The sequence below is a fragment of the Pseudomonas costantinii genome (assembly GCF_001870435.1).
GTDB classification, from domain to species: domain Bacteria; phylum Pseudomonadota; class Gammaproteobacteria; order Pseudomonadales; family Pseudomonadaceae; genus Aquipseudomonas; species Aquipseudomonas costantinii.
In genome coordinates, this window is the sequence record NZ_MDDR01000037.1 from 282,612 (window position 1) to 340,282 (window position 57,671).

Consider the following 57,671-nt stretch of genomic DNA (forward strand, 5'->3'; position numbering starts at 1 on the left):
CATTAGCTGCCATCGAAGGCCTCGGTGCCGATATCGAAGGCAAGCTGGTGCTGATCGCCGGTGGTGATGGCAAAGGCGCCGACTTCAAGGACCTTAAAGGACCCGCAGCCGCACATTGCCGCGCCGTGGTGCTGATGGGCCGCGATTCTGACTTGATCGCCGCCGCCCTTGGTGACGGTGTGCCGCAAGTACGCGCCACCTCCCTGGACGACGCCATTGCCCAGTGCAAAGCCCTGGCCCAGCCAGGTGATGCCGTGCTGCTGTCGCCGGCGTGCGCCAGTTTCGACATGTTCAAGAACTACGAAGAGCGCGGCCAGCTGTTCGCCCGCGGCGTGGAGGCCTTGGCATGAGCATTAATTTCAGAAACATCATCAAGCCGTACCCCTCGCCGATTATTACCGGGCGCGGTATCGACCTCGACTTCCCAATGCTCGCCGGTTGCCTTGCGCTGCTGGGCCTGGGCTTGGTGATGATCACGTCAGCATCCTCCGAAGTGGCGGCCGTGCAGTCGGGCAACACGCTGTACATGATGATTCGTCACCTGGTGTACCTGGTGATCGGTCTCGGCGCGTGCATCGTGACCATGATGATCCCCATCGCCACCTGGCAGCGCCTGGGTTGGCTGATGCTGATCGGTGCATTTGGCTTGCTGATCATGGTGATCCTCCCCGGCATCGGTCGCGAGGTAAACGGTTCGATGCGCTGGATCGGCTTCGGCGCGTTCAACGTGCAGCCGTCGGAAATCGCCAAAGTGTTCGTGGTGATCTACCTCGCCGGCTACCTGGTGCGCCGTCAGAAAGAAGTACGCGAAAGCTGGATGGGCTTTTTCAAGCCCTTCATCGTGCTGCTGCCCATGGCCGGCCTGTTGTTGATGGAGCCCGACTTCGGTGCCACCGTCGTGATGATGGGCGCGGCAGCGGCGATGCTATTCCTTGGGGGCGTCGGTCTGTTCCGCTTCACCTTGATGGTGGTGCTGGCGGTCGCTGCGGTGACGGTGCTGGTGCAGGCGCAACCCTACCGGATGGCGCGTCTGATTACCTTTACCGACCCCTGGTCCGACCAGTTCGGTTCCGGCTACCAGTTGACCCAGGCATTGATCGCTTTCGGTCGCGGCGAGTGGCTGGGCGTGGGCTTGGGCAACAGCGTGCAGAAGCAGTTCTACCTGCCGGAAGCACACACCGACTTCGTGTTCTCGGTACTTGCCGAAGAGCTGGGCGTGGTCGGTTCGTTGTGCACCGTCGCACTGTTCGTGTTCGTGTGTGTACGCGGCATGTACATCGGCTTGTGGGCCGAGAAGGCCAAACAGTATTTCGCCGCCTATGTGGCGTACGGCTTGTCGTTCCTGTGGATCGGCCAGTTCCTGATCAATATCGGTGTGAACGTCGGCCTGCTGCCGACCAAGGGCCTGACCTTGCCGTTCCTCAGTTATGGCGGCAGTTCGTTGGTGATTTGCTGCGCGTGTCTCGGCTTGTTGCTGCGCATCGAGTGGGAGAGTCGAACCCACTTGGGCAGCGAAGAGATGGAGTTCAGCGAAAGCGACTTCGCCGAGGAGCCGAACCATGGGCGCTAACGTGCTGATCATGGCAGGCGGCACTGGGGGCCATGTGTTCCCGGCCCTGGCTTGCGCGCGTGAATTCCAGAACCGTGGCTACACCGTGCACTGGCTGGGTACGCCGCGTGGCATCGAAAATGACTTGGTGCCGAATGCCGGTTTACCACTGCATTTGATCAACGTCACCGGACTGCGTGGCAAGGGCAAGTTGTCCCTGCTCAAGGCACCGTTCGTGTTGCTCAAGGCAGTGTGGCAAGCACGCAAAGTGATTCGCGAATTGAAGCCTGTGTGTGTACTGGGCTTTGGCGGTTATGTAACCGGTCCTGGCGGTGTTGCCGCGAAGCTCGCGGGCGTGCCGGTGATCGTGCACGAACAGAACGCCGTCGCCGGTACCGCAAACCGCCTGCTGGTGCCGTTGGCCGCACGGGTATGTGAAGCGTTCCCGAAGACCTTTGGCGCCTCGGACAAATTGCGCACCACCGGTAACCCGGTGCGTACCGAACTGTTCATGGACATTGCTCGCCAGGCACTGGTCGGGCGCAAGGCGCATCTGCTGATCCTGGGCGGAAGCCTGGGCGCTGAGCCTTTGAACAAATTGCTGCCGGAAGCGGTGGCGCAACTCCCCGTGGAGCTGCGTCCGGAGATCTTCCACCAGGCCGGCAAAAATCACGATGAAGTCACCGCCACGCGTTATCGCGAAGCGGGTGTGGAAGCGAATGTGCAGCCCTTCATCAAAGACATGGCCCACGCCTATGGCTGGGCCGACCTGGTGGTCTGTCGCGCTGGTGCGTTGACCGTCAGTGAACTGGCCGCCGCCGGTCTGCCGTCCTTGCTGGTGCCTTTGCCCCACGCCATCGACGATCACCAGACCCGCAACGCCGAATATTTGGCCGGGGAGGGCGCTGCCTTCCTGCTGCCGCAAAGAACGACTGGCGCGGCCGATTTGGCCGCTCGCCTGACCGAGGTTTTGATGCAACCGGAACGACTCAACAGCATGGCGAGCACCGCAAGCCGCCTGGCCAAACCTGACGCAACCCGCACCGTGGTCGATATCTGCCTGGAGGTGGCCCATGGTTGAAAATCAGAAAGCCATGCCTCAACCGGAAATGCGCCGCATCCGTCGCATCCACTTCGTTGGCATCGGTGGCGTGGGCATGTGTGGCATTGCCGAAGTGTTGCTGAACCTGGGCTACCAAGTGTCCGGCTCGGACTTGAAAGAGTCGCCGGTTACCGATCGCCTGAAAACGTTTGGCGCGCAGATCTTTATCGGCCACCGCGCCGAGAACGCTGCTGAGGCTGACGTACTGGTGGTGTCCAGCGCCGTGAACACGTCCAACCCGGAAGTGGCCACCGCCCTTGAGCGTCGCATCCCTGTGGTACCACGCGCCGAGATGCTGGCCGAGCTGATGCGCTATCGCCACGGCATCGCCGTCGCCGGTACCCATGGCAAAACGACTACCACTAGCCTGATCGCCTCGGTGTTTGCTGCCGGTGGCCTGGACCCTACGTTCGTAATCGGTGGTCGTCTGAATGCCGCGGGCACCAATGCCCAACTCGGCACCAGCCGCTACCTGATCGCCGAAGCCGATGAAAGTGATGCCAGCTTCCTGCACCTGCAACCGCTGGTGGCTGTGGTTACCAACATCGACGAAGACCACATGGCGACCTACGACGGTGACTTCAACAAGTTGAAGAAAACCTTCGTCGAGTTCCTGCACAACCTGCCGTTCTACGGTTTGGCGGTGGTGTGCCTGGACGACCCTGTGGTGCGTGAAATCCTGCCGCTGGTCAAGCGTCCGACCGTGACCTACGGCTTCAGCGAAGATGCTGACGTGCGTGCGATCAATGTGCGCCAGGAAGGCATGCAAACCTTCTTCACCGTGCTGCGTCCTGACCGCGAGCCGTTGGACGTTTCGGTGAACATGCCGGGCAACCACAACGTGCTCAACTCCTTGGCGACCATCTGCATTGCTTCCGATGAGGGCGTCAGCGATGAAGCCATCGTTGAAGGCCTGTCGCGCTTTGCCGGTGTGGGCCGCCGCTTCCAGGTCTACGGCCAACTGCCGGTAGACGGCGGTGACGTGATGCTGGTGGACGATTACGGTCACCATCCGACCGAAGTCGCTGCAGTCATCAAAGCCGTACGCGGTGGCTGGCCGGAGCGCCGCCTGGTAATGGTTTACCAGCCGCACCGCTACAGCCGTACTCGTGACCTGTACGACGATTTCGTCAATGTATTGGCCGATGCCAACGTGTTGCTGCTGATGGAAGTTTACCCGGCGGGTGAAGAGCCTATTCCGGGTGCAGACAGCCGCAAGCTGTGCAACAGCATCCGTCAGCGTGGTCAGTTGGACCCGATCTACATCGAGCGTGGTGTGGACCTGGCACCCATCGTCAAGCCGTTGCTGCGTGCTGGTGACATCCTGCTGTGCCAAGGTGCCGGTGATATCGGCGGCCTTGCCCCTAAATTGTTGGCGAGCCCGCTATTTGCCGCTGCGCAGGGGAAGTCGAAATGACCACTCACTACGACGCCCTGTTTTCCACCATCACGCCTGCCGACTTCGGCCGCGTGGCGGTGCTGTTCGGCGGCAAGAGCGCTGAGCGCGAAGTGTCGCTCAAGTCCGGCAATGCCGTGCTTGAAGCGCTGCAAAGCGCGGGTGTGAACGCGTTCGGTATCGACGTGGGCGATGATTTCCTCGCCCGCCTGCAGGCCGAGAAAATCGATCGTGCCTTCATCATCCTGCACGGCCGTGGCGGTGAAGACGGCAGCATGCAAGGCTTGCTGGAGTGCGCCGGCATTCCTTACACCGGCAGCGGCATCCTCGCGTCGGCGCTGGCGATGGACAAGCTGCGCACCAAGCAGGTGTGGCACAGCCTGGGTATTCCAACCCCGCGTCACAGCGTTCTGTGCAGCGAAGACGATTGTATTTCTGCGGCCAAGGAACTGGGCCTGCCTTTGATCGTCAAACCAGCCCATGAAGGCTCCAGTATCGGCATGGCTAAAGTGAACTCGGCCGCCGAATTGATCGACGCATGGAAAGCGGCAAGTACCTACGATTCGCAAGTGTTGGTGGAACAGTGGATCCAGGGTCCCGAGTACACCATCGCCACCCTGCGTGGTCAGGTATTGCCGCCTATCGCATTGGGCACGCCCCACACTTTTTACGACTACGACGCCAAGTACCTGGCTTCCGATACTCAGTACCGGATCCCGTGCGGCCTTGACGCAACCAAGGAACAGGAATTGATGGACCTCACGGCGAAAGCCTGTGAGGCGCTGGGTATCGCCGGTTGGGCGCGGGCAGACGTGATGCAGGATGACCAAGGGAATTTCTGGTTCCTTGAAGTCAACACCGCCCCCGGCATGACCGACCACAGCTTGGTACCTATGGCTGCTCGTGCCGCCGGTTTGGATTTCCAGCAGTTGGTGCTGGCGATCCTCGCGGCAAGCATTGAGCCAAGAGGCTAAGAACATGAACGGCGCATCGCTTCGTCATCAGCAACCCCAAGTACCCGGTCGCAAGCCGGTGCCGCGGGGTGCCAGTCGGATGGTGGCTAAAGAGCCGATGTCGGTGCGCTTGCCGAAAGCCAACTTTGGTTTCCTCAAGGCGCTGTTCTGGCCGGTGTTGCTGGTGGTACTGGGCTTCGGCACCTACGAGGGCGCACAGCGCCTGTTGCCGTATGCCGATCGTCCGATCACCAAGATCAGCGTGCAGGGCGACTTGAGCTACATCAGTCAGCAAGCAGTGCAGCAGCGCATCGGCCCTTACCTGGCGGCGAGCTTCTTCACCATCGACCTGGCTGGCATGCGTTCGGAGCTGGAGCAGATGCCGTGGATCGCCCACGCCGAAGTCCGCCGCGTATGGCCGGACCAGGTGACGATTCGTCTGGAAGAACAACTGCCTGTGGCCCGTTGGGGCGATGGCGCGCTGTTGAACAACCAGGGCCAGGCGTTCACCCCGCGTGAGCTGGCCAACTACGAACATCTGCCGCAGTTGTTCGGGCCGCAGCGGGCGCAACAGCAGGTGATGCAGCAATACCAGGCCTTGAGCCAGATGTTGCGGCCGTTGGGTTTCTCGATTGCACGATTGGAGTTGCGTGAGCGAGGCAGCTGGTTTTTGACCACGGGTGCAGGCAGTTCCGGCCCGGGTATCGAGTTGTTGCTGGGACGCGGCAACTTGGTGGAAAAGATGCGCCGCTTTATTTCCATCTATGACAAGACCTTGAAAGAACAGATTACGAACATTGCGAGCGTCGACCTGCGTTACGCCAACGGCCTGGCCGTCGGCTGGCGTGAACCAGTTGCGCCGACGACAGCCAAACCCGCTGTCGCGAAGAATTAAGAAGAGGCAGGACCCATGGCAAACGTGCAAAGCGGCAAAATGATCGTCGGTCTCGATATCGGCACCTCCAAAGTGGTGGCGCTGGTCGGTGAGGTCGGTGAAGACGGTGTTATTGAAATCGTCGGTATTGGCACGCATCCGTCCCGGGGCCTGAAGAAGGGCGTGGTGGTGAATATCGAGTCCACCGTGCAATCGATCCAGCGCGCCATTGAAGAAGCACAGCTGATGGCTGGTTGCCGGATTCACTCGGCGTTCGTCGGCGTTGCCGGCAACCATATCCGCAGCCTGAACTCCCACGGCATTGTGGCAATTCGCGACCGCGAAGTCAGCGCGGCTGACCTTGAGCGCGTACTCGATGCGGCCCAGGCCGTTGCGATTCCGGCTGACCAGCGCGTGCTGCACACCCTGCCGCAGGACTACGTGATCGACAACCAGGAAGGCGTTCGCGAGCCCCTGGGCATGTCGGGCGTTCGTCTGGAAGCCAAGGTTCACGTTGTGACTTGCGCCGTCAATGCCGCACAGAACATTGAAAAATGTGTGCGCCGCTGTGGTCTGGAAATCGACGACATCATTCTTGAACAGTTGGCTTCGGCTTACTCGGTACTGACCGACGACGAAAAAGAACTGGGCGTGTGCCTGGTGGATATCGGCGGCGGCACCACTGACATCGCAATCTTCACCGAAGGTGCGATCCGTCACACCGCCGTGATCCCGATTGCGGGTGACCAAGTGACCAACGACATTGCCATGGCGTTGCGTACACCGACCCAGTACGCCGAAGAAATCAAGATCCGCTACGCCTGCGCCCTGGCCAAGCTGGCCGGTGCCGGTGAAACCATCAAGGTGCCAAGCGTGGGCGATCGTCCACCGCGTGAGCTGTCGCGTCAGGCGCTGGCCGAAGTGGTTGAGCCGCGCTACGACGAACTGTTCACCCTGATCCAGGCTGAACTGCGCCGCAGTGGCTACGAAGATTTGATCCCGGCCGGCATCGTGCTGACCGGTGGCACCTCGAAGATGGAAGGCGCGGTCGAACTGGCCGAGGAAATCTTCCACATGCCAGTGCGCCTGGGCGTGCCCCATGGCGTCAAAGGCCTGGGCGACGTGGTGCGCAACCCGATTTATTCCACCGGTGTGGGCTTGCTGTTGTACGGGCTGCAAAAGCAGACCGACGGCATTTCCCTGTCGGGCCCGAGCATCCGTGACAGCTACCGCAATAACGACGACGAAGCCAAAGCACCGTTGTTCGAGCGTTTGCAGGCTTGGGTAAAAGGCAATTTCTAAAGATTTACCGCGACACCGCAACACAGCAGTAAGCAGTAGGCGAAAAAACTAGAGAAAACGAAAGGAGAGGGAACATGTTCGAACTCGTAGACAACATCCCCGCAAGCCCGGTTATCAAAGTAATCGGTGTCGGCGGTGGCGGCGGCAACGCTGTCAATCACATGGTCAAGAGCAACATTGAAGGCGTTGAATTCATCTGCGCCAACACTGATGCCCAGGCGCTGAAAAGCATCGGCGCGCGGACCATCCTGCAATTGGGCACAGCCGTGACCAAGGGCCTCGGCGCTGGCGCCAATCCGGAAGTCGGCCGTCAAGCCGCCCTGGAAGACCGCGAGCGTATTGCCGAAGTGCTGCAAGGCACCAACATGGTGTTCATCACCACGGGCATGGGCGGCGGTACCGGTACCGGTGCAGCCCCGATCATTGCCGAAGTGGCCAAGGAAATGGGGATTCTGACGGTTGCTGTTGTAACCCGTCCGTTCCCGTTCGAAGGTCGCAAGCGCATGCAGATCGCTGACGAAGGTATCCGTCTGCTGTCTGAAAGCGTCGACTCGTTGATCACCATTCCCAACGAGAAGCTGCTGACCATCCTGGGCAAGGACGCAAGCCTGCTGTCCGCTTTCGCCAAGGCTGACGATGTACTGGCCGGTGCCGTTCGCGGTATCTCCGACATCATCAAGCGCCCAGGCATGATCAACGTCGACTTTGCCGACGTACGCACCGTGATGAGCGAAATGGGCATGGCGATGATGGGCACTGGCTGCGCCAGCGGTCCTAACCGTGCACGTGAAGCCACTGAAGCGGCCATCCGCAACCCGTTGCTGGAAGACGTGAACCTGCAAGGTGCACGCGGCATCCTGGTGAACATCACCGCCGGTCCTGACCTGTCCCTGGGTGAGTACTCCGACGTGGGTAGCATCATCGAAGCCTTCGCTTCCGAGCACGCGATGGTCAAAGTCGGTACCGTTATCGATCCGGACATGCGTGACGAGCTGCACGTGACCGTGGTTGCTACCGGCCTGGGCGCAAAAATCGAGAAGCCTGTGAAGGTCATCGACAATACCGTTCACACCGGCCACAACAGTCACGCCAGCCAGCAAGCTGCCGCTCCAGCGCCTGCGCGCCAGGAACTGCCGTCTGTTAACTACCGTGATCTGGACCGTCCGACCGTGATGCGCAACCAGGCTCAGGCCGGTGCTGCGGCGTCCCGTAGCCTGAATCCGCAAGATGATCTGGACTATCTGGACATCCCGGCATTCTTGCGTCGTCAGGCCGATTAATGGAATGTATCAGGGCTATGAAGGTGATTGGTGTTCAGCAAAGGTCTGGTCTGCTATTATCGCCAGCCTTTGTTGATACCAGTTCGCAATTTGCGCTGAAGCGGTCCAAGCCATGATTAAACAACGCACCCTGAAGAATATTATCCGTGCCACAGGTGTAGGTCTGCACTCCGGGGAGAAGGTATACCTGACCCTCAAACCTGCACCTGTCGACACCGGCATCGTGTTTGTTCGTGCCGACCTGGACCCTGTGGTGCAGATTCCTGCTCGCGCGGAAAACGTTGGCGAAACCACTATGTCGACCACATTGGTCAACGGTGACGTCAAAGTGGACACGGTGGAGCACTTGCTCTCGGCCATGGCTGGCCTGGGCATCGATAACGCCTACGTCGAGCTCTCCGCGTCCGAAGTCCCCATCATGGATGGCAGCGCTGGTCCCTTCGTATTCTTGATTCAATCTGCCGGCCTGGAAGAACAGGACGCAGCCAAGAAGTTCATTCGCATTCTGCGGGAAGTGACAGTAGAAGATGGCGACAAGCGCGCTACCTTCGTCCCGTTCGAAGGCTTTAAAGTGAGCTTTGAGATCGATTTCGATCACCCGGTATTCCGTGACCGCACCCAAAGTGCAAGCGTGGATTTTTCCAGCACTTCGTTCGTAAAAGAAGTCAGCCGCGCCCGTACCTTTGGTTTCATGAGTGACATCGAGTACCTGCGCAAGCACAACCTCGCACTCGGCGGTAGCGTTGAAAATGCCATCGTGGTCGACGCGGATGGTGTACTGAACGAAGACGGCCTTCGCTACGAAGACGAATTCGTGAAGCACAAGATCCTCGATGCAATTGGTGACCTCTACCTGCTGGGCAATAGCCTGATAGGTGAGTTCAAAGGCTTCAAGTCGGGCCACGCCCTTAACAACCAGCTGCTGCGCAAGTTGATTGAGCAGACAGACGCTTGGGAAGTCGTGACCTTCGAAGATGCCAGCACTGCACCGATCTCTTACATGCGTCCCGTTGCGGCGGTGTAAGTAACAACTCTCTTTCTTTAGTTTTGAAAGGCTACCTTCGGGTGGCCTTTTTTTATGCCTGTAAAAACGACTATGGGTGGTCACGTAAGGGGCTAGCCTCGACTATGCGATTTCGCCCCGTGTGCTTGGCCTCATACAGCGCCTGATCCGCGCTGAGCAGTAGCACTTCCAAAGACGTGCGACTGTGTTTATCCCAAGTACTCATGCCGATGCTCACGGTAATCGGCCGCTCAGCACCGGTAACCCATGGCAAGTGCTCAACGCTGCTGCGGATTTGCTCGGCAATTACCCATGCGCCCTTGGTATCTGTATGCGGCAGTACTACCGCAAATTCTTCCCCGCCGTACCGAGCTGCCAGATCAGCAGGGCGACGGATGTTGTCTTCAATCACTTGGGCAACCGTGCGCAATGCCTCGTCACCGCCTTGGTGGCCATGGCGGTCGTTAAACGCTTTGAAGTGGTCCACATCAATCATCAGCAGCGTCAGCGGCTCGCTCGAGCGCTGCGCGCGCTCCCATTCCAGGAGCAGGCGCTGGTCCAGGGTGCGACGGTTCGCCAGGCCTGTAAGAGCATCGGTGGCTGCCAGTTCTGACAGCACCTGTTCGGCGCGATGACGGCGGCGCAGTTCCTTGCTCAACATCCAGGACAGCCAAAGTAGACCACTGCACAGTACACACGCCGCAAGGCTGATCAGCAGTGCGGCTCGCGTCCATTGGGCGAAGACTTCATCGGTAGACAGCGCCACAGCCACAATCAGCGGCAAGCTGCCGACGCTGGAGAACGTATAGAGCCGCTCCTGGCGGTCGACGCTTGAGACACCACGAAAACTGCCGTCTCGCTCCTTGAGCATGCGCGCTACATTGGGCCGCAGGCTCAGGTCTTTGTCGACCATATCAGGCTCCAACATGGGTTGCTGCGCCAGCAGGATGCCTTGGTGGTTGATCAGGTTGATGGTGCTGTTGGTGCCGATATTCAGGCTGCTGAACAGCTGATGGAAGTACGACAGGCGCATGGAAGCCACCGCGACCCCCTGGAAACGTCCGTCCTGCGCAGAAATGCGGCGGCTGAATGCAATACGCCACTGGTCGTCACACTCGCAGCGCGCCATGAACGGTCGGCTGATATACAGCCCGATGTCAGGGTTTGTGCGATGAATCTGAAAGTAGTCACGGTCGGCAAAGTTACCGGCCTTGGGCGTGAGCAGCGAAGAGTCCGCGACGACCTCGCCATGGGCGTCCAGCAGCAGGATATCGCCCTTGTACGGCGCGGCGGCAGAGCGGTCGAACAGCACCAAATGACGGATGCTGGCCGAGACGTCTTGCAAGTCGTTGCGCTCGGTGGCGGAGATTAGGCCTTTGAGGGTCGTGTCGTAGAGTTCGACATTGCGCAGCACATCGGCATCGATCAGTTGGGTGATGTTGTTCGCGGTGCGTTGGGCGGTCCGCAGGGTATTGGCATGTTCACGAATCAGCAGGCCAGTCACGATCGCCACGATCAGCAGGACCGTGAGGACGCTGCCCAGAATCAGCAAGCGTTCCGGGCGACGTGTTGGGCGGGAGAGGCTCGGGCTCATCGGACTTACTTCTGCTTCGAGGATGCCAATAGCGTAGTACTTGTCAGGCTTTGCCGGGGACAGGTTGTTGATCGTTCCCGCCCAAGCATGGGAGCGATCAAGGTCAGGGCGTGGCCGCCTCCATGATCCGATTTCGCCCAGTGTGCTTGGCCTCATACAGCGCCTGATCTGCAGTGAGCAACAACCCCTCCAGTGATATGTGGCTGTGTTTATCCCACGTACTCATGCCAATACTCACGGTAATCGGTCGTTCAGCGCCCGCTACCCGGGGCAAGTGCTCGACGCTGCTGCGGATAGACTCGGCAATTACCCAGGCGCCCTTGGCGTCGGTATGCGGCAGCACCACCGCAAATTCTTCCCCGCCATAACGTGCAGCCAGGTCGGCTGGGCGACGGATGTTGTCGTCGATCACCTGGGCCACAGTGCGCAATGCCTCGTCACCGCCGTGGTGGCCATGGCGGTCGTTGAAAGCCTTGAAGTGGTCTACGTCGATCATCAGCAGCGTCAGCGATTCGCTTGAGCGCTGCGCGCGGTCCCATTCCAGGCGCAAGCGCTGGTCCAGGGTGCGGCGGTTCGCCAGGCCGGTCAGGGCATCGGTGGCCGCGAGTTCTGACAGCACCTGTTCGGCGCGATGGCGGCGGCGCAGTTCCCGGCGCAGCATCCAGGTCAGCCATAACAGGCCAATGCAGAGCACGCCGGTGGCGCCACTGGTTAGCAGCGCGGCGCGTTTCCAGGGCGCGAACACATCCTCGCTGGACATAGCCACCACTACAATCAGCGGCAGCTCGCCCACATTAGTGAACGTAAAAAAACGCTCCATGCCGCTGATGGCGGAGATAGCCTGGAAGCTGCCGTCGCCCTCGCGAAGCATGCGCTTGAAATTGGGGCGATCGCTTAAGTCCTTATTAATCATGTCGCTTTCCAGCAACGGTTGCTGGGCCAGGAGAATGCCCTGGGTGTTCAGCAGGTTGACGGTGCTGCCATTACCGATGGTGAGGCGGTTGAACAACTGATCGAAATACGCCAGGCGCATCGTCGCCACGGCCACACCGGCAAACTCGCCGTTGGGCCCCGCTACTCGGCGACTGAATGCAAGGCGCCACACTTGATCGCAGTCGCAGTGGATCTTGAACGGGCGGCTGATAAACAGTCCCGCCTGACTATTTTGTTTATGGGCCTGGAAGTAATCACGGTTGGCGAAGTTGCGCGGCGTAGGCCGCAGGGTCGAGGAGTCGGCAATCACCGCGCCATTGGCGTCCAGCAATAGCACTTCGCCTTTGAAGGGCGCCGCGGTGGATTGATCAAACTGCACCAGGTGTTGGATATCCGGGGACACCTGCGTCAAGTCTTTGCGGGTGGTGGCCACAATCAAACCCTGTAAGGCCATATCGTAGAGTTCAACGTTGCGCAGTACATCGGCGTTGATCAGTTGGGTGATGTTGGTGGTTGCGCGCTTGGCCGCCTGCAGGGTGCTGGCGTGTTCACGGATCAACAACGCAGCGACGATAACTACAATCAGCGTGACAGTGAGGCCACTGCCCAGAATCAGCAGAAGCTCTGGGCGTGCAGGCAGGGTACGAGTGCGGGGTTGGCTCATCGCGCAGACTTCAGCAGGAAGATGCTGGCAGTTTAGATCTACGCGATGAAAATTAAATCATTGGTTAATAAGAAATATCAGCTCGTTAGAACACGTTAATCGGGTAGTCCACGATCACCCGGTATTCATCCACGTCCCGATCCACTGCCGAGTAGCCATTGCTCCCCCGGTTAGTCGCCCATTGCAGACGCACAGCCAAATCCTTGGCCTTGCCGCCCTGCACCACGTACTTCACGTCGATATCCCGTTCCCAATGCTTGGCGTCCTTGCCATCGGCGCTGTACCAGGTGCTGTAGCCGCGGCTGTTTGGGGCGACCTTGGTCAGGTCGGTCTTGCCGCTGATATAGGAGACGGCGGACGTCAGACCGGGCAGGCCGAGGCCAGCGAAATCATAGGCGTACTTGAGTTTCCACGAGCGCTCGTTAGGGCCGTTGAAGTCCGAGTATTGCTGGGAGTTGTCCAGGTAGATGCTGTCACCCTGGGTGATGTAGTCGAACGGTGTGTTGCCGTTGACCCGCTGGTAGGCGGCGGTGACGCTGTGGTTACCCACTCCCACGGTGAAATGCAGGCTGTAGGTGTTGTTATTGATGTTGCCCAGCAGCGACTGCCCGGTGTCTTGGGTGTGGTAGTAGTGCAGGCCTGGGTTGAGACTGACCAAGTCGTTCAGCGCGTAGGTGTAATCCAGGTCGTAGTAGTACTGATGCCATACATTTTTCAGTTCGGAGGCGTACAGGTTACTGGTCAGGCCCGGAACACCACTGAATGACACGCCGGCCCAATTCAGGTGCTGATTGTCGGCGTGGTCCGGCAGCGTACCGTAGCTGGTGCCGATGCGCCGGTGGCCGCTCTGGTTGTAGAGCTTGGTGAAGCTGGCCTGGCCACCTTCGATCATCCAACCGTCGAAGCTGTGGTTGGTCAGGCTCACGCCACGAAAGGTCTGCGGCAACATACGGGTCATGCCGCCGGCGATCACCGGGTTATTGAGGAACAGGTCGCCAGCTTTCAGCTCAGTGTCGAAGGCGCGCATTTTCAAGGTGCCGCCTGCGGTGGAGAACGATCCCGGAGCTTTGCCGTTGCCGGAGCCCACGGGCAGGATGCTGGAGCCGTCGGTGCCGCCACCGCCGTCAAGCTTGAGGCCGAGCATGGCATTGACGTCCAGGCCAAAACCGACCGTACCCTGGGTGTAGCCGGATTCGAAGGTGCCGATAAAGCCCTGGCCCCATTCCTTGCTGTCATCGGTGTGAATGTCGCGCCGGTCGCGGTTCATGTAGTAGTTGCGGGTATTGATCTTGAGGCTTGAGCCTTCGATGAAACCGTCGGTGGGAGTGGTGTCTGCCGCGTGGGCGAAAGGGGCGATCGTTGCTGCAATCGCTAGGAATAACGGGGTGAACGTCAGCGAGTTCTTCACCGGTGGAGCTCCTTTGGGTCAATCGAAAACGGCCAATGTCGTGGGGTGTGCCTGGCCTTTTTTATGGCAAAAAAAAGCCGCTGAAGTCAGCGGCTTTAAGACAGATTCCCAGTGTAGAGCCCTGGAAATAAGTCGAGGGGAATTGGGGTGAGCGGGGTAGCTGTCTTTGCCGTCGCGCTCATCGGTGCGTCAAAGTAACGCAGGTGGGCGGTGTGATATAGAGTGTAACAAGATAATGACTGTTGCCCAAATCGCAACAGTTTGAGTGGGTGGGGTCTTGTGTGGGAGCTGGTTCAGCGGGCACACCGAGCCACAGCGAGGTGCCGAGTGGTGGGGCAAGAGCCTTTTGGTTACTTTTGGGCTCCTTTCAAAAGTGACCCGCTGTAAAAGCGGAACCGATATCCGCCATCACAAAAATAACGGATATGCACACCGCCAAGCGGCATCACACCGGCAACGTAATGCCAAACGTATTCCCACCCCCATCACTGCGCACAAACACATCCCCCCCATGCATCAACGCAATCGCCTTGACGATCGCCAGCCCCAACCCATGATTCGCCCCACTGTTGCTACGCGACGCATCCACCCGATAAAACCGTTCAAACAGCCGTGGCAAATGCTCGCTGGCAATCTCATCGCCGGGGTTGGTCACTCCAATCGCCACCTGATGGTTCTGCACTTCAATGCTCACATCGATGACCTGCCCCGGCGCGGTGTGCTGCACCGCATTGCTCAGCAGGTTGATCAGTGCGCGGCGCAGGTGGGCTTTTTCGATATGCACCAAGGCATCCCCACGTACCCGAACTTTGACCTGGGCGTCCTCGAGGATGAAGTCCAAATAATCGAGGGTGGTCGCCACTTCATCAGCCAGGGAGCTCTCGATCAGCTTGGTAGCCTTACTGCCTTGGTCGGCGCTGGCGAGGAACAACATGTCGTTGATGATCGAACGCAAGCGTTCCAGCTCTTCAAGGTTGGATTGCAGCACCTCGAAATAATGCTCGGCCGAGCGCCCACGCGTCAGTGCCACTTGGGTCTGGCCGATCAAGTTAGTCAGCGGTGAACGCAGTTCGTGAGCCACATCGGCGTTGAACGATTCTAAACGCGAATAGGCCTGTTCCACCCGATCAAGCGTGGAGTTGAACGAATTGACGAACTGGCTCAGTTCCGGTGGCAACGGCGACAGGTGCAAGCGCCCGGAGAGTTTTGGCGGCGCGAGTTTCTGCGCTTCATCCGAGAGTTTGCCCAACGGCTTGAGGCCGATGCGTGAGACCCAGAACCCCAGCAGCGCCGCCAGCACCACGCCGACAAATGCCAGGCTGATCAAGGCGATCAGCAGTTGGTGCTGGGTCGCGCGAAAGTTCTCGGTGTCGATGGCAATCATGAAGCGCATGGGCGGGCGTTGTTCTTTGGCTGGGAACTGGCTCACCAGCACCTTGAACGGGTATTCACGCCCCGGCAGGCGCAAGTCACGCTTGCCGGTCGGCCCTTCGGCGAAGGCGCGAATCTGCGCATCGGGGTCGCCGTATTCGTAAGTAGGGTCACTGCTGACTACCCAGAACCGGATGCGCTTGTCTTCTTCACTCAACAGCTTGAGCTTGGCGGTGATTTTTGCCCAATGGTCCGGTGTGCCGAAGCGATTAACCGAAGATTCCAGCACGCTGTAGCGCGCATCCAACTCGGCGCCCGGCAACAACCCCAGGCCCCGGTCCACCTGCTGGTACAGCGCGCCGCCGATCAACACGAAGATCAACAGCGCCACCAGGGTGAACATGCCACTCAGGCGCAAGGCAATGGAGTTAGCCGACACTGCGGTTCTCCAGCACGTAGCCCATGCCGCGAATGGTGTGCAACAGCTTATGCTCGAATGGCCCATCGAGCTTGGCGCGCAGGCGTTTGATCGCCACTTCGACTACGTTGGCGTCGCTGTCGAAATTGATGTCCCAGACCATTTCTGCAATCGCGGTTTTGGACAGGATCTCGCCTTGGCGTCGCGCCAACACGCTGAGCAGCGAGAACTCCTTGGCAGTCAGGTCCAGGCGCAGGCCGTTGCGACTGGCCTTGCGGCTGATCAGGTCGATCCACAGATCAGCGACGGTGACCTGCACCGGTTCATGGCCGCCGCTACGGCGGGTCAGCGCTTGCAGGCGCGCCACCAATTCCAGGAAGGAAAACGGCTTGCCCAAGTAATCATCAGCGCCTTCGCGCAGGCCGCGAATGCGATCTTCCACGCGTTCGCGGGCGGTGAGCATGATCACCGGCGTCTGCTTGCGCGCACGCAGCGCACGCAATACGCCAAAGCCGTCGAGGCCGGGCAGCATCACGTCGAGCACGATCACCGCGTAATCGTTTTCCAACGCCAGGTGCAGACCCTCGATGCCTTCGCGCGCCACATCGACGGTGTAGCCTTGCTCCGTCAAACCGCGGTGCAGGTAGTCTGCGGTTTTTTCTTCATCTTCAATAATCAGGACGCGCATGACCCCGCCTCAGTGTGTGGTCGCCAGCTCAAGCGCTGGTTTGGGCCTGTGGAAAAACTTCTCAAGGTACAAGTATATGACCGGAGTGGTGAACAGCGTCAGCGCCTGGCTCACCAGCAACCCGCCGACCACGGCAATGCCGAGGGGTTGGCGCAGTTCCGCACCCGGGCCCGAGCCCAGCATCAGCGGCACTGCGCCGAGCAAGGCGGCGAGGGTGGTCATGATGATCGGCCGGAACCGTGTGACGCAGGCTTCATAAATCGCCTCCTCGGGCGGTAGCCCACGCACGCGTTGGGCGTCCAGGGCGAAGTCGATCATCAGGATGCCGTTTTTCTTCACGATACCGATCAGCAGCACCAGGCCGATCAACGCCATGATCGAAAAGTCCTGGCCCAGCAGCCACAACATGATCAAGGCGCCCAACCCCGCCGACGGCAAGGTCGAGATGATCGTCAGCGGATGGACGAAACTCTCATACAGCACACCGAGGATGATGTAGACCGCCACCAGTGCCGCGAGGATCAGCCAGGGCTGGCTGGCCAGCGAACTCTGGAACGCTTGGGCCGCGCCCTGGAACGTGCCGATCATGGTGGCGGGCATGCCGATTTCGTTCTTGGCCTGGTTGAGCATGATCACCGCATCGCCCAACGCCACGCCGGGCGCCAGGTTGAACGACAGGTTGGCGGCGGGGAACATGCCGTCATGGCTGATGGACAACGGCCCCACGGTCGGCGGGTCGACCTTGGCTACGGCTGATAACGGCACCATCTCGTTAGTGAGCGGTGAACGCAGGTAAAAGTAGTTCAGGCTTTCGGCCTTGCCGCGTTGTTGGCTGTCGAGTTCCAGCACCACTTGGTACTGGTTGATCTCGGTCTGGAACTCGTTGATCTGGCGCTGGCCGAACGCGTCGTACAGCGCCTGGTCGACGTCGGTGGCGGTCAGGCCGAAACGTGCGGCGGCCTGGCGGTCGATGCTGATGTGGGTGATGCTGCCGCCCAGTTGCAGGTCGTTGGACAGGTCGCGGAATGCCGGGTTGGCACGCAGTTTTTCGGTCAGGCGTTGGGTCCAGGTATTCAGCGTCGGGCCGTCGTTGCTCTTGAGCACATATTGGTATTGGGCGCGGCTGGGGCCGGAACTCAAGTTGATGTCCTGGCCGGCGCGCAGGTACAGCACGATCCCTGGCACCTTCGCCAATTTCGGACGGATGCGGTCGATAAACTGGCTGGCGGACACATCGCGGTCACCACGGTCCTTCAAGGCGATCCAGAAGCGCCCGTTGGCGATCGTCTGGTTGCTGCCGGTGACGCCCACCGAATGGGAAAATGCTTCCACTGCCGGGTCGTCCTTGACGATCTCAGCCAGGGCTTTGTGCTTGGCGACCATGTCCGGGTACGACACGTCGGCCGCCGCTTCGCTGGTGCCAAGCACAAAGCCGGTGTCTTGTACTGGGAAGAAACCCTTGGGGATAAATATGTAGCCGACCACGGCCAGGGCCAGGGTCACCACAAAGATCGCCGCCATGGTGCGTTGATGGGCCAGCGCGCGGCGCAGGTTGCGCGCATAGGCAGCGAGCAGGCGCTCGCTGAAGCCGGGTTTATCGTGGGCGTGATGGGTGGGCGCGCGCATGAACAGCGCGGCCAACGTGGGTGCCAACGTCAGCGAGACCACCACCGAAATCAGAATGGTCGAGGTGGCGGTCAGCGCAAATTCCTTGAACAGACGCCCGACCACACCGCCCATGAACAGCAGCGGAATAAACGCCGCCACCAGCGAGAAGCTGATGGACACCACGGTAAAACCGATCTCGCCGGAACCCTTGATCGCCGCTTCGCGTTTGTCGAGGCCGGCCTCCAGATGGCGGTGAATGTTTTCCACCACCACGATGGCATCGTCCACCACAAAGCCCACGGCAATCACGATCGCCACCAGGGTCAGGTTGTTCAGGCTGAACCCCATCACATACATCAGCGCGAAGCTGGCGATCAGCGACACGCCGAGCACGCTGGACACAATCATCGTCGCCGACAACTGACGCAGGAACAGCGCCATTACTGCTACAACCAGCAAGATGGCAATCAGCAGGGTGACTTCCACTTCATGCAGGGACGCGCGGATGGTCTTGGTGCGGTCGGTCAATACGCTGACCTGCACCGAGGCTGGCAACATGCCTACCAGGCGCGGCAGTTCGGCTTGAATACGGTCGACGGTCTCGACGATGTTCGCGCCGGGCTGACGTGAAATCACCAGGTTGACCCCGGGGGTATCCCCGGACCAGGCCTGGACGTAGGCGTTTTCCGAACCGTTGATGACTTTGGCGATGTCGCGCAGTTGAACCGGTGCACCGTTCTTGTAGGAAACGATCAACTGGCCGTATTCCTCCGGGTGAAACAGCTGGTCGTTGGTTGACAGGGTCGACACGCTGTTTTCGCCGTAAATCGCACCTTTGGCCAGGTTCAAACTGGATTGTTGGATAGCCACGCGCACGTCGGCGAGGGTCAGGCCGATGGCCGCAAGCTTGTCGGGTGAAGCCTGTACGCGAATCGCCGGGCGCTGTTGGCCGGTAATGTTGATCTGGCCGACACCGTCGATCTGGCTGATCTGCCGGGCCAGCAGGGTTTCTACGTAGTCGCTCAGCTCGGTACTGGGCATGCTGTCGGAGCTGACGCTGAGGATCAGCACCGGGCTGTCCGCCGGGTTGACCTTCTTCCAGGTCGGCAGGCTCGGCATGTCGCTGGGCAACTTGCCGGACGCGGTGTTAATCGCTGCCTGCACTTCCTGAGCGGCGGTGTCGATGCTTTTGCTCAAGGTGAATTGCAAGGTCAGCAGGCTCGAGCCCAAGGCGCTGCTGGAGGTCATTTGGGTCATGCCGGGGATGGCACTGAATTGCACCTCCAGCGGCGTTGCTACCGACGAAGCCATAGTGTCCGGGCTGGCACCGGGCAGGGTGGCGGTGACCTGGATTGTCGGAAATTCCGCTTCCGGCAGTGGGGCGACAGCCAGGCGCGGGAAGGCAATCAACCCCAGTAGCACCAGCGCGAAGGTCAGCAGCAGGGTGGCGACCGGGTGATCAACGCACCAGGCGGACGGCGAGCGGCTGCCGCTCATGGTTGCACCTTGGCGTCGACGGTCTGGATCACTTGTGGTGGCTCCTTGAGCACTTCCACCTGAGCCCCCGCTTTGAGTCGCGATTGGCCGTCACTGACCAACACGTCACCGGCTTGCACGCCCTTGATGATGTTCACATCGCTGTCTTGATAGGCCACCTGCACCGGCACTATTTCGACTTTGTCGCCGTTGACGCGGTACACGAAATGTGAGTCCAAGCCACGCTGCACCACGGTCGGCGGCACCACCAAGGCATTTTTGTCGACGGCGGTCTGGATCTTGATGGTCACCAGTTGCCCTGGCCACAGGCGTTGCGAGGCGTTATTGAATTCGGCCTTGGCGCGCAAGGTGCCGGTAGTGGAACTGATCTGGTTGTCGATCAGGCTCAAGTGGCCTTCACCGAGTAAGTCGCCGGTCTGGCCGTCGGTGTCGGCGCCCAGGTAGGCGTCGACGCTAGCCTGGGTGGGCGCCGCGATCAGGCCTTGCAAGGTTGGCAGCATTTGTTGCGGCAGGGAGAACTCGACGGCAATCGGGTCGATTTGGGTGACCGAGAACAGGCCTTGGGTATCGCTCATGCGCAGGAAGTTGCCTTCATCCACGGTGCGAATACCGACGCGACCGCTGACCGGCGAACGAATCTGGGTGTAGGAAAGCTGTACCTGGGCCGAGTCGATCGCGGCCTGATTGCCTTGCGCCGTGGCTTTGAGCTGGTTGACCAACGCTTGTTGCTGGTCGTAGGTCTGCTTCGACACGCCGTCATCGACGCTCAGTTCCTTGTAGCGCTTGAGGTTGACCAGCGCCACTTGCAACTGCGCCTGGCTTTCCCCCAACTGCGCCTTGGCCTGGTCGAGGCTGGCGCGAATCGAGCGGTCATCGATGCTCGCCAGCAGGTCACCGGCTTTGACCAGTTGGCCTTCCTTGACCAGCAGCTTGGTGAGGATGCCGTCAATTTGCGGGCGGATCACCACACTGTGCAACGACAGCACCGAGCCGATTCCACTGACAAACCGGGGAATATCCTGTTGCGAAACGCTCACCACCCGCACCGGGATTGCGCTCGACGCCGCCAATTTGGTCTTGGCCGGCCGGGTCAGGACCCAGGCTGCAATCGCCACGACCACGAGGGCACCCACAATCAGGGCGGTTTTTCGTTGAATGTGCATGGGGTGGGGCGCCGGGGCAAAGGATTGGGAGAATGAAGATTCTTTATAGCCCGCCAACCCGGTCAGCACAGTGACTGCTAACTGACAGCGCTGTCAGTAAAGTCCGACCATTCGTACAGGCGGTGGTTAAAGATCCGAAGCGCGCAGGTATACTGCGCGCCAGTGTGGCCTGCAAGTTGGCCCACCTCATTTTTTGCACGCCCCGGAGCTTTCATGACTTCCCCGACACAACCCCCTGTTGAAGCGGCCGACCTCGTCGATCCGGCCGGCGCTGAAAGCGTTGAAAAAGCCGAGATCCCGGCGTTCAAGTTTCCGTTCAAGCCGGGTGAGCTGGCCGGGGCCAAGAGTGCCCAACCTTGGTACAAGGGTGGCGCCAAGAACGGTCATACCAAGACGCCAGGCATGGCCCCACCGGGTACTCGCCGTTCGATGGGTAAACGCTGAGAGTAATAGGTCACGCACTGTGTCGACTTTTGCCTACAGCGCTCGTTGATATTTCTGCTTGTAGGTCTACGTCCGATTCTTGAAAGCTTGCACGGCATTTGCTCCGCCCCGGTGATTTCTCTCTGGGGTGTGGTGAGGCTGGTCTTTCTGGAAAAGGGCGTTCCTTGTGGCTTTGATACGCGTCGTTGTTGTGTGGGCCTTTTCGCTTTTGGCCGCTGTTTTCTGCATCGCTGCGGCCGCTGATGAACCACGGCGCGACATTCGTTTCGCCGTCGCAGCGCAATTCCCGCCCTTCCAAAGCCGTAATCAACAAGGCCAACTGGTGGGGCTGAATATCGACTTGGGCAATGCCTTGTGCCAACAGCTCAACGTGCGTTGTACCTGGGTCGATCAGGTCCTGGTCGAAAACTTTCCCGCCCTCGAGGCTCGGCAGTTCGATGCGATCATGGGCATGGCCCCCACCTCCATACGGCGCCAATGGGTAAGCTTCACCGACAATCTTTATCCGTTCACCACACGGTTGGTGGCCCGCAAAACATCGGGTTTGATGCCCACCGTACGTTCGCTCAAGGGCAAGCGAGTCGGCGTGTTGCTGGGGAGCAATCGCGAAGCCTTTGCTCGAGCGAAGTGGGCGCCGGCGGGCGTCATCATCAAGAGTTTCTGGCTCAACGATGAACTGACTCGCAGTCTGGTGGCCGGCAATATCGATGCGACGCTGCAAGGCACGGTGGAAATCCGCAGGGCGCTGCTCGACACTGCTGACGGCCAGGATTTCGACTTCCTTGGCCCCGCTGTTTCGGCCGAACTATTGGGCGACGGCGTGGCAATCGCAGTACGTAAACCCGATTCCGCTTTACGTGATGAACTCAACCACGCACTTGAACAGTTGATGCAGAACGGTGAGTACCTGCGGATCCTCAAGTCGTACAACCTGGATGAACCGCCTTCCGCTCCGTGACTGCCGTTTTATTGCACGGACCAGAACTGAATCGGCGTTAGGAGAGTGAAAAGTCGTCTACTGTTGCTTTGGGAATTCCCCTACGAAATAAACAGGCGTGTCGTAGTTAAAGACCGGTTTGTGCTTGTTAGAACGTTTGATGTGTTCGGGTCGTGAGTCGTTGAGCCCGGACGCCTCATACCACTTACGCACAGGACAAGTTTATGTCTACGACCACAAGAATGCTGGCGCTCGCCCTGGTTATGTTGGCTGGGACGGGATGCGCAGTGACTGCCCCTCCTGAAAAACCGTGGGAAAAGATTCGTCTCGGGGTAGAGGCGGATGTAGAACCGTTTGAGTACCGTAATGAACAAGGCAAGTTGGTGGGTTTGAATATTGACCTGCTTAAGGCTATTTGTGCTCAGATCAAGGCGAGTTGTGAATGGGTCGACCAACCCTACGCCACCAACATTACGGCACTTCAAGCCGGGCGTTTCGATGTAATCGTGCCCATGACGAAAACAACGGCGCGGGAGGAGTTCGTGACCTTTACCGACCCGCTCTATCCCCTGAAGAGCGCGTTGGTAGCCCGCAAGGATTCCGGCCTGCTGCCCGACCCAAATTCACTTAAGGGTGTAACGGTTGGCGTGTTGGCGAACACTGTTCGGGAAGCTTTCGTTCGGCAGGAGTGGGCCCCTCGAGGGGTGCTGGTGCGCAGTTACAATCTCAACAGTGAATTGATCAACGGCTTGCGAACCGGTCAAATTCAAGCAACTGTGCAAGACATCGTGGAAATTCGGACTGCGTTCTTAAACAAGCCTGAAGGCAACGACTACGCCATTGTGGGGCCCGCAATTGAAAATGAATTGCTGGGGGGCGGCCCAAGCCTTGCTGTTCGTAAAACCGACCCTGAACTGCGTGATGCGCTGAACAGGGGGCTGCAAGGCTTGAAAGATAATGGCAAATACCAGCCCATTATCGATCGATATCTGCCGTCCTCGGCAAGCAACCCTGAACCGGCCCAGATGATTTACACACCGGCAGACGGTGGTTTTCCTTTCTCGGAGACCGTGCAAGTCGGGAAAACTCTCTACATCTCAGGGATGTTGGGGCTTGATGACAAAGGCAATCTTGTACGCGGGGGCATTCGCGCAGAAACGGCCCAAGCTCTTGCGACCTTGCGCGACACCCTCAAGAAAAATGGCATTGGCATGGATCGCGTTGCCAAATGCACGGTGATTCTGGCCGACATCAAAGACTTCGCGGCAATGAACAAAGTCTATGCCAGCTACTTTCCGAAGGACCGCCTGCCTGCCCGGACGACCTTTGCCGCAGGCAAGCTGCTAGCGGATGCTCGGATCGAAATCGACTGTACGGCCAGCAAGTAACCCTAAGACGCCCGCAATGAAATAAATGCGTAGTTGGCCGGCACTTGGGTTGCGATCTGAGCGCCGGCATCCAATAGCTGCTCGGCGATGTCCATGCCGGACACATGAAACACCCACTCATTGGCCACGGATGGCTGATCAACCGCCAACTCGATCGCTTGGGCAAAGGCGTTCATATCCGGCAGGTAGGCAGTAAACCCGTCGCCCTTGAGCGCCGTGGTACGAATGCCCAGCAAGGCACACACTGCTTCTTTGGTTTGCACATCGTCGCGGTCGGCCTGGCGTGAGCGGCGAATCAACTCAGCCAGCTCCTGATCCATTAACTCGCCGCCCACGATCAGCGCTGGCCCCTGTTCCCAGGATTCCGGCGGGCAATCCTTGGCGGCAGGGTTCAGCGGAATATGCGGGTTGATCTCCATCGGATAGATACGACACACCAGCGGGCGACGTTCATAAATGCCGCAGCGGTTGTCTTCGTCAAGATTCCGGCAGCGTCCGGCGTTGTAAGCGGCAAAGGTGATTGCCACAAACGCCTGGGTATTGCCGCTGGGCACCACCACTGAACGGCGTTCGGCGTGTTCGCGTTGCTGCTGGGGCAAGCCCAGGCCGTTGCCGAGAAAACCTTCCACCAGAACAATGACGTTACCGCCGTCCGCCGCCCACTGTCGGGCTTCTACGAGGGTCAGGGGGACGTGGTGGTCGGTGCAGCATTTGCCGCAACCCACGCAGGAAAAGTGAGTATTCATGGAGGATCTGTCACCAGGCAAGGTCAGAGGGCACTCTTGAACCGTGACGGGTTTTTACCTCTGTCCACGGTTCAGGCTCAGTGGAAGCAAGTTATGCGCCAGTGCCTGTCAGTCCTCGGTCACCAGGTCGCGCAGCACAAACAGCATGCCCGTACTTTCATAGAGGTGACGGGCGCGCCTGTTGCTTTCCAGCACCTTGAGGTCGACATAGGGCTCCCCGCGCTGCTTGAATACGTGGAAGGTGTGCAGCAACAAGGCACGGCCCAACCCCTGGCCCTGTGCGCAAGGATGTACGGAGAGGTTCTTGATAAACGCGCTGGTCCAGCATTGGGCCACGCCGAGAATGCCGTCGGCGTTACTGGCCACCAGGCACAGCGTGGGGTCGAACTCGGCATCGGTGACGAACTGGCGGCGCCACTCATCGAGGTTGGCGACACGGCCACCGCCCTGTTCCTGGGTCATGCGCAATACTGCGTGAACCGCTGGCGCCAGCTCATCACGGTAATGATCCATCCGCGTACCCGCCGGCCACTGCGGCGCGGGCAGGCTGCCGGTGAGGTCGCGACGCAGCAGCTGGAAATACTCGGCCACCGGTTACAGGCCTTTTTGCGCCACGGTCTGGGCCGCGACGACCAGGCACTTGGTCAGCTCGGGTGAAGAGAACTTGGTGAGCACCGCGTCGGCACCCGCCAGGCGGGCTTTTTCGCTGTTCATCGCGCTGTCCAGGGAGGTGTGCAGCAGCACATAGAGTTCCTGGAAGTCCGGGGTTTCGCGCAAGGTGCGGGTGAGGGCGTAGCCGTCCATTTCGGACATTTCGATATCCGACACCACCACGTTGATCTGCTCGACCGTGCCTTGCAGCTCCAACAGCACGTCGATGGCTTCCTTGGCGCTGCGTGCGGTGTGGCAGGTCAAGCCGAGGTTGCGCAGGGTGTGTACCGATTGCTGCAGAGCGACCTGGCTGTCGTCCACTACCAGGATTCGCGCATTGCCCAGTACTTCCGCTTCTTCCATGGTCAAGTCGGTGGGCGCCGCTTCAATCGGTGCCGGGGCGATGCCGTGGATGACTTTTTCGATGTCCAGCACTTGCACCAGCCCGCCTTCAACCTGGGTCACCCCCGTGATAAACGCGCGGTTGCCGCCAGAACCGTACGGCGGCGGGCGGATATCGGTGGTCAGGCAGTGCACGATCTTGCTCACCGCCTGCACATGCAGGCCCTGCTTGGAGCGGCTGACATCGGTGACGATCAGGCAGCCACCGTTCGGGTCTTGCAGCGGCATTTCGCCCAGGGCGCGGCTCAAGTCGATCACCGCCAGCGAGGCACCGCGCAGGGTGGCGATGCCTTTGACGTGGGGGTGGGACTCCGGCAACTTGGTCAGCGGCGGGCAGGGGATGATTTCGCTGACTTTCAGCAGGTTAATGGCCATCAGCTTGCCGCTGCGCAAGGTAAAGAGCAGAAGCGAGAGTGAATCTGCGCGGGCTTTGGTGGTGGACATAAAAACCTTCTGTGGATCAGGGATGACGATCTATAGAGAGTTATCGACTTGGGGGAGCCAGGCTTTAACCGGATTTATGTGTCAGCCTTTCCACACCTGTGGGTTCACCAGATCCTGCGGGCGCTGGCCCAGCAAGGCGCTGCGCAGGTTTTCCAGGGCTCGGTTGGCCATGGCCTCGCGAGTTTCATGGGTCGCCGAGCCGATGTGCGGCAGGGTCACGGCATTGCTCAGTTGGAACAATGGCGATTCAGCCAACGGCTCCTTCTCGTATACATCCAGCCCGGCGCCGCGAATGCGCTGGGTTTGCAGGGCTTCGATCAGCGCCGGTTCATCGACAACGGGGCCGCGGGAAATATTGATCAGAATCGCACTGGACTTCATCAGCCCCAACTCGCGGGTGCTGATAAGGTGACGGGTTTTCTCGCTCAACGGCACCACCAGGCACACGAAGTCCGCTTCGGCCAGCAACTGGTCCAGGCTACGAAATTGCGCGCCCAGTGCCTGCTCCAGCTCTGTCTTGCGGCTGTTACCGCTGTACAGAATCGGCATATTGAAACCCAGGCGCCCACGTCGGGCCACGGCCGCGCCGATATTGCCCATGCCGACGATGCCGAGGGTCTTGCCGTGTACATCACACCCGAATAGCGGCGCGCCCACGCTGGCTTTCCACTGGCCGGCCTTGGTCCAGGCGTCCAGCTCGGCCACGCGCCGCGCACTGCTCATCAGCAGGGCGAAGGCCAGGTCGGCGGTGCTTTCGGTGAGCACATCGGGGGTGTTGGTGAGCATGATTCCGCGCTCGTTGAAGTACGGCACGTCGTAGTTGTCGTAGCCCACCGACACGCTGGAGACCACTTCCAGCTTGCTCGCGCCCTCGAGCTGCGCACGGCCCAGTTTGCGGCCCACGCCGATCAGGCCGTGGGCGTGGGGCAGGGCTTCATTGAACTGAGCGTTGATGTCCCCGCGCTTGGGGTCGGGCGAAATCACCTCGAAATCCTGTTGCAGGCGTTCGATCATTTGCGGGGTGACGCGGCTGAAGGCGAGGACAGTCTTTTTCATTGCAGGCGGGCTCATCGACTACGGGAGAATGCCAAGCAAGCTAACATTCCTGCCGACAATTGTCAGGGCGCCGCTGAACCAAAGTGGGCACTGTTCAAAATGTGGGGGTTGTCAGCTGGTTCTCTGAGTACATATCCGTTGTTTGGGTAACGGCGGCTATTGGTTACGCCCTTACGGCGTGTCACTTTTGAAAGGAGCCCAAAAGTAACCAAAAGGCTCTTGCCCCACCACTCGGCACCTCGCTGTGGCTCGGTGTGCCCGCACTCCGGCTTGAATCCGTGGGCCGCCGCGATGGGCCATCCCTGGCCCAGCGCGGCTAACCCGGCGTCCTGCCGGGTTACCCACGGATTCAAGCCTGCGTGCGGCCAGCGTGGTTAATGGGGCGCCTGAGATCAAGATCAAAAGCAGAGCACGGCGGCCTGAAAGTCGACCTGAGTGGTGTGAAGCAAAAGCCAGATCAGAAGCAGGGCAGAATGCAGTCATCCCTAATGTATGGAGATTAAAAATGTGGGAGCGGGCTTGCTCGCGAATGCGGTGGATCAGCCAATGAATCTGTTGACTGACCCACCGCATTCGCGAGCAAGCCCGCTCCCACATTTTTTACCGCTTTTGATCTACACCACTCAGGTCGGCTTTCAGGCCGCCGTGCTGTTGCTTTTGATCTTTTTGATCTTGATCTTAGGCGCCCCGTTAAACCACGCTGGCCGCAAGTAGGCACGGTGGAGCGGGGAAACCGGCAAGGATGCCGGTTTAGCCGCGCTGGGCCAGGGATGGCCCATCGCGGCGACCCGCGCAGCCGTGCCGGAGTGCGGGCACACCGAGCCCAGGCGAGGTGCCGAGTGGTGGGGCAAGAGCGTTTTGGTTACTTTTGCGCTGTTCAAAAGTGACCCGCTGTAAGAGCGGAACCCATTTCAGCCATACCCCAAACAACGGATATGTACTCAGCGGACCAACTGAAAACCACAGAGTCCAAGGCTGTGTAAATCTCTATGGCCATCGCAAGCAAGCCACACACACACATTGAACCGTTGTCGACTGATAGCAATCAGTTCGCAAGGCGAGCGCCGCCGACACTGCCACTCAACTCATACGCCGCCAACTCCGCCTGATGCGCCGCCAGAATCTCCGGCAACGAACCGCGCAGGTATTCCACCCACGTCTTGATCTTCGCATCCAGGTATTGGCGCGATGGGTAGATGGCGTACAGGTTCAGCTCCTGGGAGCGGTAGGTCGGCATCACCCGTACCAGCGTGCCGTTACGCAGTCCTTCGATGGCCGCGTACACCGGCAGCAGCCCAACGCCCATGCCGCTGGTGATCGCGGTTTTCATCGCATCGGCCGAGTTAACCAGGAATGGCGAGGTGTTAATGGCCACGCTTTCCTGGCCTTCGGGGCCATTGAAGGTCCACTTGTCCAGTTGGATCACCGGGCTGACCAGGCGCAGGCAGGCATGGTTGAGCAAATCATGGGGGCGATGGGCACAGCCCTTGGCCTTGACGTAGTCCGGCGAGGCACAGGCGATGCTGTAGGTGATGCCCAGGCGTTGGGAGACGAAGCCTGAGTCCGGCAACTCGCTGGCGAGCACGATGGACACGTCGTAGCCCTCGTCCAGCAGGTCCGGCACGCGGTTGGCCAGGGTCAGGTCGAAGGTCACATCGGGGTGAGTACGGCGGTAACGGGCAATCGCGTCGATGACGAAATGCTGGCCGATACCGGTCATGGTGTGCACTTTCAACTGCCCGGCGGGGCGCGCGTGCGCATCGCTGGCTTCGGCCTCGGCTTCTTCGACGTAGGCGAGAATCTGCTCACAGCGCAGCAAATAACGTTTGCCGGCCTCTGTCAGCGCGATGCGGCGGGTGGTGCGGTTGAGCAAGCGGGTTTGCAGGTGGGCCTCAAGGTTGGAGACCGCGCGCGAGACGTTAGCCGTGGTGGTGTCCAGTTGCACGGCGGCGGCGGTGAAGCTGCCGGCTTCGGCCACGCAGCTGAAGGCGCGCATGTTTTGCAAAGTGTCCATGGGGTGTTCTCAGGGGAGATAGCAAATTGTGACAGAAAGTTACGCCGTCCAGTGATCCCTACCAACGGATTATCGCTTGAACGGTAACAAAGATTCACAGGAATGCCAGCTTATCGTCCTCCATTGCGCCCCCTAGAATTGCGCTATCTCTCCCGCTTCACCATCTCAGGAATTCGCTTGCCGTGCCGCGTCGCATCAGCAGAGAGCTGAAGACTCTCAGTGTTTGGGCCTTATCGTTAGCAATCAGCGGCTGTATCGGAACCGGAGGAATCGCCCCCCAAGGCCAGGCCCTCAACGCCAATAATCTGGCCACCGACGAAGCAATCCAGAGCGCCGCCAGGGACGCCCATTGGCCTACCGCGCAATGGTGGCAAGCCTACGGCGACCCCCAACTCAACCGCTGGGTCGAACTCGCTACTCAAAACAGCCCAAGCATGGCCATGGCCGCCGCTCGGGTGCGTGAAGCGCGGGCCATGGCGGGAATTGCCGAGTCGGCCGAGTCTTTACAGGTCAACAGCGACACCACGCTTAAGCGCCACAACTGGCCGAAAGATCAGTTCTACGGCCCTGGCGAGCTGAGTGGTGCCAACACCTGGGACAACAGTTCCACACTGGGATTGAGCTACGCCCTTGACCTGTGGGGCCGCGAAAGCAACACCGCCGAACGTGCCGTCGACCTGGCGCATATGAGCGTCGCCGAAGCGCGCCAGGCCCAGCTCGAATTGCAGAACAACGTGGTGCGCGCCTACATCCAGCTGTCGTTGCACTATGCCAACCGCGATATCGTCGCCGCGACATTGGTGCAGCAACAGCAGATTCTCGACTTGGCCAATAAACGCCTGAACGCCGGGATCGGCACGCATTTCGACGTCAGCCAGGCCGAAACCCCGCTGCCGGAAACCCATCGCCAATTGGACGCCCTGGACGAAGAAATCGCCCTGAGCCGTAACCAGTTGGCGGCGTTGGCTGGCAAAGGGCCGGGGGAGGGGGCGCAACTTCGACGCCCGACGCTGTCCTTCGCGGCTGCGCTGAAGTTACCGTCGAGTTTACCGGCGCAACTGCTCGGCCAGCGCCCGGACGTGGTCGCCAGCCGTTGGCAGGTCGCCGCCCAGGCGCGTGGCATTGACGTGGCCCACGCCGGTTTCTACCCCAACGTCGACCTGGTCGGCAGCCTCGGCTACATGGCCACCGGCGGCACTATGCTGGGTTTTCTCGGCGGCCAGAAATTCAACTACAACGTCGGCCCGGCAATCACCTTACCGATTTTCGACGGCGGCCGGTTGCGTGCGCAATTGGGCGAGGCCAGCGCCGGTTATGACATCGCAGTCGCCAAGTACAACCAGACCCTGGTCAATGCGCTCAAGGGCATCAGCGACCAGTTGATCCGCCGCGAATCCATGGACAAGCAACAAGGCTTTGCTGCGCAGTCGGTGGCCTCGGCGCAGAAAACCTACGATATCGCGATGATCGCCTACCAGCGTGGCCTCACCGATTACCTCAATGTGCTGAACGCCCAGACCCTGCTGTTCCGCCAGCAGCAGGTCGAGCAGCAAGTGCAGGCTGCGCGCCTGAGTGCCCACGCTGAACTGGTGACCGCCTTGGGCGGCGGGCTTGGCGCCGGCAACGACGCTGCGCAAGACGCCAAGACCCTCCCAAGCAAGACCCCGGCGGCGCTCGCCGTGTTTGATCACTGAGTAGGATTTGATGACCCCCTTGCCTGCACCGTTGCGCTGGCTGCATTCCCTTGAATGGCGCCGTGGTTTATTCGACTGGGCACGCAGCGATGGCGTGACCTGGGTGTACATCTTCAAGGTGCTGATCGCCGCGTTCCTCACGCTGTGGCTGGCCATGCGCCTGGAACTGCCGCAACCGCGCACGGCGATGATCACCGTGTTCATCGTGATGCAACCCCAGAGCGGCCAGGTGTTTGCCAAGAGCTTTTACCGCTTCCTTGGCACCTTGGCAGGGTCGGCGGTGATGGTGCTGTTGATCGCCTTGTTTGCGCAGAACACTGAATTGTTCCTCGGCGCGCTGGCGATCTGGGTGGGTATTTGCACCGCTGGCGCGACGCGTAATCGCAACTTTCGCGCCTACGGTTTTGTACTGGCGGGCTACACGGCGGCGATGGTCGGTTTACCCGCCCTGGCCCATCCGGACGGTGCTTTTATGGCGGCGGTGTGGCGGGTGTTGGAAATCTCCCTGGGGATTCTCTGCTCCACGCTGGTCAGCGCCGCGATCCTGCCGCAGACCAGCAGCGCCGCTATGCGCAACGCCTTGTACCAACGCTTCGGTGTGTTTGCGCTATTCGTTACCGACGGCCTGCGTGGGCGTAGCCAGCGCGAAGAGTTCGAGGCCAGCAACGTGCGCTTTATCGCCGAAGCCGTGGGCCTGGAAGGGCTGCGCAGCCTCACTGTGTTTGAAGACCCGCATATGCGACGGCGCAACGGTCGGCTCAGTCGCCTCAACAGTGAGTTCATGAGCATCACCACGCGTTTCAATGCCTTGCACCAGTTGTTGGAGCGGTTGCGCACGAATGAGGCGGATCACGTGTTCGCCGCGATCAAACCTGGCCTGCAAGACCTCGCCGAAGTGCTCGACGGTTTTTCCGGCCGCTCTCTTACGAGCCCCGACGCCGTGCGCCTGGTCAATCAATTGAGCGCCTACAAGGACGGCTTGCCCGCCAAGGTGCGCAGCCTGCGGGCGGCCTTCCAACAGGGCAACCCCAGCGAGGCCGAGCAACTGGATTTCCATACCGCGTACGAGCTGCTTTATCGCTTTGTCGACGACCTGCACAACTACGCGCAAACCCACGCGTCCCTGGCCGACCACAGCCATGCACGCGAAGACTGGGACGAACCCTACACCCCCAAAACTAACTGGCTGGCCTGCGCAGCGTCGGGAATTCGCGCGTCTTTTATCCTTATTGTGCTGGGCAGTTACTGGGTGGCCACCGCCTGGCCCAGCGGCGCGACCATGACCCTGATCGCCGCCGCTACCGTTGGCTTGTCCGCCGCCACACCCAACCCCAAGCGTATGGCGTTCCAGATGGCTTGTGGCACCTTGATCGGCGCGCTGGTGGGCTTCGTCGAAATGTTCTTCGTGTTCCCCTGGATCGACGGCTTCCCGCTGCTGTGCGTGATGCTCGCACCGGTGATTATCTTCGGTTCTTTCCTCGCTTCACGCCCGCAATACGCAGGGGTCGGCGTGGGTTTGCTGATCTTTTTCAGCACCGGCTCGGTGCCGGATAACCTCACCGTCTACAACCCCTACACCTTTATCAACGACTACATCGCCATGGTCATTGGCATGCTGGTGTGCGCGGCGGCGGGGGCGATCATTCTGCCGCCCAACAGCCGCTGGCTATGGCGCCGCCTGGAGCAGGATTTACGCGAACAGGTGGTTTACGCGATCAGCGGCAAGCTCAAGGGCCTGGCGTCGAGTTTTGAAAGTCGTACCCGCGACCTGCTGCACCAGGCCTACGGCCTCGCCGTCGGCCAGCCGCAAGTGCAGCGCGACTTGCTGCGCTGGATGTTCGTGGTGCTGGAGGTCGGCCACGCGATCATCGAGTTGCGCAAGGAGCAGGCGATTCTGCCGGTACACCCGGCGTACGCCGAATCCCAGCCGTGGCGCCAGGCGATCCGCGTGATGGGCCGCTCGCTGATGCGGTTGTTCCTGCAACCCAGTGCGAGCAATTTGGAGCGCGGCCTGATCGCCGTCGACCACGCCATCAGCCGCGTGCAGGCCACCGACGAACCCTTCGCCCCGCACTTCGACACGTCGGCCCTGCGTCGGGTGAAAAGTTATCTGCACTTTATCCGCACTTCACTGCTGGACCCGCAATCGCCACTCGCGGCCCTTAAAGGAGCCCCGCATGCCTCGTGAAATCGCCTTCCACGGCATCTACATGCCGACCATGACGTTGATGTTTTTGATCGCGGCAGGGCTGGCCTGGGCGCTGGACCGCTTCCTGGCCGGGTTCGACCTGTACCGTTTTTTCTGGCACCCGGCGTTGTTGCGCTTGAGCCTGTTCGTTTGCTTGTTCGGCGCGCTGGCGCTGACCGTCTACCGTTGAGAATGCCCCGATGAAAAAGTTTTTCAGCCTGCTCGCGACCTTGCTGGTTCTGGCCCTGGCGATCTGGATTGGTCGCACGTTGTGGGTCAATTACATGGAGACGCCCTGGACCCGCGACGGCCGCGTGCGCGCCGACATCATCAATGTCGCTGCCGACGTCACCGGTGAAGTCATCGACGTGCCGGTGCATGACAACCAGCTTGTTAAAAAGGGCGACCTGCTGATGCAGATCGACCCTGAGCACTACCGCATCGCGGTCAAACAAGCTCAATCGTTGGTTGCCTCCCGCAAAGCCACCTGGGAAATGCGCAAGGTCAACGCCCACCGCCGAGCCGATCTCGACGCCCTGGTGATCTCCAAGGAAAACCGCGACGACGCCAGCAATATCGCTGACTCGGCCCTGGCGGATTACCAACACGCCCAGGCGCAACTGGAGGCCGCCGAACTTAACCTCAAACGCACCCAAGTGGTGGCGGCGGTGGACGGCTACGTCACCAACCTCAATGTGCACCGTGGTGACTACGCACGCATCGGCGAAGCGAAAATGGCCGTGGTGGATATGAACTCGTTCTGGGTCTATGGCTTCTTTGAAGAGACCAAGCTGCCCCATGTGAAAGTCGGTGACAAAGCCGATATGCAACTGATGAGCGGCGAGACGCTGAAGGGGCACGTAGAAAGCATCTCGCGCGGTATCTATGACCGCGACAACCCCGAGAGTCGCGAGTTGATCGCGGATGTGAACCCGACCTTCAACTGGGTACGTTTGGCCCAGCGGGTGCCGGTGCGGATTCACATTGATGAAGTACCGGAGGGGGTGTTGCTGGCAGCGGGGATTACTTGCACGGTAATCGTCGACCAAACACACCACTGAGAATGTGCAGGTCGCGCTGCCGGTTCATGACTAATACCTACGGCCCAAACCGCACCAGCATCCGCTGACCCACCCGCAGTGACTCCGGCGGTGGCTGATCGAACGCCAATATGCATTCAACCGTGCGCATGTTGGCCCTGACCAATGCATCCTCTTCAAGGGTGCTGTTGCCCAATACCGAGCTGATGCGCACAACGTGGGCCGACAGCGGTGCTAAAGCGTTGCCGCTGTCATCCGTGATTTCGGCCTTCATTCCAGGGACTACCGCGCCGGTGAACGACTCGTTCAGTTCGGCCCTTACGATACGTGCCTGGTTCGGCAGCAAGACGAAGGCGGGTCCGGACTGTGACGAGACTGCGGCGCCAGGTTGGATCAGGCGACGGACCACCTCGGCGTCGATCGGCGCGCGCAGGCTGCGCTTCGCCAATTCGTAACGTGCGGCCGTCAGTTTTCTCGCTGCAACTTCGGCCTCTCCTTGATTCCTTTCAATATCGTCGCGTAACCGTTCGGCGACTTCGTGAGCCTCATCGGCACTCTGCCTGTCGCCCGCACCCGCAGTGGCTGCCGTTGTCAGGCGACTGGCCTTCTGTTCGGCAAACTTAAGCTGTCTTGCGAGTTGTTTGGCTTGAACCTGAACCTGTTGTTGCTCGGTCTGAGCGGCACTGACGGCCAACTGTGCCAGTTCGCTGTCCAGGGTGGCGAGCAGTTGGCCCTTCTTGACATGCTCACCTTCACTGACTTTGATCTCGGCAACTACGCCGTCGCGAGTGATGCCCAGCTTGAGCAAACCGCCTTCCACATCAATACGGCCGCGAGCCACCGCCAGGTAGGTCGGGGTCGATGCCGCGGGCTTCGAGGGTGGGTCTTCACGGGAGCAGCCGGGCAGCAGCAAAAGTGCGGTACTTAGAACCAGCCATGGGCGAAGCGAACGCGCGTTCATACAGAGTGTTCCTGGGCTCCGGCCGTAGTGGCCGGTTGGAAGGGGATGGGGTGATCGCTCAAGATGCGGCCGTCTTCTATGGTCAATACCCGGTCAGAGTTGCTGATCAGCCGGGGGTCGTGACTGACGCACAGCACCGTGGTCCCACGCGTGCGTGCGATCCTGTGCAAAATGTCGATCACGATTTGGCCGTTAGCGGCATCGAGGGCACTGGTGGGTTCGTCAGCGAATAACAACTGGGGGGCCTTGGCCACGGCGCGGGCAATGGCGACGCGCTGCTTTTCGCCGCCGGACAACTCGGCCGGGCGCAGTTTCATGCGCGGGCCCAGCCCGACGTCTTCCAGGGCCTCGATGGCGCGTTGTCGTATTTCCTGTGCCGGGAGCCCGAGGTAGCTCAACGGCAACTCGACCTGTTGCAGCGCAGTCAAGGCTGGAAACAGGTTGAAACCCTGGAATACGAAGCCGGTGTGCTGCAGGCGAAAGTCCTCCAGCGCCCGCGCATCGAGGCTGGCCAGGTCTTGCCCCAGCGCCGTGGCGCTGCCTTGGTCAGGTCGCTGCAAGCCGCTGAGAATGGCCAGCAGTGTGCTTTTGCCACAGCCGGACGGACCTGAGATCAGGGTGAGTTCGCCGGGGCATATCGCCAAGCTAATATCATGCAGCACGGGCGTTACGACCCGACCCGAGGTAAACGATTTGCTGATACCGCTGGCTTGAAGCGTGACGGGTGTGGCTGATGTCAGGAGGCTCATGGGCGGTCTATCTCAAAAGGCTTGCTGGGTCGGCGTGGCGCAAGGTGCGGATGGCCGCCAGGCCCGACACAAGTGCCAGGACCATGCTCAGGAACAGACAAGCCAGGGCTGCAACGGGCGAGAGTTCCACCGGCACGTTGTAGTGCCCCGCCAGTACGAAGAACAGGCCGGCCAGGACCGAACTGCCAAGCAGCCCCAGTGCCCCGACCCAAAACGCCTGCTCCATCACCACTTTGCGCAAGGCATTCACGCCGACGCCAAGGGCGTTCAAGGTTGCGTATTCGCGGATTGAACCCACGATGGCGGCAACCAGCGTCTGGCTGGTAATTACGGCGCCCACCAGGAAGACAATCGCCGCCAGAAATAGCACGCCGGCGCCGGCGCCGGTGTCGAACATCCAATACATCTGGGAGCGCTGGGCGAACTCTTTTGCTGTCCATACGGCGTAGCTGCCGAACGCGGAACCGGTGCCTAGGCGCGCGGCAACCGCATCCGCTTGTGCGGGATCGCGTAGCTTCGCCACCAGGTAGGTAATGCCGTCAGTCGTGGCCGTGGTGTCGAGTTGCCGAGCGGTGGACAGTGACGCCAGCACATTCACCCCGCCGAGCGCGCGCAAACCGCTGGCGACGCCGACCACGCGGACACGATGACCATTGATGGTCGCGTTATCCCCAAGGTTGACGCCCAGACTGCTCAGGTCGGCCCGATCAACGATCACTGCCCCGGGTTCGTCCAGGCGAGCACGCAGCTGCGGCGACAGTACGCGACCAAATATCATGCCTTGCGGCCCGGCATCGATACCGGAGACAAAGACCGACACGCCACCGGTGTCTCGCGTACCGCGCCAGTCGGCGTCCACCCAGCGGTACGATTCCACCCTGAGTACGTCGGCGTCCATGCGCAAGCGCATTTCTACGCCTGGGTCGATCGACCTCCCGAGGTTGACACTTTGGGTGCCGGGATAACCGACCCAAAGGTCGGCCGTAGAGCCTGTGATGTAGAGGCTGGCACTGCCGAAGATCCCCAGTACCAAGGCGGCCTGGAGCAGCTGCAGCAAGCCTGCGAAGCCCACCGCAATCATCGCGGGCAGGAAGCGGCGCCACTCATGGATCAGTGTCAGACGGGCAAGCGCTACCATCAGTCAGCATCCTTCAACGTAGGCGCCGGCAAGGGTGCTCCGCCGAGCGCCTTGTAGAGCGCTATATAGGCGATGCCCCGTTCGGTGCTCGCGCTGTCGGCCTGTTGCTTGGCGTGTAGTTCTTCTACCCGGGCAGTCGCCAGGTCCAGTGTGCTCATCAGCCCCAGGCTAGCCCGCTGTTGCAACGCCTCCAGGCGTGTTTGCGTCTCGGTATAGACCTGGCGGGACGCTTGCTCGCGTAGGCGCGTCTGCTCGAGATCACCCATGGCGATTTCGGCTTCAGCGACGCCTTGCAAGACCGCCTGCCGATAAGCCAGAACCGCCGCTTGCATCTGGTGATCTTTTGCTTGCGCAGACGCGGCACGTTGGCCCCAGTCGAGCAACGGGATATTGATCCCCGGCCCGGCCGAGAAAATGCTGTTGCCGCTGGGTGTGTGCTTGCGATTGCTGGCAATGTTCAGCGACCACTGCAACGAGGCGCCCAAGCTGAGGTGCGGGTACATATCGGCCCGGCTCATCCCCAGTTCCCCGGCGGCCATCAGGACCTCGGCTTCAGCGCTGGCAATTTCCGGACGCGTGCGCAACAGGTCCGCAGGTACGCGGTTGAGCTGCCATTGGCCAAGCGTGGGTTGTGGGCCGGGCCGCAGCCAGAGAGCGTCGGGTTCAGGCTTGCCTGACAGCAGCGCCAACTGCTGCGCGTTGCGGTTAATCAGTTGTCGCGGCCCGGTCAGCATCATTTCGGCCCGCGCCAGTTCAGCCTGCGCGCCAACCACGTCAGAGTGCGGCGCCAGTGCGAGTTGTTCGCGTACCCGCAACAGCTGCAGTTTTTCACGCTGAGTGTCGCGGATGGCCGTCAGCGCGCGTTCTGCCTGCTGCGCCGAGCGTAATTCAATCCAATGCCGTGTGACCTCAGCGACCAAGGACACCTGGATGCTGCGCAAGTCGGCTTGTACCAAGGCCTCGTTGCCTTGGGCCAGGCGATCGGCGCTTTGCTTGGCCCCAAACAATGGAAGCTCCCACTGCGAGTCGAAGCCGATCAGGAAGTACGACGTGCTGGTGTCAGGGCTTATGGCGTCGTGGGTCTTTATCGCCAGCGAGGGTAAATAGGGAGATTGTGAATGTTGGGTAAGTACACGCGTGGCACGCAGGCGCTCGACTGCCGCTGCAACATCCAGATTGTTTTGCAATGCCCGATCCACCAAGGTATCGAGTTCGGGGTCATTGAAGGCATGCCACCACTGAGTCAGGTCGGGCTTGAGCGGCAACAGAGGAGACGGCGCGTTACGCCATGCCTCTGGCGTGGGGGGCTTTAACGCCGGCAAAGGAGCTACTGAACAGCCAGTCACCGCTATCAGCACCAGTGATAGTGTGCAAAGCGTGCGGCAAGAGCGCGATCTGTTAAAAGGCTTGATAGGGTTCACCCAAGAGATACCAGGACTGCTTTAGTGGAGCTGTGCGGACTGCGATCAAAGACAAACGGGATTGGGGCGAGGTGAATATTTGTAACGTCGAGTGTCGAATCAGGGCGCCACTTTACTCGTAGCCCCCGTTCAGTTCTGTAGCGAAATTGTATTGAAGCGTAATGAGTGGCTTGTAGATACTTGGGACATTTGGCTGAGTCAAGCCTTGATAAAGGTTTCATGCAGGTGGCGCCATAGCAACGCACCGTCGGCCAGCTTCTCAAACACCACCGTGGCCCGGCGATCTGTCTGCGTGCCGCTGTCATCGATTTGATGCTCGCGGTAAGTCACCGTGGCACCGCGCGCATGCTGGTCAATCCCCGCCAATTCACTCAAGGTGATTTTCAATCCCGGGCGCATGCCCCCCAGGCGAGTGAACAGGGCATTGACCCCGGCGGTATTTACCCTGGTGCCGGTGGCCGGTGCAATCATGCTGAACTCCGGGGAGAAGCGTGCGAGCAAGCGCTGCAGTGTACCTTGCGGTGCAACCCCGGCAAACCATTGCTCGATCTCGACGTGGGTCTGGATCACTTCGTCAAAAAAATCGCTGTAATCGATCATTGTTGAGGCTCGTTGGCAGGGTGAAGCAGTGTCCGAACCCTGGACGTATCCAGGCGCAGCACTGCAAAGAGCGGCAGCAGTGTCAGGGCTGCCGCTATCGTGAAGGTTATCGAGAAGGAATCCAAGGCCGACAGCAGAGCACTGAGCGCGGCGGCGCCCAGGCAGAAACTGACTTGCCGATTGATATTCCACAGGGCACTGGCATGGCCCATGTGTTCGGCCGGAATATCGAGAAATGCCAGGGTCTGCGCAGTGCTGCTGCACAGGCTACCGCCCAGGCCCATCAAGGCGTAGGCGCTGATGATCAGGGTCGGTTCGGGTTTGTTCAGCAGCAGGATGCCGATGCACTGCAACGCCATGCCCGCCAGTAGCAACAGTATTGGGCCGCAACGGTTGAACAGCTGTTTGCTGAGAAAAATCGCCAGCGCCGATGCCAGCGCCCACGGCAACATCAGTGCGCCGGTGCGTGTTGCGTCATAACCCAGGCCGCGCAGGTAGAGGATGGCGATCAAGCTGGTGCCGATAAATATGCCGGGAATGCACAGGTAGACCAGCATCGCCACTCGCAACATCGGGCTGGCGATCTGTTTGAAAATACTGCCCAGATCCAGGCTTGGGCGGATAGCCGTGGGGGCGTCGGGTTTTATCCACTGCAGTGCCAGCAGCAAAGTGATCAATGCCAGCGGCAGGTTGGCGTAGAAGATCCAACGCCAGGACACGCTGTCGACAATCATCCCGCCCAACGCCGGGGACAACGCTGGCACCAGCAGCGCCACCGACATCACTCGCGCCGTCAGGTGGCTACGCTCTGCCGCCGGAAAGTGCCGATAAGCCATCGCTTGCCCCACGGGAATCAGCAACCCACCGCCCAGCCCTTGCAATGCACGCCAGCCAATCAGCGCGTCGATCGAGCCTGCCTGGCCGACCATCCCCGAGGCACCGGCAAATAACATCAGGCTTGCCGCGATCAGCGTCCGCTCGCCCATGATTGCCGCCAGCCACACACTTAACGGAATGATCAGCGTAAGCCCAAGCATGTAGGCATTGCTGATCCAGGCCAGTTGCGTGACCGACGCGTGCAACTCCCGCGCGATATCCGGATAGGCGACCGTGGCGACAAACATGTTCACCAAGTCCAGGGCGAAGCCCAGCAAAAAGATCCAGGCGATTTTCGAGCGGTAGTTCATGAGCGCGATCCTGCGAAAGAAGCGGGCAGGGTAGGCGTGATGCTGGGGGTTGGGATACGCCGGTTTGGCTGTTAGTTTGTCAAAAATATTTTGACAATGGAGGGCGTGGCCGATGGTAAGCCTGGATCGATTCGATACCTTCAAGGCCGTGGTCGAGGCCGGCTCGCTCACCGCCGCGGCGGACCTGCTGGGACAGACCCGTGCCGTGGTCAGCTTCAACCTCAAGCGCCTGGAGGCCGAATTGGGTGTCACCCTGCTGACGCGCAACACGCGCCAACTGGCGCTGACCGACGCCGGGGAGCGCTTCTACCTGCGTTGCACGCGCATGCTTGAAGAGGCGCGGCTGGCGGTGGAGGAGGCCCGTTCGGAACATGCCCAGCTCAAAGGCACGTTGCGCATTACCACCACCGTGGAATATGCGCTGGCGGTGGTCGCTCCGGCGGTGGAAGCTTTCCGCCGCTTGCATCCGGATTTGAACATTCACTTATCCACATCCTCCACCCACGCTGATTTGATCTCTGAGCGCTTTGACGTGGCGATTCGGCTGGGCAGTTTGTTGGACTCCAATCATCGCGCGGTACAGTTGTCGACGTTTGAGGTGTTCGCCGTTGCGGCGCCGGAGTTTGCTGGGGTTAACACGCTGGATGAGTTGGAGCAGGTGCCGAGATTGGGGCATGGGCGGTTGACTGAATTGACGATGATTGACCCTGCTGGAGACGAGCATCAATACCGCACCGGTCAAACGGCGCTGGTGGCCGACAATGCGGCGGTCCTCCAGGCCTTCGCTGTGCGCGGGCATGGTGTGGCGGTTTTGCCACAATGGCTGGTGCAGGAGGATCTGGAGGCAGGGCGGTTGGTGCGCCTGTTGCCGGATCATCGCTTTGCCTCACAAGGGGTTTATGCGATGTATCCGGACACCCGGCATTTGCCGCTGAAGGTGCGGGCGTTTATTGATTTTATGAAAGGCTAGAGTGAGCCCACGAGCCCAAAGCGTTTCTTCAGCACCTTCTCCAGCAGTGCCTTGGGCAGCAACGCCGCCATCAACGGTAACGCCCGGCTGCCATTCCCCGCACGCAATAGCCGGGGCGGCGCTGGCTGTTGCACAGCGTTGAGCACCTGAGCCGCAAATTGGTTGGCCGGGGTCGGGTTGTTTTGCGACGCCTGGGAGCGCGCACGAATGCCTTCGCGCAATGGCCACCAAGGTGACTGTTCATTGATCAGCAACTCGGCCTGGGCGCCGGCATTCTTGGCAAAGCGGGTATCGATAGCCCCTGGTTGAACTTCCATCACCTGCACACCAAAGGGCGCCAGCTCCATGCGCAATGCATCGCTCAAGGCATGCACGGCGGCTTTCGAGGCGCAATACGCGCCGGCAAACGGCGTAACCAGTACACCCGAGACGCTGCCGATGTTTACCACCAGCCCTTTACGACGACGCAGGGCCGGGAACAGCGCCTGGGTCACGCCGACGATGGAAAACACGTTGGTTTCGAATTGCCGTTGCATGGCCTCGGTGCCGCCATCGAGCAATGGGCCCATGGCACCGTAGCCGGCGTTATTGACCAGCACATCCAGCTCACCCAGTTGTTCGGCCAGGCGCTGCAAGGCGGCACTGTCGTTGACGTCCAGTTGCACGGCATTGAAGCCGGCGGCGGACAAGTCGGCGACATCTTCCGGACGACGAGCGCTGGCCCACACGTTGAAGCCTGCGGATTTGAAGGCATCGGCCAAGGCACGGCCGATACCGCTGGAGCAACCAGTGATGAGTACGTTAGGCATGGATCAGTCCTTTGTCAGTCCGAGAAGCTGCCTTGCAGGTGCTCGGCGCGAAATTCCAGGGTTTGCGGGCGGTAGCCAGGGCGCAGAGGGGGAGCGGGCAAGCAGTCATCCCAGGTCTCGCCGGCTTGCAACTCGCCCGGGCCGCGATAGCGCGGGGCAGCATAGACGTTATCGGCCAGGTTGACCGTGTCGCCCGGCGCGTAGGCTGCGACGCGCCAGCGCAGTTCGGTCAGGGGAACATCGTTGGTGTTCTTTAATGTCAGCTTTAACGGTCTGTCGGCTTGGCATTCTTGCGGCGCATAACTGATGCGCAGTTCCAGGCGTGCCAGTTGCGAGGCTTCGCGGCTATCCAGCCACACCACCCAAATGGCCACGAAGCCCAGGCCGACGGCAGCAGCGAGCGATACCGGCAGTGCCTTGGCGGGGTAGCGCAACAGCAGGATCAGCCAGGTGATGATCAATAGAACGCCGAAGAACATGGAAACCACCTCGAGTAGGGAACGAGCATCCTAACTTAAGCGTAGGTGGGATTGGCTGGCTTGAGAGGTGTGTTGGCTGGTACAGGTCGGGTTGGGAGGCTGAAATCCAGGGCGTCTGCCACAGGACATATCCCTTAATAGGTTTTTTTCGCCGTATTTGCGCCAGATAACACTCAAGGGTGCAGGCGTTTGCCCACGTGAATGTGTGGCGATTCCCTGTTGTCTGTCATCCAGTGTGAGATCGAACCTATGATTATTAACCCCCTCAGCTCGGTTCATCAGCAACCGACTGCTGTTCTTACGATGCTGGTCGCGTCTACATCTGAGCCCGTGCCCGATAGCGAACCTGAGATACCTTCTGAACGGGACGTACGTTCACGCCCACGGTTGCGACGCAGCATTGAATTGCAAGGCGACCCTGTCAGCGACAGATCGCAAATCAGTCAGCTCATGCTCACGGAGGTTGGGAATGTCCATAACGCCCAGAGCCTGATTATCGCTTTGGGTGAAGTCCGAGAGTCCTTGGCCAAGAGCTCCGGCCAGGATGTTGCGGCGTTACTGGAAACGAAGACGTTCAGCGTTCATTCACTGTCTGCTTTTGGCCGTGCCTATGATATTGCGCCGCACCAGCAAGTGCCGGTGGCCTGGTTTCTGAGGGAAAACAAGCTGTATGTCCCGAAGGACCTTGAGCAACTGGTTAACCTCATCGAAGTGACTAATGAGCCTTTGCCCGAGGAGGCAGATCTCGGAAATTTTTGGGGCCTGCTGTCCCAGCCAGCCACGCTGGAGGCTGAACAGCGTACGAAGTTACGCACCCTGGCGACTGAAGAGATGGCCAAGTTGTCGCCCGGCAACGGCATGTTCGCGGTTTTTCATGGGAAACACGCTGCTTCGGTCCAAGGGAAGAGCGCAGCCGACGTCCTCGATAGGATGATTGCGAGTCCTGAGCTTCAAGCGTTGGGTCAAACACTGGAGGTGGCTTTCAATGGGGGGGATACGCCGATGTCCGCCCGCTCTTCTGATTGGGCCATGGCTGCGATGGTGCTGGAACTCGATCCGCAGGCGGGCAGTAAGCGGGGTGTAGTGGCAGGCTATGAGCTTTATCAACCGACCAACTGGGGTGTCAGGCCTTCGGTCGTGGTGGAGCGTCTGGCCCGGCACCTGGTGGAGCAGGGCAAGGTCGGCGCCGATATGGCGCCGGCCGCCGCACGTTTGTTGCTGGCGGGCGCGGCGCCTGAATATATCGTTGCCGATATGCCCAATAATCTGGTGGTGGGTTCTGCGGCCTTTGCCAAGCTGTCGACGGTCGTGGCGGTGCAAGAGGTGTCGGCGCCGGGTATTGCGGCAGTCACCGATTTTCAAACGTTCATGAGATTAGCTGGCCACAGCCCTGTCTCGGACGTCGAGGCAGCCATTGAGGTCAAGGCCCAGTCCCACGCGCTGATTGAGTGGGGAGTGGCCCAGGGCAGAATTCCCCGAAAGGACCATGAAACCTATACGTCGGTAGAGGTGGAGGGGTTACGCGATGCTTTCAACCAAGAGCTCGGTACGCTGAAAAAAGCTGAGGAGCAACTAGGCACCCGCTTGCCAAGCCGAAGGGCCATAGCGCTTGAAGAGCTGAAAAAAGCTTATGGTCCTGACGGGCCCTTTGGGGTACGCAATATTCGCATTACCAACATCGATGCCAGCGAGAGCGAGTACCACTCGTTACTGGACATCTACATGGCGGGGAAAATGCACCGTATCCCTCGGGGGGAACGCTACGATTTTCAGATAGGTGACCGCTTCCTGCGCGTCAAGCCGCTGCCTGATATCAATCAACAGTTCAGCAGCCAGTTCGATAATTACTTTAGCGGCGTGAAAGAGGGCGTTGCGACGAGCGTCAAACATCAGTTGTCGCAGCTGCCTTTGGAAGACAGACAAACTATCGCATCGGGCAAGGTCGAGTTTTTTTCCTTGCGCAAAGCCAGTGTCGCGCAAGCTGACGAGACCGAGACCGAGTCCTCGACTGAGGCGCAAGCGGCCAAAGCGCGTTATGGGCTGTTGATGCGAGTGGAATCCAAGATAGATAAGAATGGCAGTGACCAGGACTACAAAAATCTGCGCTATGTCTACTACGAAGTGCTTCCCCTGCAAGGGATCATCCGCCGCCGTGACGACCTGCCCAGGTATCCGCCGAACCCCGCTCCCAGAGTGGCCGGCCCCGAAACCTACGTCGAACGTCAGGCTAAAGGGGTGGGTGTCTGGGTTGATTACGAGGCATATGCGAGCGGTGCCCAACCACAGTTGGAAACGCTCTCCTATGGGCTTTTGACCGAGAAGGTCAGTGCTCCCTACATGCCTGAACCCAAGCGAGGCCAGGACGCCAATGCGGCGGTTCACTCAAATCCGCGCTTTGCCATGATTGGCAAGGTGATGGCCGACCACCTGCTGCATGATCGCGAAGGCATGAAGGCCGATGCCAAAGGCGTGACGGAAGTGGAAAAGGAAGAGGCCGACATCAAGGCCGGGCATGATTTTGTCACCGGGCTGATTCCATTCAAGACCGCTATAGAGCATGCCGTCAAAGGCAATACCGGAGCGGCTATCAGGGACTTCGCACTGGATATTTTCGGCTTTGTCATTCCTTTCGGCAAAGGGGTGGGGCTGGCGGGTAAAGCACTTGGCAAGGTGGGCGAGAAGCTCGGGACGCGGGCCTTCAAGGCTTCGGAGACTATTTTGCGGGCAACAGCCAGTGGTCTGAATCCCGCCGATGGTTTGGGAAACGTGGCATTCGGGGCCGCAAAGGTCGGCAAGACAGTGATGCAGCGCAGTTACAAGGAACTTAAGGAAATACTGCAGGGGCAGCATTTCAATGTGGGCGGCTCAGGCAAAGTATCGGGTGTCAGCAACGGCGGGAGCGCACTACCGAGCAGTCGCCAGTTGCCCGACCTCAGTGCTCACTCGCGGCCTGACAGTTTGCTTGAGGGCCGCACGATAAAAGGAGACGGCACTTATCAAGTCGGCGAGCAGCACTATGTTCGCTACACCGATGGCACCGGCATCAACAAGGTCTTTGAAATCAGTCGTGTCTACAAAGTCAACGGCGGGCATGTCCGGGTGATTGATCCTGCCAACCAGAAAACCGTGGCGTTCCTGGAGCCTACAGGCAATGGCGAATGGCGATTGAACAGGTTGCTGGGTGGCGTCAGACCCGAAGCGCAGCAATCAGTCGCGACCGGAATGAGCATTATCCGGCCGCCAGCGAGCAAGCGTCCTGCCGGGCAGGGTAGTTCGGGTGGGGTGTCAGGTGGGCAACCTATCGCTAAACGGCCGAAGGTGCCTGAAAGTTTTCCAGGCGAAAAAGCGCTTATGGACCCGCCCGTCAAAGGCGTGAATCAGTTTTATCACTACACTGGAAAAAGGTCCCATGACTCAATCGTCCGAGATTGGAATCTTGAATCTTCAGTTTTAAATCCAGCAGGTAAACCTTTATCAAGAGGGCAGGGCAGGCATTACTTTACTGATCTGGCTCCTGAAGATATGGCGAGCACAAAAATCTCCGAGACCATTTTTGGGCGTCGAAAACATGGTAATGCGTTGGACAAAATGACGCATTACTACGAGGTTAATACCTCGGGTTTGACGATCATGAAAACCGATAATCCGCATATTTTTTATGTGGACACCCCCTTCGCTTTGCCCTTGAAGTACAGGGCCAATGGTGAGCCGGTCAGTCGAATCATAAGTCATGGTGAGACGCCATTCACCGAGCTTGCTTGAAGCCAGGCGGCGCCCATCACTCATTGCGGATAGGGGACGCAATGAGTGATGGGCGCCGGTTTCATCGTCGGTTACTGCGCGATAGTTTTCACCGACACACCCCGCTCAACCGGCGTCGAGCGCCCGTAGATATCTTCAAACCGCTCGATATCGTCTTCGCCCAAATAGCTGCCCGATTGCACTTCGATGATTTCCAACGGGATCTTGCCCGGGTTGCGCAGGCGGTGCACCGAGGCGATCGGGATGTAGGTGGACTGGTTCTCACAAAGCAGGAACACGTTTTCGTCACAGGTGACTTCGGCCGTGCCGCTGACCACGATCCAGTGTTCGGCGCGGTGGTGGTGCATTTGCAGCGACAGGCACGCGCCTGGCTTGACCGAGATGTGCTTGACCTGGAAACGCCCGCCCATGTCCACCGAGTCGTAGGAGCCCCATGGGCGGTAGACCTCGCAGTGGTTCTGGGTTTCGCTGCGGCCCTGTTCGTTGAGGGTGTTGACCATCTGCTTGACGCCCTGGACCTTGTCCTTGTGGGCAATCATCATCGCGTCCTTGGTTTCCACCACCACGATGTTGTCCAGGCCGATCACCGACACCAGTTTGCCGTTGCCGTGGATCATGCAGTTCTTGCTGTCCTGGATCACCACGTCGCCCTTGGTGACGTTGCCGTTGGCGTCTTTATCGTTGACCGCCCACAGCGACGCCCAGCAACCCACATCACTCCAGCCGGCGCTCAGCGGTACCACGCAGGCGCGTTGGGTTTTTTCCATCACGGCGTAGTCGATGGAGTTGTCCGGGCAGCAAGCGAAGGTGGCGTCGTCGAAGGTCACGGTGTCGGCGGTCTGCTCGCTGCGTTCCAGGGTCAGCACACAGGTGTCGTAGATATCTGGATCGTGCTTTTTCAGCTCTTCAAGGAAGCGGCTGGCGCGGAACAGGAACATGCCGCTGTTCCAGAAATACCCGCCGCTTTTGACGAACTCGACGGCGCGTTTTTCATCGGGTTTCTCCACGAACTGTTGCACGCGGCTCACGCCTTCGGGCAACAGCGAATCAGCGGTGGACTTGATGTAGCCATAACCGGTTTCCGGTCGAGTGGCCGGTACGCCGAACAGCACCATCTCGCCACGCTCTGCGGCCACGGTGGCCAAGGCAAGAGCGCGTTGCAGGGCTTTCTGGTCGTCGATCACGTGATCGGCCGGTAGCACCAGCATCAGTTCATCGCGGCCTTCGTTGACCAGCATCATCGCGGTCAGCGCCACGGCCGGGGCAGTGTTGCGGCCGAAGGGCTCCATCAGGATGCGTTGGCATTCCAGCTTACGGTTGCTCAATTGCTCGTTGACGATAAAACGGTGGTCCTTGTTGCAGACCACGATTGGGGCGTCCATACCGTCGAACACCAGGCGCTCCAGGGTTTGCTGGAACAGTGTGTGTTCGCCGGTCAAGGCCAGGAATTGTTTCGGAAACTGTTTGCGGGAAAGCGGCCAAAGACGTGAGCCGCTACCACCGGAAAGGATTACTGGGATCATGGGTGTTTCTCCTTGAATCGATTGGGGTCAGAGCCCACCCCGACAGGGGCGGGCCTCAAGTTGAAAAGCTAATCAGCGGGTCGACACCGGGCGTTTCACCCAGACTGACGAGATGCTCGAACCGGAGCCCGTCACATACAGCACCGCTGCTTCACCACGTTCCAAAGCAACCGGCTTCACATCGCCGACTTTCTTGTCACCGTCGTACAACGCCAGGCTCACCTTCACCGGGTTGATTTCACGTTCGCCACGGCCCTTGGCGGCCACCGACTTGACCACGTCGGTCTTGCCATCGGCGGTTTTCAGGGTCAGGGCCTTGTCGCTGAGGTTCTGCACGCGCACCAGGGATTTTTGCTTGTTCTTGAACGGTGGCTCTTCGATCAGTTGTGGCTGACCACTGCCGCTGTTGACCAGGGTGTAATAGTGATCGGCGGCAAGTTTGAGCGGCACGGTCTGGCTGCCGACCTTGGCGCTGTAGTCACCGCCCGGCATGAAGCTGAAGTCGCTGCTGGCCAGTGGCGCAACATCGCTCAGGTTGGTGCTGCCAACTGTCGCGCTGACTTCCTGGTTGGAGGCGTTGTAGATACGCACAAAGCTTGAGCCTTTTGGCGCGACGGGGCCGTACAAGGCGGCATCACCGGCGAAGGCAGACATCGAAATAACGCTCATGCCGGCAACCAGTGCCAGGGTTTTAGCGAGACGACGGGGAGTAGTAGTGAATGTCATGTGAGTGACCTCTCTTTCAGTTTTGCGCCCGGTTGGGCGTCTCGGATTTTTGAGTGTTCAAAGCCATGTCTTGTTGGCGCATACCGGCTTGTTTGAGTTGCGCAACCCACTGCGGGTCGGCGTCGCCGATTTCGTTGTTCACAGGCAGATAACGTTCAGGAAACTCCCAGATCAGCACCTGTGGCGGGCTGTTCTTGAAGTCATCGCTTTTCAGGTAGCTGAGCATCGGCAGGATCGGGCCGTGGCCGTCTTCGGCGTAGCTGATCACGTCGCTGTGCAGGGCTTGCTTGAGCGCGCCGACGAAGTTCCAGTTGGGGTTGGCGCTGTAGCTGGTGCCCACCAGAGCCACCGGGGTTTCGCTGTCGCTGAACAACGTGTCCTCGCCCTTGCTGTCGGCCAAGTGCGTGGCGCGTTTTTGCAGCGGCTCTTTGGGCGGCATCAGGTTTTCAAACAGCGGGTCCAGCGGCAGAAACAGGCGCAGATCGCCGCTGTGCGGCTCGGTTTTTTCGGCTTCAGTGACAAAGCGCTGAGGCTCACCACTCAGCGGCGTCTTGTCGGCAATCACCTTGGCCAGTTGTTTGGCCGCGATTTCAGCGCCGTCAGGCGTCCAGTGGGTGTCGGTGCGCAGGAACACTTGCTTGCCGCTGAGCTTGGCCTGTTGCAGCGGGCCGAGCAGGTCGGGGGCAATGATTTTGTCGGCCGCTACGCGGGCATGGAAGCCCTGGTACAGGTTGGCGTGGATGCTCGCCGGTTTCACCTCACCCAGGTGTTCCGGGTACAGGCGCACCTTGGCCGGCACGATCGCCATCACCAATTGGATGCCTTGGGCCTTGAGCTTCTGGCGCACGCCTTCGACCAGGGCGTAGTTGCCCTCAAGGTTCTGCTCTTCGTTGACGGCGGGGTTGAACTCCTCGTCGCTGTACAACCAGTGATCGCGGCCCAGCACCACGCCAGGGCGGCCTTCATTAAACAGCTTGTAGTCCAACGCGGCCCAGAGGTTGGTGCCCAAACGCTTGATCGGGAACGCGTCGTCGTAGTGAGTCTCGACGGCTTTGGTCCAGCGACCGTTAAGCACCGTCGCGTCGGCGTTGGTGCTGAAGCCGAAGAAACTGCGCATCGACCACAGGCCCAGCACCAGCAGCATGGCCAGGAACAAGGCGATATAGAGCACGCGGAATGAACGGGTCATCTCGGCTCCCTCAGAATTGGAAGTAAAGGAACGGCGAAAAGCTCTGCGCCGAGAGTTTGAAAATCGACGCTGCGAACAGCACCAACACACAGGTACGCACGGCGTAGCCCGGCACTGACTGAGTGACACGGACGGCGGCCGGATGGTCGCGGTAGAAATCGCGCAGGCCAAAGAACACCAACGTTGCGTACGCCACTACCAGGGTTGCCACTTGCAGGCCGGTGAGGTTGGCGCGGTTGAGTTCCGACAGCGACCACTCGCCAAAGCTGAACATCGCACCGTACATACGGCCGGCGACGTGCAGGTTTTCGGCGCGGAAGATCACCCAGCCCATCACCACCAGCAGGAAGGTGAAGGCCCAGCGCACCGGGTTGAAGCTGCGCGGCGAAGTGTTGAGGCCGATGGCTTTTTCAATCGCCAGCCACATGCCGTGCCACGCGCCCCACACGATGTAAGTGATGTTCGCGCCGTGCCACAGACCACCGAGCAACATGGTCAGGAACAGGTTGCGGTAGGTGGTCAGCGTGCCTTTGCGGTTGCCTCCCAGGGTGATGTAGAGGTAATCACGCAGCCAGGTCGACAGGCTGATATGCCAGCGGCGCCAGAACTCGGTGATCGACTGGCTGATGTACGGCTGCTTGAAGTTTTCCATAAAGCGAAAACCCATCATCAAGCCCAAACCGATGGCCATGTCGCTGTAGCCGGAGAAGTCAAAGTACAGCTGCGCGGTGTAGGCCAGCGCGCCGAGCCAGGCATCACCCGTGGTGGGGTTTTGCAGGGCGAAGCAATGATCGGCCACCACCGCGAGGGTGTCGGCGATGAACACCTTTTTGATGAAACCCTGCATGAACCGTGTGCAGCCCTCGGAGAATTTATCGAGGGTGTGGGTGCGGTTGTTGAACTGGTCGGCCAGGTCGCGAAAGCGCAGTACGGGGCCTGCAATCAGGTGCGGGAAGATCGCCACGAACGCCGCAAAGTCGATCAGGTTGCGGGTTGCCGGAGTGTCGCCGCGATACACGTCGATGATGTAGCTGATGGACTCGAAGATGTAGAACGAGATACCGATCGGCAACAGCACGTGGGTGAGGATAAAGGGCTCCAGGCCCGCCGACTTCATCATCAGGTTGATGCTGTCGACGCCGAAGTTGGCGTACTTGAAGTAGCCGAGGATGCACAGGTCGACTGCCACGCCCAGCAACAGCCAGCGCTGGGCCGGTTTGGTGCGCACGCCTGCCGCACCGACCTTGAGGCCGATCCAGTAATTCCACAGCGTGACGGCGGCGAACAGTGCCAGGAAGTCCACTCGCCACCAGGCGTAGAACATATAACTGGCAATCAGCAGCAGCAGATTGCGATAGCGTTGCCCGCTCAAGTAGTACAAGCCGAGAAAGATCGGCAAGAACAGAAACAGGAACACATTGGACGAGAAAACCATCCCGATCTCTCCATGTTTAACAGACAGTCAAGGGCCGCAGCCCCCCCCAAACCCCCCCACGAATTTCGGGGGAGGTTGCGATCGTTCCCACGCTCTGCGTGGGAATGCCTCTTGTGACGCTCTGCGTCACGCTTTGGAACGCAGAGCGTCCCGTGCTGCATTCCCACGCAGAGCGTGGGAACGATCAGCGACTAGTTGCCTTTGTTGCCTTTTTCATGCGTCGGGTCGTAGACCTTGGTCAGGTCGCCGCCGAGCCGAAAGGTTTTGAACGGCTGCATCCCATGCTTGCGCTCGAGCACATCCGGCGCGCAGGTGTAGAGGGTGCAGAACGGTTCGAGCCAGGCAAATTTCATGTCCTCCTTGAGGTCCTTCATGTCCTGTTCTTTGCCGTTCTTCTGTTCGAAGATGTCCGGGTCTTTGACCCCGGCCAGCACCTTGTCGCCCAGGCGTTTGAGCGCGCTGTTGTTTTCCTGGCGCAGGTCCACGCCGTTGACCAGGGCAAAGCTTGCGATCATCGACAGCGGCGGCAGGGCGTAGTTGTGGTACGACAAAGCCCGCTGCTGACGCTTCAATTCATTCGGCAAGAAGCCTTGGTCATCGACCTGGTTCACGCCGACCTTGTATTCCTTCACTGCCCAATCAAACAGGTCGCGGCGATTGGTGGCGATGGACGTCGCCATCACCGACCAGGCGGCCCAGTACGAGTGGTTGTTGGTTTTTTCCAGCGGCAGGTTGTCCCAGTCGCTCACCACCTGATCCGCAAGCTTGTTGAACCAGGCTTCGATCAGTTGTGATTCCTGCTGGTGGTTGGCCAATGGGTGGGAGTCGGAAAATTTCAGGCGTACATAGGCGGAGGCCATGCTGCCCAGCGCCCATTTGCGCATGGACTTGCCGGTGTGGTTGAAGTCCTTGGACATCAACGCATCAGCCTTGGCCCAGCTCGTAAGCCAGTTCAACGTGCATTCCAACTGCTCCGGGCGACCGTCGCGCATGAATTGCATCACACGTTTGCTGGTGTCTTTTTCCATCGTGGTGATATCGGCGGTGCTGTCGCGAAAGGCTTTTTCCGACTGCACATTCAAGGTGGAGCGCGCCTTGTCCGAACCTTCGTACTTGCTGCGAAATTGCAGCGAGCCGGTGTACGGCGCCGGCATGGCGTCGCAGTCATTCTTGAAGTCGCCGGTCTTGACGGCCTCAATCGGTGCGAAGTAGCCCTGAGGTGGACGCAGCTGCGCGGCGGCGTTGACGGAGCCGGCGAAGATCGCCATGCCCAGTAACGTTGGAATCAATAATTTCTGCATAGGTAACCTCATTGCCCGAGTTGAGCGGTCTGTTGACCGCCGCTTGGGAATACGTTGCGTGTGCAAATTTTCGCTTCAACCTTCTGCGCGGCTTGCCCTGCTTCAGGGCCCTGGACTTCCACGGCGAGTAAGTTCTGCGAGGCCCAGTCGTCATCGGTGCGCAATTCAAAGGCGAAACGCCCGTCTGTGTCTGATGTTTCGGGTTTTTCGATCTTGAGGTCCTCGTGGCGACCGTTCATGTACCAGAGGGTGGCTTGCAAGGTTTTCACCGACGGGTCGGCGAAGCGGATGTCGACTTGGTGGCTGCTGTTACGCAGGTCTTTGTTCGAACTATTGACCAGCAATTCGTTCTTGCCGGGTTTCAAGGTGGTGCTGGCGCTCATCTGCGCAGTCTTGCCTTCGCAGCCGTTGTCGAGCAGCGACATCATCTGACGGTAGATGGTCTCTTGGTCAAGGCGATACAGTGGCGAGAACTCCCAGATCAGAATCTTCGGCGGGCTCTTCTGGAATTCATCGCTGCCCAGGTACTGGATCATCGAGCCTTCGAGGCCGCCGCCGGGGAAGGCGACGTTGAGGATGTCGGCACCGATTTCCTGTTCCAGGAAGCCGGCGAAGTTGTAGTTCTTGCCGCTGTGGCTGGTGCCCACCAAGGTGATCTGCGGGTTGCCCGAATCGCCGAACAGGTCGCCGTCACCCGCTTCGCCCTTGGGCTCGGTGGTGAACTGGTCCATGTACTGAATTGCGTAGCTGGTGCCGCAGAGTTGCCCGGCCATATTGTGCAGAGTGCCGGTCTTGCCCATGCGCCCGGAGCGCTTGGTTTCGAATTCACGCTGGGGGATGCCGGCAAACGCCGGCATTGCACGCACTGTGGCGCCGACGATTTTCGCGGTGCGCTGGGCGCCGTAAGGCGTCCAATGCTGGTCGCCACGGAAGTAGAAGTCGTGGGCCGGCAGTTCGTCAGGAAGCTGTTCGTTGGTCAACGGCGACAGGTCCGGCACCACATAACCCATCTTGGCGAAACGGCCGAGCATGGTCTTGTAGTTACCCAACGCCTTGTCGAAATCGAACGTGGCTTTTTCCTCGGGGTTGAGCTTGTTGCGGTTCACCAAACCACGGGTCGGCTGGTAGACCACCACCAACTCAACGCCCTTGGCCTTGAACGCGTCGTGCAACTGTTGCATGCGCTTATAGCCGGCGGGGCTGGTGTCGAATTCGGTGCGCAAATCTTCCTGGGTCCGGAACAGCCAGTCGCCTTGGGCTTGTACCAGGGTGGTGAAGTTCTGCTGGTAGCGCGTGGTGTAGTTCTTTGCATCATGGGCTGCCGGGCACAGGCTGCAGCAGGGTTCTGCGGTGAAGTTGGGTGCTTTGACTTCATCGGCGCGCACGCCCTGGCTGGCCGCGAGCAGGCCGAGGGTCAGACCCGAGAGGCTCAGCAGTTTGATCATGTGTGGGTGCATAAGGGTCATCCTCAGTCCTGCATTTCGGTCTGGCGTTCGACAGGGTCGATCAGCACGGCTTTCTGCTGGCGCACCAGCAGGTCGAGAATTTCTTCCTGGCGATCGCCCAATACGCCGTTGAAGCTGATGCCGCTGGATTTAGTCGGCGCCAGCATCGACACGCGGTACAGCTCGATGCTCAGCGGCGAGTCGATCGACAGCGGCCCGCTGCCGTTGCCCGCCAGGTCACCGCCGACCACGATCAGCGAGACCTGGGTGTCGAATGGGTCGAGAGTGATATCGCGGTCGGTGGCGGTCAGGTCCTTGATGTGGCCGTAGACACCGGTCAGGCCGTTGGCCATGGTGGTGTTTTCGTACAGGCGAATGTTCACGCTGTTACGCACGCGGATACCGTGGCGGCGGTTGGCAATCACCTTGTTGCCCCACAGCAGGTTATCGCCGCTCTCATAGAGGGTGATGCCGTCGGTGTGGTTGCGGTAGATCTCGTTGTCGGCGATCAGGTTGTTCACGCTGTTACGGTCGATCACCAGGCCCGAGAGTTTGTTGTCGTAGCTGCGGTTGTTGAAGATGAAGCTGTCGTTCACTTCCCGGGAAATAATGATGCCGTGCTTCTTCTTGGTGCCGTAGACGGTGTTGTCCGCGATGATCAGGCCGTGGGAGCGGTCGTGGGGGTCAATGCCGTAGACGATGTTGTCTTTGTAGGTGTTGCCCTTGATCACGAAGCCTGTGGTCTCGTAGCAGTAGAAGCCGTACCACATGTCCGAGAACTCGGAATCAATGATCCAGCCGGTGGGTTCCGCACGCTTGAGCACCTTGGCCATGTTCGGCGTGTACTGGGAAATACTCACCCCGTACGACTTGCTGTTGGCATAGCCGAAACTGGCCATCTTGCTGTTGGATATGTAGGTCTCGGTACCGCCCCAGGCCAACAGGAATGGGCGGAATTCCTTGGGTGACTGGAAGATTGCCGGGCCGTTGGCTTTTTCTTTCCAGCCGGTGATCTTGGTGTCACGCACAAACAGCAGGCCATCGTTGATCAGGAACGAACCGGCTTCCTGGGACAGGCGCAATTCCTGAGTGTGCTTGTCGATTTCCAGGATGCCTTTGCGCCCGACCACGATTGGCAACTTGGCGAGAAACACGCCCGGCGAAGTCTCGCTGAGGTACTGCTTGGGCACTTTGCCGAGCAAGTCCTTGAGGTTCATGTAGCCGTCATCGACAAAAATTGCCTGGGGAATGCCGTGCTGGCGCACCACCCATTCAGCCATCTTGTTATCGCCGCCGATAAAGTCTTTGAGGGCGTCCTCCTGCATCATCCGGCGGATGCTGACCTTGCCGGGCTTGGTGCGTACGATCTTCTTTTCAACCGCCGCAGCGGTGTAACCCGACAGGTCCGGCAGGGCAGGCTTGGGCAGCTCCAACGGCGCAGTGGGTGGGCTGGAAATGGTGTAGGTCTTGGCCTGTTGCAGTCCTTTGGCGATAGTCGGCGCCTTGGCCGCCGTATCGGCAAAGGCCGTGGCGCTGGCCATCAGCATCGCCGCGACGAGTAGGCGTTGAGCATTCATTGCGCAGGCTCCCATCAGAATCGCCAGATCACGTCGACAAAGGCGCGGTGCATGTACGAGTCGACGCCGCTGCCATAGGCATCGCCCGGCTTGAACACGCCGGCACGCAAACGCACCAGGGCCGACGGTTCGTCGATCGACTGGCTGAGCGCGGCCGGCAGCAGGCCTTTCTTGAAGTACTTGGTGACCACCAGGTCCATCTCCTGGCCCAGGTCTTTCTTGCCATCTTCTAGGGGCAGGGACGTGCTGGACAGGATCGCGCCGGTCACGTCATCGGTGTTGTTCTGCACGGCATCGATGCCGTTGCTGCCCACCGGCTTGTTGCCGTCCACACGCCAGAACTTGTGGTAGACGAGGCTTGCGTCGTAGTCCTCGCGCAGTTGCCAGGAACCGAACAGGCTCATGGACTGCATGTTGTTCATTTCGCCACGAAACGCCTCGCCGAAGCGATGCACGCGGGACTGGGTGCCGGTCCAGTTCGAACGGTTGCTTTGCAGGCCGTTCTGCTCGTACTCGGCACTGGCGCGGGAGTAGGCCGCGCCCACTTGCCATTGCGGGTCGAGGCGCAGGCGCACGCCGATGTCGGTGGCCCAGCCGCTCAAGTCGTCGCTGCGCTTGGCTTGGTCAGGGCGCGAACCGTCGGCCTGCAAGGCGTTGACCTTGTCGCGATTGCCGCGCATGCCGGTGACGCTGGCCCAGTAGTTGACTGTGTTGGTGTTGCGCCAGTTATACGCATCACTGTTGGCTTCGATGCCGAGCCAGGTCAGGTCGCCGTTTTCGCGTTTGTCCAACGGGTCGGTGGCCACGCCCGGTTCGGCATAGTCGAGTTTGCCGTCGTCATGGGTGTGGTGACCGCGCAGGCCGATCCACTGCCCCGGCGTCCACTGGTAGGACGCGTCGGCGTAGAAGTGCTGACGGTCCTTGTCCACTGGCGACAGTTCCTTGAGGTCGGTGCGGTACTCGCTGAAACGTTCGGCGGCGCCGACATTGGCCTTGAGCAAGGTGGTGTCGAAGGTCCAGTTCAGCGCTTCGATATTGGTGTCGCGCCATTGGCCGTCGTCGTTGCGCAGGCGTTGGCGGCCCAGCTTGAGGATCTCGCCGGGGTAGGGCGTGAAGCCGCTGTAGCCGACCCAAAATTCCCGCAGGGCCAGGTAGTTCTTTTTGGTCTTGCGGTCGTTGTTGCTCGATTGTTCGGTGCTGTCATCGGAGGACTGTTGCAGGGTATCGGTCTCGATGATGTCGCTCGAGGTTACCGCCTGGCCCATGGCGTAGGCGCTCCAGGCGCCGCTTTCGCCATAGACCCACGGGCGCAGGTCCAGGCCGATACCGTTGACGTCGCCGCCGGGCTTGGTGCCCAGGTCGCGGTCGTCTTCGGATTGACCGGTGATTTTCACTTCAAGGCCGAAGTTCTTGGCTTCGGTCAGCGCCGCCAGGGTCGGGCACGACCACAGCAGGGCGCAGGTCAGGCCGATGCCGGCCTTGACGAATGGGTTGAGCTTCATAGGGATTCCTCGCCGTCTTCTTCTTGCAGGGCGTGCAGTTGCAGCGTGCTCTGGGCCAGGGTGCCGCGTGCGGCCAGTTCCTGTTGCACCAGGCGTTGGCCCTGTGCGCGTTGGTCCGGCGTCAGCGGGGCTTCGAGCAGCGTGGCCAATTCATTGGCCTCTGGCGTGTCCTGGGCTTTAGCCAACTGGCTGAAGACATAGGCGTTCAATGGGTCGGGCCGGGTGCCCTTACCTTGGGAAAACAGTTGGGCGATGGCGAAGTCGGCGCTGTTCTGGCCGTTGCGCGCAGCGGTCAGCAAGTGGTCCAGGGCTTTTTGCGAATAGACCTCTCCCAGGTAGCCACGGCGGTAGATCTGGCCGAGGTAGTAATCGGCGGCCACTTCCTTGCCCACGGCTTTTTCGAAGTGCGCTTCGGCGGCCTTGGCGTCTGCCGGTACCCACTTGCCTTCGTAGTAGAGCTTGCCCAGCAGCAGTTCGGCGCGGGGCTGGTCAGCGGCGCGGCCGTTGTCCAGGTACTTCATCATCTGGTCGACGTCACCCAATTCGGGGAAGTCGTAAAGCAGTTGCGCCAGGCTGACCCAAGAGGCCGGGTAGCCGGGGGCAATTTTTTCCAGCAGGGCCTGGGCGGTTTTTTCGTCGGTCTTGCCCAGGGTCGCATCGCCCAAGACGCGGGCCACGCTGTCGACGCGCTGGGCGGTGACGGCGCCACGGCTGTAGCCTGCTTCCATTTGCTTGAGCAGTTCGGCTTGTTTTTCTGGCTGCTGTTTTTTCTGGTAGACCGTGGCCAGTTCGACATAGCAGATATCGGTGGTGTTCAGCGCTGCCTTGCAGATGCGCTCCACGTCATCCAAGTGCTGGTCGTAGATGTCCTGGGTGCGATACAGCAGCACCTGGGCCAAACCGGCTTCCGGGTAACCCGCGGCCTGCCACTTGCTGATCTGCTGCTGGGCGTTCACGTTCGGGAAACTGTGCGGGTATTGCAAATACAACATCGCCAGCGGGATCAGGGTGTTGCCTTCACCATTGGCAAAGGCTTTTTTCAGCAAACCCTCGGCCTCGTGCTGTTCGGCTTCGGTAGCGCCGGGCTTGG

Annotated in this window: 47 protein-coding genes (2 of these 47 cut by a window edge); 18 read left to right on the forward strand and 29 right to left on the reverse strand. The window is 59.9% G+C overall.

Annotation, left to right across the window (positions count from 1 at the left end):
• The 9 genes from murD to lpxC form a co-directional block, all read left to right on the forward strand.
• A protein-coding gene (gene murD / locus BFL40_RS22725) for a UDP-N-acetylmuramoyl-L-alanine--D-glutamate ligase (protein WP_071486024.1) crosses the window boundary here: on the forward strand, positions 1-350 show its final stretch. The gene continues 997 nt to the left of window position 1, outside the view; the window shows 350 of its 1,347 coding nt (coding positions 998-1,347); the start codon falls outside the window, past its left edge; it ends in the stop codon at positions 348-350.
• Positions 347-1,570, forward strand: coding sequence for a putative lipid II flippase FtsW (gene ftsW / locus BFL40_RS22730; RefSeq protein WP_071486025.1), 1,224 nt, complete (start codon positions 347-349; stop codon positions 1,568-1,570). Before murD ends, ftsW begins: the two co-directional genes overlap by 4 nt.
• Complete coding sequence (gene murG / locus BFL40_RS22735; RefSeq protein WP_071486026.1) at positions 1,560-2,630, forward strand: undecaprenyldiphospho-muramoylpentapeptide beta-N-acetylglucosaminyltransferase; 1,071 nt, start codon at positions 1,560-1,562, stop codon at positions 2,628-2,630. The genes ftsW and murG overlap by 11 nt, the downstream gene beginning before the upstream one ends.
• On the forward strand, positions 2,623-4,068 hold the full coding sequence (gene murC / locus BFL40_RS22740; protein WP_071486027.1) for a UDP-N-acetylmuramate--L-alanine ligase: 1,446 nt from the start codon (positions 2,623-2,625) through the stop codon (positions 4,066-4,068). The genes murG and murC overlap by 8 nt, the downstream gene beginning before the upstream one ends.
• On the forward strand, positions 4,065-5,021 hold the full coding sequence (locus BFL40_RS22745; RefSeq protein WP_071486028.1) for a D-alanine--D-alanine ligase: 957 nt from the start codon (positions 4,065-4,067) through the stop codon (positions 5,019-5,021). Before murC ends, BFL40_RS22745 begins: the two co-directional genes overlap by 4 nt.
• 4 nt (positions 5,022-5,025) lie before the next feature.
• Complete coding sequence (locus tag BFL40_RS22750; RefSeq protein WP_071486029.1) at positions 5,026-5,895, forward strand: cell division protein FtsQ/DivIB; 870 nt, start codon at positions 5,026-5,028, stop codon at positions 5,893-5,895.
• Positions 5,896-5,910: 15 nt separating this feature from the next.
• Positions 5,911-7,176, forward strand: a complete 1,266-nt coding sequence (gene ftsA, locus BFL40_RS22755) for a cell division protein FtsA (protein ID WP_071486030.1) — start codon at positions 5,911-5,913, stop codon at positions 7,174-7,176.
• Between the two features lie 74 nt (positions 7,177-7,250).
• Positions 7,251-8,456 carry a cell division protein FtsZ gene (gene ftsZ / locus BFL40_RS22760; protein WP_071486031.1) on the forward strand — a complete coding sequence of 402 codons (1,206 nt, stop codon included), beginning with the start codon at positions 7,251-7,253 and terminating at the stop codon, positions 8,454-8,456.
• A 112-nt stretch (positions 8,457-8,568) separates the two neighbouring features.
• Positions 8,569-9,480 (forward strand): UDP-3-O-acyl-N-acetylglucosamine deacetylase, encoded by a 912-nt coding sequence (gene lpxC / locus BFL40_RS22765; RefSeq protein ID WP_003171886.1) that lies wholly within the window; start codon positions 8,569-8,571, stop codon positions 9,478-9,480.
• A gap of 70 nt (positions 9,481-9,550) precedes the next feature.
• Here lpxC and BFL40_RS22770 read toward each other — a convergent pair whose 3' ends face one another.
• The 7 genes from BFL40_RS22770 to BFL40_RS22800 form a co-directional block, all read right to left on the reverse strand.
• Positions 9,551-11,053, reverse strand: coding sequence for a GGDEF domain-containing protein (locus tag BFL40_RS22770; RefSeq protein ID WP_071486032.1), 1,503 nt, complete (start codon positions 11,051-11,053; stop codon positions 9,551-9,553).
• Between the two features lie 103 nt (positions 11,054-11,156).
• The gene (locus BFL40_RS22775) at positions 11,157-12,650 is read right to left on the reverse strand and encodes a sensor domain-containing diguanylate cyclase (protein WP_071486033.1); all 1,494 of its coding nucleotides are present in this window, start codon (positions 12,648-12,650) and stop codon (positions 11,157-11,159) included.
• A gap of 85 nt (positions 12,651-12,735) precedes the next feature.
• Positions 12,736-14,058 (reverse strand): OprD family porin, encoded by a 1,323-nt coding sequence (locus BFL40_RS22780; RefSeq protein WP_071486034.1) that lies wholly within the window; start codon positions 14,056-14,058, stop codon positions 12,736-12,738.
• Between the two features lie 445 nt (positions 14,059-14,503).
• The gene (locus BFL40_RS22785; RefSeq protein ID WP_071486035.1) at positions 14,504-15,868 is read right to left on the reverse strand and encodes a heavy metal sensor histidine kinase; all 1,365 of its coding nucleotides are present in this window, start codon (positions 15,866-15,868) and stop codon (positions 14,504-14,506) included.
• The gene (locus BFL40_RS22790) at positions 15,858-16,535 is read right to left on the reverse strand and encodes a heavy metal response regulator transcription factor (protein ID WP_071486036.1); all 678 of its coding nucleotides are present in this window, start codon (positions 16,533-16,535) and stop codon (positions 15,858-15,860) included. The genes BFL40_RS22785 and BFL40_RS22790 overlap by 11 nt, the downstream gene beginning before the upstream one ends.
• A gap of 9 nt (positions 16,536-16,544) precedes the next feature.
• A complete protein-coding gene (locus tag BFL40_RS22795) occupies positions 16,545-19,640 on the reverse strand; it encodes a multidrug efflux RND transporter permease subunit (RefSeq protein WP_071486037.1) in 3,096 nt (1,031 codons plus the stop codon).
• Positions 19,637-20,803 carry an efflux RND transporter periplasmic adaptor subunit gene (locus tag BFL40_RS22800; protein WP_071486038.1) on the reverse strand — a complete coding sequence of 389 codons (1,167 nt, stop codon included), beginning with the start codon at positions 20,801-20,803 and terminating at the stop codon, positions 19,637-19,639. The genes BFL40_RS22795 and BFL40_RS22800 overlap by 4 nt, the downstream gene beginning before the upstream one ends.
• Before the next feature lie 213 nt (positions 20,804-21,016).
• Here BFL40_RS22800 and BFL40_RS22805 point away from each other — a divergent pair, with 213 nt between their 5' ends.
• From BFL40_RS22805 to BFL40_RS22815, 3 genes are all read left to right on the forward strand, one after another.
• Positions 21,017-21,247, forward strand: a complete 231-nt coding sequence (locus tag BFL40_RS22805; protein ID WP_071486039.1) for a hypothetical protein — start codon at positions 21,017-21,019, stop codon at positions 21,245-21,247.
• A gap of 166 nt (positions 21,248-21,413) precedes the next feature.
• Positions 21,414-22,205 (forward strand): transporter substrate-binding domain-containing protein, encoded by a 792-nt coding sequence (locus BFL40_RS22810; protein ID WP_071486040.1) that lies wholly within the window; start codon positions 21,414-21,416, stop codon positions 22,203-22,205.
• Between the two features lie 203 nt (positions 22,206-22,408).
• Positions 22,409-23,572: a transporter substrate-binding domain-containing protein gene (locus tag BFL40_RS22815; protein WP_071486041.1), complete on the forward strand. Its 1,164-nt coding sequence runs from the start codon at positions 22,409-22,411 to the stop codon at positions 23,570-23,572.
• A gap of 2 nt (positions 23,573-23,574) precedes the next feature.
• Here BFL40_RS22815 and BFL40_RS22820 read toward each other — a convergent pair whose 3' ends face one another.
• The 5 genes from BFL40_RS22820 to BFL40_RS22840 all read right to left on the reverse strand — a co-directional run bounded on the left by BFL40_RS22820 (position 23,575) and on the right by BFL40_RS22840 (position 28,885).
• Positions 23,575-24,318 (reverse strand): YkgJ family cysteine cluster protein, encoded by a 744-nt coding sequence (locus tag BFL40_RS22820; RefSeq protein ID WP_071486042.1) that lies wholly within the window; start codon positions 24,316-24,318, stop codon positions 23,575-23,577.
• A 108-nt stretch (positions 24,319-24,426) separates the two neighbouring features.
• Positions 24,427-24,909: a GNAT family N-acetyltransferase gene (locus BFL40_RS22825; RefSeq protein ID WP_071486043.1), complete on the reverse strand. Its 483-nt coding sequence runs from the start codon at positions 24,907-24,909 to the stop codon at positions 24,427-24,429.
• Between the two features lie 3 nt (positions 24,910-24,912).
• Positions 24,913-25,815, reverse strand: a complete 903-nt coding sequence (locus BFL40_RS22830) for a chemotaxis protein CheV (RefSeq protein WP_071486044.1) — start codon at positions 25,813-25,815, stop codon at positions 24,913-24,915.
• An 81-nt stretch (positions 25,816-25,896) separates the two neighbouring features.
• Positions 25,897-26,871, reverse strand: coding sequence for a 2-hydroxyacid dehydrogenase (locus BFL40_RS22835; RefSeq protein ID WP_071486045.1), 975 nt, complete (start codon positions 26,869-26,871; stop codon positions 25,897-25,899).
• Between the two features lie 1,045 nt (positions 26,872-27,916).
• Positions 27,917-28,885: a LysR family transcriptional regulator gene (locus BFL40_RS22840; RefSeq protein ID WP_071486046.1), complete on the reverse strand. Its 969-nt coding sequence runs from the start codon at positions 28,883-28,885 to the stop codon at positions 27,917-27,919.
• A gap of 182 nt (positions 28,886-29,067) precedes the next feature.
• On the opposite strand from BFL40_RS22840, the gene BFL40_RS22845 reads away from it, so the two are divergent.
• From BFL40_RS22845 to BFL40_RS22860, 4 genes are read left to right on the forward strand one after another with little or no spacing between them, the layout of a single operon-like run.
• On the forward strand, positions 29,068-30,579 hold the full coding sequence (locus BFL40_RS22845; RefSeq protein WP_071486047.1) for an efflux transporter outer membrane subunit: 1,512 nt from the start codon (positions 29,068-29,070) through the stop codon (positions 30,577-30,579).
• A gap of 10 nt (positions 30,580-30,589) precedes the next feature.
• Positions 30,590-32,767: an FUSC family protein gene (locus tag BFL40_RS22850; RefSeq protein WP_071486048.1), complete on the forward strand. Its 2,178-nt coding sequence runs from the start codon at positions 30,590-30,592 to the stop codon at positions 32,765-32,767.
• Complete coding sequence (locus BFL40_RS22855) at positions 32,757-32,957, forward strand: DUF1656 domain-containing protein (protein WP_071486049.1); 201 nt, start codon at positions 32,757-32,759, stop codon at positions 32,955-32,957. The genes BFL40_RS22850 and BFL40_RS22855 overlap by 11 nt, the downstream gene beginning before the upstream one ends.
• A gap of 10 nt (positions 32,958-32,967) precedes the next feature.
• Positions 32,968-33,828 carry an efflux RND transporter periplasmic adaptor subunit gene (locus BFL40_RS22860; RefSeq protein WP_071486050.1) on the forward strand — a complete coding sequence of 287 codons (861 nt, stop codon included), beginning with the start codon at positions 32,968-32,970 and terminating at the stop codon, positions 33,826-33,828.
• A gap of 37 nt (positions 33,829-33,865) precedes the next feature.
• Here BFL40_RS22860 and BFL40_RS22865 read toward each other — a convergent pair whose 3' ends face one another.
• From BFL40_RS22865 to BFL40_RS22890, 6 genes are all read right to left on the reverse strand, one after another.
• Complete coding sequence (locus BFL40_RS22865) at positions 33,866-34,768, reverse strand: HlyD family secretion protein (RefSeq protein WP_071486051.1); 903 nt, start codon at positions 34,766-34,768, stop codon at positions 33,866-33,868.
• Positions 34,765-35,517 carry an ABC transporter ATP-binding protein gene (locus BFL40_RS22870; protein ID WP_071486052.1) on the reverse strand — a complete coding sequence of 251 codons (753 nt, stop codon included), beginning with the start codon at positions 35,515-35,517 and terminating at the stop codon, positions 34,765-34,767. Before BFL40_RS22870 ends, BFL40_RS22865 begins: the two co-directional genes overlap by 4 nt.
• Before the next feature lie 7 nt (positions 35,518-35,524).
• On the reverse strand, positions 35,525-36,655 hold the full coding sequence (locus tag BFL40_RS22875; protein WP_071486053.1) for an ABC transporter permease: 1,131 nt from the start codon (positions 36,653-36,655) through the stop codon (positions 35,525-35,527).
• Entirely contained in the window at positions 36,655-37,920 is a 1,266-nt protein-coding gene (locus BFL40_RS22880) for a TolC family protein (RefSeq protein ID WP_256254440.1), read from the reverse strand. The genes BFL40_RS22875 and BFL40_RS22880 overlap by 1 nt, the downstream gene beginning before the upstream one ends.
• Before the next feature lie 354 nt (positions 37,921-38,274).
• On the reverse strand, positions 38,275-38,676 hold the full coding sequence (locus BFL40_RS22885) for a DUF4440 domain-containing protein (protein ID WP_071486055.1): 402 nt from the start codon (positions 38,674-38,676) through the stop codon (positions 38,275-38,277).
• A complete protein-coding gene (locus BFL40_RS22890) occupies positions 38,673-39,863 on the reverse strand; it encodes an MFS transporter (RefSeq protein ID WP_071486056.1) in 1,191 nt (396 codons plus the stop codon). Before BFL40_RS22890 ends, BFL40_RS22885 begins: the two co-directional genes overlap by 4 nt.
• 112 nt (positions 39,864-39,975) lie before the next feature.
• On the opposite strand from BFL40_RS22890, the gene BFL40_RS22895 reads away from it, so the two are divergent.
• Positions 39,976-40,833 (forward strand): LysR family transcriptional regulator, encoded by an 858-nt coding sequence (locus BFL40_RS22895; RefSeq protein WP_071486057.1) that lies wholly within the window; start codon positions 39,976-39,978, stop codon positions 40,831-40,833.
• Here BFL40_RS22895 and BFL40_RS22900 read toward each other — a convergent pair.
• Positions 40,830-41,642, reverse strand: coding sequence for an SDR family oxidoreductase (locus BFL40_RS22900; protein ID WP_071486058.1), 813 nt, complete (start codon positions 41,640-41,642; stop codon positions 40,830-40,832). The genes BFL40_RS22895 and BFL40_RS22900 overlap by 4 nt on opposite strands.
• Before the next feature lie 14 nt (positions 41,643-41,656).
• Positions 41,657-42,121, reverse strand: a complete 465-nt coding sequence (locus BFL40_RS22905; RefSeq protein ID WP_071486059.1) for a multidrug transporter — start codon at positions 42,119-42,121, stop codon at positions 41,657-41,659.
• A gap of 249 nt (positions 42,122-42,370) precedes the next feature.
• Here BFL40_RS22905 and BFL40_RS22910 point away from each other — a divergent pair, with 249 nt between their 5' ends.
• On the forward strand, positions 42,371-45,883 hold the full coding sequence (locus BFL40_RS22910; RefSeq protein WP_235864717.1) for a Clp protease/crotonase-like domain-containing protein: 3,513 nt from the start codon (positions 42,371-42,373) through the stop codon (positions 45,881-45,883).
• A gap of 71 nt (positions 45,884-45,954) precedes the next feature.
• Here BFL40_RS22910 and BFL40_RS22915 read toward each other — a convergent pair whose 3' ends face one another.
• From BFL40_RS22915 to algK, 9 genes are all read right to left on the reverse strand, one after another.
• Positions 45,955-47,406: a mannose-1-phosphate guanylyltransferase/mannose-6-phosphate isomerase gene (locus BFL40_RS22915; protein WP_071486060.1), complete on the reverse strand. Its 1,452-nt coding sequence runs from the start codon at positions 47,404-47,406 to the stop codon at positions 45,955-45,957.
• Positions 47,407-47,478: 72 nt separating this feature from the next.
• Positions 47,479-48,132, reverse strand: coding sequence for an alginate O-acetyltransferase AlgF (locus BFL40_RS22920; protein WP_071486061.1), 654 nt, complete (start codon positions 48,130-48,132; stop codon positions 47,479-47,481).
• Positions 48,133-48,148: 16 nt separating this feature from the next.
• Positions 48,149-49,321, reverse strand: coding sequence for an alginate O-acetyltransferase (locus BFL40_RS22925; protein WP_071486062.1), 1,173 nt, complete (start codon positions 49,319-49,321; stop codon positions 48,149-48,151).
• A gap of 10 nt (positions 49,322-49,331) precedes the next feature.
• Entirely contained in the window at positions 49,332-50,756 is a 1,425-nt protein-coding gene (locus BFL40_RS22930; protein WP_071486063.1) for an MBOAT family O-acyltransferase, read from the reverse strand.
• A gap of 191 nt (positions 50,757-50,947) precedes the next feature.
• Positions 50,948-52,057 carry a mannuronate-specific alginate lyase gene (locus tag BFL40_RS22935; RefSeq protein ID WP_083374588.1) on the reverse strand — a complete coding sequence of 370 codons (1,110 nt, stop codon included), beginning with the start codon at positions 52,055-52,057 and terminating at the stop codon, positions 50,948-50,950.
• A gap of 8 nt (positions 52,058-52,065) precedes the next feature.
• Complete coding sequence (locus tag BFL40_RS22940) at positions 52,066-53,514, reverse strand: alginate O-acetyltransferase (protein WP_071486160.1); 1,449 nt, start codon at positions 53,512-53,514, stop codon at positions 52,066-52,068.
• A gap of 11 nt (positions 53,515-53,525) precedes the next feature.
• Complete coding sequence (gene algG, locus BFL40_RS22945; RefSeq protein ID WP_071486065.1) at positions 53,526-55,094, reverse strand: mannuronan 5-epimerase AlgG; 1,569 nt, start codon at positions 55,092-55,094, stop codon at positions 53,526-53,528.
• Entirely contained in the window at positions 55,094-56,581 is a 1,488-nt protein-coding gene (locus BFL40_RS22950) for an alginate export family protein (RefSeq protein ID WP_071486066.1), read from the reverse strand. The genes algG and BFL40_RS22950 overlap by 1 nt, the downstream gene beginning before the upstream one ends.
• Positions 56,578-57,671: the 3' portion of an alginate biosynthesis TPR repeat lipoprotein AlgK gene (algK, locus tag BFL40_RS22955; RefSeq protein ID WP_071486067.1), read on the reverse strand. The gene runs 298 nt beyond the window's last position; only the last 1,094 of its 1,392 coding nucleotides appear in the window; the start codon falls outside the window, past its right edge; it ends in the stop codon at positions 56,578-56,580. The genes BFL40_RS22950 and algK overlap by 4 nt, the downstream gene beginning before the upstream one ends.

What these genes read in the sequence shown, in the direction of transcription:
- BFL40_RS22805 (WP_071486039.1), top strand. Translation starts at nt 21,017, where the DNA reads ATGACTTCCCCGACACAACCCCCTGTTGAAGCGGCCGACCTCGTCGAT.
- BFL40_RS22910 (WP_235864717.1), top strand. Translation starts at nt 42,371, where the DNA reads ATGATTATTAACCCCCTCAGCTCGGTTCATCAGCAACCGACTGCTGTT.
- BFL40_RS22790 (WP_071486036.1), bottom strand. Translation starts at nt 16,535, where the DNA reads ATGCGCGTCCTGATTATTGAAGATGAAGAAAAAACCGCAGACTACCTG.
- BFL40_RS22915 (WP_071486060.1), bottom strand. Translation starts at nt 47,406, where the DNA reads ATGATCCCAGTAATCCTTTCCGGTGGTAGCGGCTCACGTCTTTGGCCG.
- BFL40_RS22770 (WP_071486032.1), bottom strand. Translation starts at nt 11,053, where the DNA reads ATGAGCCCGAGCCTCTCCCGCCCAACACGTCGCCCGGAACGCTTGCTG.
- BFL40_RS22815 (WP_071486041.1), top strand. Translation starts at nt 22,409, where the DNA reads ATGTCTACGACCACAAGAATGCTGGCGCTCGCCCTGGTTATGTTGGCT.
- ftsZ (WP_071486031.1), top strand. Translation starts at nt 7,251, where the DNA reads ATGTTCGAACTCGTAGACAACATCCCCGCAAGCCCGGTTATCAAAGTA.
- murG (WP_071486026.1), top strand. Translation starts at nt 1,560, where the DNA reads ATGGGCGCTAACGTGCTGATCATGGCAGGCGGCACTGGGGGCCATGTG.
- BFL40_RS22860 (WP_071486050.1), top strand. Translation starts at nt 32,968, where the DNA reads ATGAAAAAGTTTTTCAGCCTGCTCGCGACCTTGCTGGTTCTGGCCCTG.
- BFL40_RS22850 (WP_071486048.1), top strand. Translation starts at nt 30,590, where the DNA reads ATGACCCCCTTGCCTGCACCGTTGCGCTGGCTGCATTCCCTTGAATGG.
- BFL40_RS22795 (WP_071486037.1), bottom strand. Translation starts at nt 19,640, where the DNA reads ATGAGCGGCAGCCGCTCGCCGTCCGCCTGGTGCGTTGATCACCCGGTC.
- BFL40_RS22935 (WP_083374588.1), bottom strand. Translation starts at nt 52,057, where the DNA reads ATGCAGAAATTATTGATTCCAACGTTACTGGGCATGGCGATCTTCGCC.
- BFL40_RS22905 (WP_071486059.1), bottom strand. Translation starts at nt 42,121, where the DNA reads ATGTTCTTCGGCGTTCTATTGATCATCACCTGGCTGATCCTGCTGTTG.
- BFL40_RS22835 (WP_071486045.1), bottom strand. Translation starts at nt 26,871, where the DNA reads ATGAAAAAGACTGTCCTCGCCTTCAGCCGCGTCACCCCGCAAATGATC.
- algG (WP_071486065.1), bottom strand. Translation starts at nt 55,094, where the DNA reads ATGGGAGCCTGCGCAATGAATGCTCAACGCCTACTCGTCGCGGCGATG.
- BFL40_RS22865 (WP_071486051.1), bottom strand. Translation starts at nt 34,768, where the DNA reads ATGAACGCGCGTTCGCTTCGCCCATGGCTGGTTCTAAGTACCGCACTT.
- lpxC (WP_003171886.1), top strand. Translation starts at nt 8,569, where the DNA reads ATGATTAAACAACGCACCCTGAAGAATATTATCCGTGCCACAGGTGTA.
- BFL40_RS22930 (WP_071486063.1), bottom strand. Translation starts at nt 50,756, where the DNA reads ATGGTTTTCTCGTCCAATGTGTTCCTGTTTCTGTTCTTGCCGATCTTT.
- BFL40_RS22855 (WP_071486049.1), top strand. Translation starts at nt 32,757, where the DNA reads ATGCCTCGTGAAATCGCCTTCCACGGCATCTACATGCCGACCATGACG.
- BFL40_RS22800 (WP_071486038.1), bottom strand. Translation starts at nt 20,803, where the DNA reads ATGCACATTCAACGAAAAACCGCCCTGATTGTGGGTGCCCTCGTGGTC.
- BFL40_RS22830 (WP_071486044.1), bottom strand. Translation starts at nt 25,815, where the DNA reads ATGTCCACCACCAAAGCCCGCGCAGATTCACTCTCGCTTCTGCTCTTT.
- BFL40_RS22885 (WP_071486055.1), bottom strand. Translation starts at nt 38,676, where the DNA reads ATGATCGATTACAGCGATTTTTTTGACGAAGTGATCCAGACCCACGTC.
- BFL40_RS22940 (WP_071486160.1), bottom strand. Translation starts at nt 53,514, where the DNA reads ATGCACCCACACATGATCAAACTGCTGAGCCTCTCGGGTCTGACCCTC.
- BFL40_RS22750 (WP_071486029.1), top strand. Translation starts at nt 5,026, where the DNA reads ATGAACGGCGCATCGCTTCGTCATCAGCAACCCCAAGTACCCGGTCGC.
- BFL40_RS22820 (WP_071486042.1), bottom strand. Translation starts at nt 24,318, where the DNA reads ATGAATACTCACTTTTCCTGCGTGGGTTGCGGCAAATGCTGCACCGAC.
- BFL40_RS22745 (WP_071486028.1), top strand. Translation starts at nt 4,065, where the DNA reads ATGACCACTCACTACGACGCCCTGTTTTCCACCATCACGCCTGCCGAC.
- BFL40_RS22950 (WP_071486066.1), bottom strand. Translation starts at nt 56,581, where the DNA reads ATGAAGCTCAACCCATTCGTCAAGGCCGGCATCGGCCTGACCTGCGCC.
- BFL40_RS22925 (WP_071486062.1), bottom strand. Translation starts at nt 49,321, where the DNA reads ATGACCCGTTCATTCCGCGTGCTCTATATCGCCTTGTTCCTGGCCATG.
- BFL40_RS22875 (WP_071486053.1), bottom strand. Translation starts at nt 36,655, where the DNA reads ATGGTAGCGCTTGCCCGTCTGACACTGATCCATGAGTGGCGCCGCTTC.
- murC (WP_071486027.1), top strand. Translation starts at nt 2,623, where the DNA reads ATGGTTGAAAATCAGAAAGCCATGCCTCAACCGGAAATGCGCCGCATC.
- BFL40_RS22895 (WP_071486057.1), top strand. Translation starts at nt 39,976, where the DNA reads ATGGTAAGCCTGGATCGATTCGATACCTTCAAGGCCGTGGTCGAGGCC.
- BFL40_RS22890 (WP_071486056.1), bottom strand. Translation starts at nt 39,863, where the DNA reads ATGAACTACCGCTCGAAAATCGCCTGGATCTTTTTGCTGGGCTTCGCC.
- ftsW (WP_071486025.1), top strand. Translation starts at nt 347, where the DNA reads ATGAGCATTAATTTCAGAAACATCATCAAGCCGTACCCCTCGCCGATT.
- BFL40_RS22900 (WP_071486058.1), bottom strand. Translation starts at nt 41,642, where the DNA reads ATGCCTAACGTACTCATCACTGGTTGCTCCAGCGGTATCGGCCGTGCC.
- BFL40_RS22840 (WP_071486046.1), bottom strand. Translation starts at nt 28,885, where the DNA reads ATGGACACTTTGCAAAACATGCGCGCCTTCAGCTGCGTGGCCGAAGCC.
- BFL40_RS22920 (WP_071486061.1), bottom strand. Translation starts at nt 48,132, where the DNA reads ATGACATTCACTACTACTCCCCGTCGTCTCGCTAAAACCCTGGCACTG.
- BFL40_RS22775 (WP_071486033.1), bottom strand. Translation starts at nt 12,650, where the DNA reads ATGAGCCAACCCCGCACTCGTACCCTGCCTGCACGCCCAGAGCTTCTG.
- BFL40_RS22870 (WP_071486052.1), bottom strand. Translation starts at nt 35,517, where the DNA reads ATGAGCCTCCTGACATCAGCCACACCCGTCACGCTTCAAGCCAGCGGT.
- ftsA (WP_071486030.1), top strand. Translation starts at nt 5,911, where the DNA reads ATGGCAAACGTGCAAAGCGGCAAAATGATCGTCGGTCTCGATATCGGC.